50 protein-coding genes (1 of these 50 cut by a window edge) are annotated in these 56585 nt (G+C 72.6%); 32 read left to right on the forward strand and 18 right to left on the reverse strand.

The genetic code is table 11. From position 1 onward, the window contains the following. Both tsaD and BJ976_RS02730 read left to right on the forward strand, forming a co-directional pair. Positions 1-18: the 3' end of a tRNA (adenosine(37)-N6)-threonylcarbamoyltransferase complex transferase subunit TsaD gene (tsaD, locus tag BJ976_RS02725; protein WP_135028650.1), read on the forward strand. The gene continues 1077 nt to the left of window position 1, outside the view; the window shows 18 of its 1095 coding nt (coding positions 1078-1095); its start codon lies beyond the left edge, outside the window; its stop codon occupies positions 16-18. Between the two features lie 71 nt (positions 19-89). Continuing rightward, positions 90-593 carry a hypothetical protein gene (locus BJ976_RS02730; protein ID WP_135028649.1) on the forward strand — a complete coding sequence of 168 codons (504 nt, stop codon included), beginning with the start codon at positions 90-92 and terminating at the stop codon, positions 591-593. A gap of 10 nt (positions 594-603) precedes the next feature. Here BJ976_RS02730 and BJ976_RS02735 read toward each other — a convergent pair whose 3' ends face one another. The 3 genes from BJ976_RS02735 to BJ976_RS02745 form a co-directional block, all read right to left on the reverse strand. Further along, entirely contained in the window at positions 604-1635 is a 1032-nt protein-coding gene (locus BJ976_RS02735; protein WP_135028647.1) for an NAD-dependent epimerase/dehydratase family protein, read from the reverse strand. Next, on the reverse strand, positions 1632-2819 hold the full coding sequence (locus BJ976_RS02740) for a zinc-dependent alcohol dehydrogenase (protein ID WP_135028645.1): 1188 nt from the start codon (positions 2817-2819) through the stop codon (positions 1632-1634). The genes BJ976_RS02735 and BJ976_RS02740 overlap by 4 nt, the downstream gene beginning before the upstream one ends. Positions 2820-2916: 97 nt before the next feature. Continuing rightward, positions 2917-4122: a glutamate--cysteine ligase gene (locus BJ976_RS02745; RefSeq protein WP_135028643.1), complete on the reverse strand. Its 1206-nt coding sequence runs from the start codon at positions 4120-4122 to the stop codon at positions 2917-2919. Positions 4123-4144: 22 nt separating this feature from the next. On the opposite strand from BJ976_RS02745, the gene BJ976_RS02750 reads away from it, so the two are divergent. From BJ976_RS02750 to BJ976_RS02770, 5 genes are all read left to right on the forward strand, one after another. After that, positions 4145-5527, forward strand: coding sequence for a class I SAM-dependent methyltransferase (locus BJ976_RS02750; protein WP_135028641.1), 1383 nt, complete (start codon positions 4145-4147; stop codon positions 5525-5527). 163 nt (positions 5528-5690) lie between these two features. Continuing rightward, positions 5691-6746: a siderophore ABC transporter substrate-binding protein gene (locus BJ976_RS02755; protein ID WP_135028639.1), complete on the forward strand. Its 1056-nt coding sequence runs from the start codon at positions 5691-5693 to the stop codon at positions 6744-6746. Continuing rightward, on the forward strand, positions 6743-7795 hold the full coding sequence (locus BJ976_RS02760) for an ABC transporter permease (protein WP_135028637.1): 1053 nt from the start codon (positions 6743-6745) through the stop codon (positions 7793-7795). Before BJ976_RS02755 ends, BJ976_RS02760 begins: the two co-directional genes overlap by 4 nt. After that, the gene (locus BJ976_RS02765; RefSeq protein ID WP_135028635.1) at positions 7788-8852 is read left to right on the forward strand and encodes an iron chelate uptake ABC transporter family permease subunit; all 1065 of its coding nucleotides are present in this window, start codon (positions 7788-7790) and stop codon (positions 8850-8852) included. The genes BJ976_RS02760 and BJ976_RS02765 overlap by 8 nt, the downstream gene beginning before the upstream one ends. After that, positions 8849-9604, forward strand: coding sequence for an iron ABC transporter ATP-binding protein (locus BJ976_RS02770; RefSeq protein WP_135028633.1), 756 nt, complete (start codon positions 8849-8851; stop codon positions 9602-9604). Before BJ976_RS02765 ends, BJ976_RS02770 begins: the two co-directional genes overlap by 4 nt. 146 nt (positions 9605-9750) lie before the next feature. On the opposite strand, the gene BJ976_RS02775 is transcribed toward BJ976_RS02770, so the two are convergent. After that, positions 9751-10758, reverse strand: a complete 1008-nt coding sequence (locus BJ976_RS02775) for a type IV toxin-antitoxin system AbiEi family antitoxin (protein ID WP_229667424.1) — start codon at positions 10756-10758, stop codon at positions 9751-9753. A gap of 529 nt (positions 10759-11287) precedes the next feature. Between BJ976_RS02775 and groES the strand changes: the two genes are divergently transcribed. The 4 genes from groES to BJ976_RS12165 all read left to right on the forward strand — a co-directional run bounded on the left by groES (position 11288) and on the right by BJ976_RS12165 (position 15947). Next, on the forward strand, positions 11288-11584 hold the full coding sequence (gene groES, locus BJ976_RS02780; RefSeq protein ID WP_135028631.1) for a co-chaperone GroES: 297 nt from the start codon (positions 11288-11290) through the stop codon (positions 11582-11584). Positions 11585-11679: 95 nt separating this feature from the next. After that, positions 11680-13281, forward strand: coding sequence for a chaperonin GroEL (gene groL, locus BJ976_RS02785; RefSeq protein WP_135028629.1), 1602 nt, complete (start codon positions 11680-11682; stop codon positions 13279-13281). An 859-nt stretch (positions 13282-14140) separates the two neighbouring features. Next, complete coding sequence (locus BJ976_RS12160; RefSeq protein ID WP_308421572.1) at positions 14141-14965, forward strand: BCCT family transporter; 825 nt, start codon at positions 14141-14143, stop codon at positions 14963-14965. A 31-nt stretch (positions 14966-14996) separates the two neighbouring features. Then, positions 14997-15947 (forward strand): BCCT family transporter, encoded by a 951-nt coding sequence (locus BJ976_RS12165; RefSeq protein ID WP_308421573.1) that lies wholly within the window; start codon positions 14997-14999, stop codon positions 15945-15947. An 80-nt stretch (positions 15948-16027) separates the two neighbouring features. Here BJ976_RS12165 and BJ976_RS02795 read toward each other — a convergent pair whose 3' ends face one another. Further along, on the reverse strand, positions 16028-17503 hold the full coding sequence (locus BJ976_RS02795) for a dicarboxylate/amino acid:cation symporter (protein WP_135028627.1): 1476 nt from the start codon (positions 17501-17503) through the stop codon (positions 16028-16030). A 132-nt stretch (positions 17504-17635) separates the two neighbouring features. Between BJ976_RS02795 and guaB the strand changes: the two genes are divergently transcribed. The 7 genes from guaB to BJ976_RS02830 all read left to right on the forward strand — a co-directional run bounded on the left by guaB (position 17636) and on the right by BJ976_RS02830 (position 27597). Next, on the forward strand, positions 17636-19177 hold the full coding sequence (gene guaB / locus BJ976_RS02800; protein ID WP_135028625.1) for an IMP dehydrogenase: 1542 nt from the start codon (positions 17636-17638) through the stop codon (positions 19175-19177). A 107-nt stretch (positions 19178-19284) separates the two neighbouring features. Beyond that, entirely contained in the window at positions 19285-20421 is a 1137-nt protein-coding gene (locus BJ976_RS02805) for a GuaB3 family IMP dehydrogenase-related protein (RefSeq protein WP_135028623.1), read from the forward strand. A 3-nt stretch (positions 20422-20424) separates the two neighbouring features. After that, positions 20425-21351 carry an SURF1 family protein gene (locus BJ976_RS02810; protein WP_135028621.1) on the forward strand — a complete coding sequence of 309 codons (927 nt, stop codon included), beginning with the start codon at positions 20425-20427 and terminating at the stop codon, positions 21349-21351. Further along, positions 21348-21905: a DUF3817 domain-containing protein gene (locus tag BJ976_RS02815; protein ID WP_135028619.1), complete on the forward strand. Its 558-nt coding sequence runs from the start codon at positions 21348-21350 to the stop codon at positions 21903-21905. The genes BJ976_RS02810 and BJ976_RS02815 overlap by 4 nt, the downstream gene beginning before the upstream one ends. Before the next feature lie 41 nt (positions 21906-21946). After that, positions 21947-23566 (forward strand): glutamine-hydrolyzing GMP synthase, encoded by a 1620-nt coding sequence (guaA, locus tag BJ976_RS02820; RefSeq protein WP_135028617.1) that lies wholly within the window; start codon positions 21947-21949, stop codon positions 23564-23566. A gap of 61 nt (positions 23567-23627) precedes the next feature. Then, positions 23628-27386 carry a hypothetical protein gene (locus BJ976_RS12170; protein WP_135028615.1) on the forward strand — a complete coding sequence of 1253 codons (3759 nt, stop codon included), beginning with the start codon at positions 23628-23630 and terminating at the stop codon, positions 27384-27386. Continuing rightward, positions 27376-27597: a hypothetical protein gene (locus BJ976_RS02830; RefSeq protein ID WP_135028613.1), complete on the forward strand. Its 222-nt coding sequence runs from the start codon at positions 27376-27378 to the stop codon at positions 27595-27597. The genes BJ976_RS12170 and BJ976_RS02830 overlap by 11 nt, the downstream gene beginning before the upstream one ends. 25 nt (positions 27598-27622) lie before the next feature. On the opposite strand, the gene BJ976_RS02835 is transcribed toward BJ976_RS02830, so the two are convergent. Continuing rightward, positions 27623-27904 (reverse strand): FmdB family zinc ribbon protein, encoded by a 282-nt coding sequence (locus BJ976_RS02835; protein ID WP_135028611.1) that lies wholly within the window; start codon positions 27902-27904, stop codon positions 27623-27625. A gap of 63 nt (positions 27905-27967) precedes the next feature. Continuing rightward, entirely contained in the window at positions 27968-28666 is a 699-nt protein-coding gene (locus tag BJ976_RS02840) for a 5-formyltetrahydrofolate cyclo-ligase (protein WP_135028609.1), read from the reverse strand. Positions 28667-28699: 33 nt separating this feature from the next. Here BJ976_RS02840 and BJ976_RS02845 point away from each other — a divergent pair, with 33 nt between their 5' ends. Together BJ976_RS02845 and BJ976_RS02850 are read left to right on the forward strand one after the other, a co-directional pair. Then, positions 28700-29329: a GNAT family N-acetyltransferase gene (locus BJ976_RS02845; protein WP_135028607.1), complete on the forward strand. Its 630-nt coding sequence runs from the start codon at positions 28700-28702 to the stop codon at positions 29327-29329. A 117-nt stretch (positions 29330-29446) separates the two neighbouring features. Continuing rightward, positions 29447-30142, forward strand: coding sequence for a hypothetical protein (locus BJ976_RS02850; protein WP_135028606.1), 696 nt, complete (start codon positions 29447-29449; stop codon positions 30140-30142). A gap of 10 nt (positions 30143-30152) precedes the next feature. On the opposite strand, the gene BJ976_RS02855 is transcribed toward BJ976_RS02850, so the two are convergent. Then, positions 30153-31976 (reverse strand): hypothetical protein, encoded by a 1824-nt coding sequence (locus BJ976_RS02855; RefSeq protein WP_135028604.1) that lies wholly within the window; start codon positions 31974-31976, stop codon positions 30153-30155. Between the two features lie 302 nt (positions 31977-32278). On the opposite strand from BJ976_RS02855, the gene BJ976_RS02860 reads away from it, so the two are divergent. From BJ976_RS02860 to BJ976_RS02880, 5 genes are all read left to right on the forward strand, one after another. Then, entirely contained in the window at positions 32279-32782 is a 504-nt protein-coding gene (locus tag BJ976_RS02860) for an NUDIX hydrolase (RefSeq protein WP_135028602.1), read from the forward strand. Beyond that, the gene (locus tag BJ976_RS02865; protein WP_135028600.1) at positions 32779-34032 is read left to right on the forward strand and encodes a glycine betaine ABC transporter substrate-binding protein; all 1254 of its coding nucleotides are present in this window, start codon (positions 32779-32781) and stop codon (positions 34030-34032) included. Before BJ976_RS02860 ends, BJ976_RS02865 begins: the two co-directional genes overlap by 4 nt. A gap of 55 nt (positions 34033-34087) precedes the next feature. Then, positions 34088-35329, forward strand: a complete 1242-nt coding sequence (locus tag BJ976_RS02870) for a pyridoxal phosphate-dependent aminotransferase (protein WP_135028598.1) — start codon at positions 34088-34090, stop codon at positions 35327-35329. A 24-nt stretch (positions 35330-35353) separates the two neighbouring features. Further along, positions 35354-36274: a PPK2 family polyphosphate kinase gene (locus BJ976_RS02875; RefSeq protein ID WP_135028596.1), complete on the forward strand. Its 921-nt coding sequence runs from the start codon at positions 35354-35356 to the stop codon at positions 36272-36274. A 105-nt stretch (positions 36275-36379) separates the two neighbouring features. Then, positions 36380-36955, forward strand: a complete 576-nt coding sequence (locus tag BJ976_RS02880) for a type 1 glutamine amidotransferase domain-containing protein (protein ID WP_135028593.1) — start codon at positions 36380-36382, stop codon at positions 36953-36955. Positions 36956-37117: 162 nt separating this feature from the next. Here the strand turns inward: BJ976_RS02880 and BJ976_RS02885 are convergent, their stop codons facing one another. Further along, positions 37118-37396 (reverse strand): exodeoxyribonuclease VII small subunit, encoded by a 279-nt coding sequence (locus BJ976_RS02885; RefSeq protein ID WP_135028591.1) that lies wholly within the window; start codon positions 37394-37396, stop codon positions 37118-37120. Beyond that, a complete protein-coding gene (gene xseA, locus BJ976_RS02890; protein WP_135028910.1) occupies positions 37393-38676 on the reverse strand; it encodes an exodeoxyribonuclease VII large subunit in 1284 nt (427 codons plus the stop codon). The genes BJ976_RS02885 and xseA overlap by 4 nt, the downstream gene beginning before the upstream one ends. 201 nt (positions 38677-38877) lie before the next feature. Here xseA and BJ976_RS02895 point away from each other — a divergent pair, with 201 nt between their 5' ends. The 3 genes from BJ976_RS02895 to BJ976_RS02905 all read left to right on the forward strand — a co-directional run bounded on the left by BJ976_RS02895 (position 38878) and on the right by BJ976_RS02905 (position 41681). Beyond that, positions 38878-39951, forward strand: a complete 1074-nt coding sequence (locus tag BJ976_RS02895) for a hypothetical protein (RefSeq protein WP_135028589.1) — start codon at positions 38878-38880, stop codon at positions 39949-39951. A gap of 77 nt (positions 39952-40028) precedes the next feature. Further along, positions 40029-41141, forward strand: coding sequence for a 4-hydroxy-3-methylbut-2-enyl diphosphate reductase (locus BJ976_RS02900; protein WP_135028587.1), 1113 nt, complete (start codon positions 40029-40031; stop codon positions 41139-41141). Positions 41142-41204: 63 nt separating this feature from the next. Then, positions 41205-41681 carry a gluconokinase gene (locus BJ976_RS02905; RefSeq protein ID WP_229667425.1) on the forward strand — a complete coding sequence of 159 codons (477 nt, stop codon included), beginning with the start codon at positions 41205-41207 and terminating at the stop codon, positions 41679-41681. 81 nt (positions 41682-41762) lie between these two features. On the opposite strand, the gene BJ976_RS02910 is transcribed toward BJ976_RS02905, so the two are convergent. The 4 genes from BJ976_RS02910 to BJ976_RS02925 form a co-directional block, all read right to left on the reverse strand. After that, positions 41763-43448 carry an SLC13 family permease gene (locus tag BJ976_RS02910; protein WP_135028585.1) on the reverse strand — a complete coding sequence of 562 codons (1686 nt, stop codon included), beginning with the start codon at positions 43446-43448 and terminating at the stop codon, positions 41763-41765. A gap of 125 nt (positions 43449-43573) precedes the next feature. Continuing rightward, a complete protein-coding gene (locus BJ976_RS02915; protein ID WP_135028583.1) occupies positions 43574-44938 on the reverse strand; it encodes a DNA recombination protein RmuC in 1365 nt (454 codons plus the stop codon). Between the two features lie 74 nt (positions 44939-45012). Further along, on the reverse strand, positions 45013-45459 hold the full coding sequence (locus BJ976_RS02920) for a hypothetical protein (RefSeq protein ID WP_184231810.1): 447 nt from the start codon (positions 45457-45459) through the stop codon (positions 45013-45015). A 121-nt stretch (positions 45460-45580) separates the two neighbouring features. Beyond that, positions 45581-46444 (reverse strand): GNAT family N-acetyltransferase, encoded by an 864-nt coding sequence (locus tag BJ976_RS02925; protein WP_135028581.1) that lies wholly within the window; start codon positions 46442-46444, stop codon positions 45581-45583. A 104-nt stretch (positions 46445-46548) separates the two neighbouring features. Between BJ976_RS02925 and BJ976_RS02930 the strand changes: the two genes are divergently transcribed. The 3 genes from BJ976_RS02930 (at position 46549) to ychF (ending at position 48851) form a co-directional block, all read left to right on the forward strand. Next, a complete protein-coding gene (locus tag BJ976_RS02930) occupies positions 46549-47082 on the forward strand; it encodes an O-acetyl-ADP-ribose deacetylase (protein WP_135028579.1) in 534 nt (177 codons plus the stop codon). A gap of 95 nt (positions 47083-47177) precedes the next feature. After that, positions 47178-47669, forward strand: coding sequence for an Hsp20/alpha crystallin family protein (locus tag BJ976_RS02935; RefSeq protein WP_135028577.1), 492 nt, complete (start codon positions 47178-47180; stop codon positions 47667-47669). Positions 47670-47765: 96 nt separating this feature from the next. Then, positions 47766-48851 carry a redox-regulated ATPase YchF gene (gene ychF / locus BJ976_RS02940; protein ID WP_135028576.1) on the forward strand — a complete coding sequence of 362 codons (1086 nt, stop codon included), beginning with the start codon at positions 47766-47768 and terminating at the stop codon, positions 48849-48851. A gap of 300 nt (positions 48852-49151) precedes the next feature. On the opposite strand, the gene BJ976_RS11955 is transcribed toward ychF, so the two are convergent. After that, entirely contained in the window at positions 49152-50039 is an 888-nt protein-coding gene (locus BJ976_RS11955) for a transposase (protein ID WP_229667426.1), read from the reverse strand. A gap of 121 nt (positions 50040-50160) precedes the next feature. On the opposite strand from BJ976_RS11955, the gene BJ976_RS02950 reads away from it, so the two are divergent. After that, positions 50161-50376: a helix-turn-helix domain-containing protein gene (locus BJ976_RS02950; RefSeq protein ID WP_135028574.1), complete on the forward strand. Its 216-nt coding sequence runs from the start codon at positions 50161-50163 to the stop codon at positions 50374-50376. A 116-nt stretch (positions 50377-50492) separates the two neighbouring features. On the opposite strand, the gene BJ976_RS02955 is transcribed toward BJ976_RS02950, so the two are convergent. The 3 genes from BJ976_RS02955 to BJ976_RS02965 are packed head-to-tail and all read right to left on the reverse strand — an operon-like array spanning position 50493 to position 56376. Further along, the gene (locus BJ976_RS02955) at positions 50493-51677 is read right to left on the reverse strand and encodes a GIY-YIG nuclease family protein (RefSeq protein WP_135028572.1); all 1185 of its coding nucleotides are present in this window, start codon (positions 51675-51677) and stop codon (positions 50493-50495) included. Beyond that, positions 51674-53656, reverse strand: a complete 1983-nt coding sequence (locus tag BJ976_RS02960; protein ID WP_135028570.1) for a DEAD/DEAH box helicase — start codon at positions 53654-53656, stop codon at positions 51674-51676. The genes BJ976_RS02955 and BJ976_RS02960 overlap by 4 nt, the downstream gene beginning before the upstream one ends. Next, positions 53653-56376, reverse strand: a complete 2724-nt coding sequence (locus BJ976_RS02965; protein WP_135028568.1) for a DNA methyltransferase — start codon at positions 56374-56376, stop codon at positions 53653-53655. The genes BJ976_RS02960 and BJ976_RS02965 overlap by 4 nt, the downstream gene beginning before the upstream one ends. Positions 56377-56585 lie beyond the last annotated feature (209 nt).

A 56585-nucleotide genomic window follows, 5' to 3' on the forward strand; every position in this document is an offset into this window, starting at 1 on the left:
CTGGTCAGCCTGCCCTGACCAGCGGCGATGTCCCGCAGCCCGGCCGCCAGACCTAGCGCGGGCGGCGTCGCCTGCGTAGACCGGAGGGCATGACCCAGACCCGCCGCATCGACGACGACACCCTCTCCGACTACCTCGTCCAGCACCTGCTGGGCTCCCGCAGCGGGGTGAACATGTTCCGGGCCGCGGCCAGCACGTGGAAGGGGACCGAGCACGAGCGTGCCCTGAAGGACATCGCCGGGCAGATCCTCGAGGAGCAGGAGCGCCTGGAGCGCCTCATCCACGAGGTCGGCGGCCGCGTGCCCGTGACGGCCCGGGCCGTCGGCGTCGCCGCCCGGGTCGGCGGCCGGCTGAACCCGGTGAACGCGCTGCGCTCGCGCCGCAGCGGCTGGACCCAGGTGGAGCTGGACCTCCTCCAGGGCGCCCTCCAGGCCAAGTCCGGCATGTGGCACGTGCTCGCCGAGCTCGCCCCGCACGACCCCCGGATCGACGAGTCCGAGATGCACGAGCTGTACGACTCCGCCCAGCGCCAGCAGGAGGAGGTCCGGCGGATCGCCTCCGCGGTCCTGCCCGAGCAGTTCCTGCGCGGCTGACGGGGGCCGCTCACTCCGCGGGCGAGGTGGAGCGGTGCCCCGCGTTGCCCAGGCCCTCGGGCCCGTCCAGGTGGTCCAGCACCTCCCGGACGGCGTCCTGCGCGGAGACGGTCTCGGACCAGCCGGTGGCCTCGCGCAGCGCGGACGTGTCCATCACCGGCACGGCGGCGGCCATGTCGAGCCAGCCCGGGTCCGTGGGCTGCACGCGCAGCCGGTACGTGGCGGCCGCGAGGGCCCGCACCGGCGCCATCGGCACCTCCAGGATTCGGCGGGCGCCCAGCAGCTGGCCCATGGTCTGGGCGTCCAGCACGGGCTCGGCGGCCACGTTGAACGCGCCGCCCACCCGCTGCCGGACCACCTGCCAGTAGGCCTCGGCCACGTCCTGCGCGGTGAGCGCCTGGAAGCGCAGGCCCGCCGGGAACGGCAGGACGGGGGTGCGCAGCCGCGCCGCGAGGCGGGCTGGGACGAGGTCGCCCAGGAAGTAGTCCTTGATCTCCGGTCCGGCGCCGGCCTGGAAGATCAGCCCCGGGCGCAGCCGGGTGACCAGCAGCTCCGGGTGGTCCGCCTGCACGCGGTCCAGCACCGACTCGACCTCCGCCTTCTGGGCGGCGTAGTGCGAGGTGGCCACCCCGGTGGTGGGGTGGGACTCGTCCGAGCGCACGTCCTTGCGCGCGGGGCCGTAGGCGCCCACGGAGGAGGCGTACACCAGATGGGGCACGCCCGCCTCGGCTACGGCGCGGAACACGCGCTCGTTGCCCTCCACGTTCACGCGGCGCAGGTGCTCCCGGTCCCGGTTGGGGCGGATCACCCAGACGAGGTCCACGACGGCGTCCGCGCCCGTCACGATCTCCCGGAGGCGCTCCTCCGCCAGGGGGGCGGCGATGTCTAGGCGGTGCCACTCGACGCCGTCGTACGGGGCGCCGTCCCGGTCCGGGCCGCGGCGGCTCACGCCGACGATCTCCGTGGCCTCGGGCGCCTCGTGCAGCCGGTGGAGCAGGGCCGTGCCGACGTTGCCGGTGGCACCCAGGACCACGATCCTCACGGCTTGAGCACCACCTTGATGCACCCGTCCTGCTTCTTCTGGAACGTCTCGTACATCGCCGGGGCGTCCTCGAGCGGGGCGGTGTGGGTGGTGAGGTCCAGCACGCCGAGCGGGTCGGACGGGTCGTCCACGAGCGGCAGCAGGTCGTCGATCCACCGGCGCACGTTGCACTGGCCCTCGCGCAGGGTGATCTGCTTGTCGAACATGGTCAACATGGGCATCGGGTCCTGCATGCCGCCGTAGACGCCGCTCAGGGACACCGTGCCGCCGCGGCGGACGGCGTCGATCGCAGTGTGCAGCGCGTTGAGGCGGTCCACACCGGAGGTCTTCATGGCCGCCCGGCCCACAGGGCCGGGCAGGATCCCCACGGCCTGGTGCGCGGCCTTGGCCACGGGGGAGCCGTGGGCCTCCATGCCCACGGCGTCCACCACGCCGTCCGGGCCGCGGCCGCCGGTGGCCTCGCGCAGCAGCTCGGGGACCTCGCGGCCGCCCCAGCCCTGCATGTCCATGACCTCGACGCCATGACGCGCGGCCATGTGGCGACGCTCGGCGACGGGGTCGACGCCGATCACGCGGTAGCCGAGGTGCACGCCGATGCGCGCGGCCATCTGGCCGATCGGGCCGAGGCCGAGCACGGCGAGGGTGTCGCCCTTGGAGAGGTTCGCGTACTGCACGCCCTGCCACGCGGTGGGGACCACATCGGAGAGGAACAGCCACTGCTCGTCGGGGCCGGTGTGGGGGACCTTGATGGGCCCGTAGTCGGCGTGGGGGACTCGGAGGTACTGGGCCTGGCCGCCCGGCACGGAGCCGTAGAGGCGGGAGTAGCCCAGCAGCGCAGCGCCGGAGCCCTGCTCCCGGACCTGGGTGGTCTCGCACTGGGACTGCAGCCCGCGCTCGCACATCCAGCAGTGGCCGCAGGCGATGTTGAAGGGGATCACCACGCGGTCCCCGGGCCGGATGTGGGTGACGGCCGAGCCGACCTCCTCCACGATGCCCATGGGCTCGTGGCCGATGACGTCCCCGGCGTCCATGAACGGGCCCAGTACCTCGTAGAGGTGCAGGTCCGATCCGCAGATCCCCGTGGAGGTCACCCGGATGATCGCGTCGGTGGGCTCCTGGATCGTCGGGTCCGGGACGTCCTCGACGGAGACGGTTCGCTTTCCCTGCCAGGTGAGTGCTCGCATGGACGTCATGCTAGGCGGTGCAGGCCGCCGGGGTGAAGGCCCGGGGCGCGGCGCATCCGCACTGGTCAGGCCGGGGATGCGTGACCGGACCGCGGGCTCAGGGCCGGGCGTCGCCGCGCAGCGAGCGAAGGGTGCGTCCGGCCGCGTCCCGCACCACGGCGCGCAGGGGGCTCACAGTGTCCGACGCGTCCTGGCCCTCCGCGGGCGGCCCGGCGGCCGCCTCGCGCTCCACCCTGCGCTGACGCTCGGCGGCGGTGCCCTCGGCCATCATCGTGCGCACGTGGGCCAACTCGGCCTCGCACTCCAGCTCGCGGGCCACCGGGGCCAGCCGGTCCAGTTCGTCGGAAAGGTGCTCGGCCACCGGCACCGTGGTGCCCGCGGCGTCCATGACGACCTCGGCCTGCATGCCGTAGCGCGCCGCCCGCCACTTGTTCTCCGCCACGTACCAGGGAGGGAGGATCGCCGGCGGCTCCTGGCCGCGCTCGAGACCGGCGGAGAGGTCGTGCACGAGGCACTGCGTGAGGGCGGTGACGGCGGCGATCTCCTCGATCGTGGCCATGCCGTCGCACGCGCGCATCTCCACCGTGCCCAGGCGGGGCACGGCGCGCACGTCCCAGCGGCACTCCGTCGCATCGTTCACCATCCCCACCTGCACCATCTGCTCGAGGCACCGCTCGAAGTCCCGGTAGTCCTCGAACTGGTGGGGCAGCCCCGCCGTGGGCAGCTGCTGGAACACCTGCGTGCGCTGGGACTGGTAGCCGGTGTCCCCGCCGGCCCAGAAGGGGGACGAGGCGGACAGCGCCAGGAAGTGCGGGAAGCGGTTCACCAGGCCGTTCACCACCGGCATGGCCTTGGAGACGTCGTCCAGGCCCACATGCACGTGCACGCCGAAGATCAGCATCTGCCGCCCCCAGTACTGGGCGATCTCCACCACCTGGTTGTAGCGGTCCTTGTCCGTCACGGGCTGCAGGTTCGGATCCTCGAACGGGTGGGATCCCTGGCAGTACAGGTGCATCCCGCGCCGCTCGGCGGCGTCCAGGATCCCGGAGGCGATGCCCCGCAGCTCCTCGGCGGCCGAGCCCACGGTCCGGTGCACCCCCGTGACCAGCTCCACGGTGTTCTGCAGCATCTCTGCGGTGACGTGCGGATGCTCCTCCTCGGGCCCCAGCCCTGCGGTCTGCAGCGCCTCGGCGATGACGTCGGGGGCCTCGGCGCGCAGGTCGCCGGTGGCCGCGTCGACGAGGGCGAGCTCCCACTCGATGCCGAGCGTGGACTGCGAGGAGGCGGCGAAGGGAAGGGTCATGGCGTCATCCTAGGGTGGAGCCATGGCCCGTTCCCAGCGCCCCGCCCGCTCCTCCCGCCCGCGCCGCCCCCGGACGGACGGCGCCGGCCGGGCCCCCGGGCCGCGCGCGGCCGACTCCGCCACGGACCCGACGTGCCTGGGCCCCGTCCTGGAGCCGGAGGGGCGCGCCCTCCTCGACGCCCTGGGGGACGTCTCCGGGCAGGACCCGCTGGCCCTGTCCTCCCGTCTGCGGGCCGAGGGCCATCCGCCCGAGCGCGTGGCCGCCGTCCTGACCCAGGCGGGACTGCGCGCGAAGGGCCGCGCCCGGCTCGGCGACGACGTCGACCGCCTCCTCCTCACCCGTGACGGCCTCGAGCAGGCCACCCGGCCCGTGGTGGCCGACCTGCACGCCGCGCGCCTGCATGCGGCGGGCGTGGGCCGTGTCGTGGACCTCGGCTGCGGCCTGGGGCTGGACGCCCTCGCCTTCGTGCGGGCCGGCCTCGAGACGGTGGCCGTGGAGCGGGACCCCACGGTCGCGGCGGCGGCCGCGGCCAACCTCGCCGCGCATCCGGGGGCCCGCGTCGTCGAGGGGGACGCGCTCGCGTGGGCCGCCGAGCACCTCGCCGCCGCGGACGACCTCGGCGCCGCCGTGTGGCTGGACCCGGCGCGACGGCGGCTGTCCGGGTCCGGCGCGGACCGGGTGTTCGACCCCGAGGCGTTCTCCCCGCCGCTGTCCTTCGTCACGTCCCTGGCCGCCCTCGGGCACACCGTCGGGGTGAAGCTGGGGCCCGGCATCCCGCACGAGGCCCTGCCGGCGGACGCCGAGGCCCAGTGGACCAGTGTGGATGGGGACGTCACCGAAGCCGTCCTGTGGTTCGGGGCGGCCCGGCGTCTCGACGTGCGCCGGGCCGCGCTCGCGGTGGACACCCGCGCGCCGGACGGCCCGCGCACCGCCGAGCTGACGAGCCCCGGCGGCGAGGAGGCCTCCCCGGCGGTGGACGCCGTGGGGGAGGAGGGGATGGCCGGGCTCGTGGGACAGGTGCTGATCGAGCCGGACGGCGCCGTCATCCGGGCCCACCTGGTGACGGACCTGGCCGTGGCGCTCGGCCCGGACGTGCGCCTGCTGGATCCGCACCTGGCCTACCTCGTGGCCCCGGACGCTCCCGCCCATCCGCTGGGCCGGCGGCACCGCGTGCTCGCCGTGCACGACCTGGACGTCAAGGCCCTGCGCCGCTGGGCGCGGGAGACCGGCGTCGGCCGGCTGGACGTGAAGAAGCGCGGGGTGTCCATCACCCCGGAGGAGCTGCGCCGTCGGGTGCTCGGCGGCGGGCGCCGGTCGGGGGGCCGGCACGCCACCCTCGTCCTGGCCCGGGTGGGGGACCGCCGCCACGCGCTGGAGGTGGAGCCGCTCGACGCCGGCGCATGACGCCGCATGACGGGACCGGCCGGCGCGGCGGCGGTCGGTCCGGGGATTAGGTGAGGCTCGTGTACGCTAATCCTCTGAGGCAAGCCTCACCTGACCTGAACGCGGCCCGGCCCCGACCGGCCACCGACTCCGCGACGCCGAGGGCGTCCGGGAGGAGACCCCCATGCGCACCACCCCCCGTGCCCCGCGCCGTCGCGCCCTCGCCCTGACCTCCGTGGCCGCCCTGGCCCTCGTCGGCTGCTCCGCCGGGGGTGCCGACGCCGGCTCGTCGGCCTCGGGCGCCTCGGCCGCCGGCTCCTCGTCCTCCGCCGCCGCGGGCTCCGCATCGCAGGCCGGGATCGCGGGCGGGACCACCGTGACGGACATGTCCGGCGCGCAGGTGGAGATCCCCTCCGAGGTGGACTCCGTGATCACCACGGACAACCGGACCTTCCGCACCCTGGACGAGTGGGGCGTCGAGCTCTCCGCCGCGCCCAAGCAGCTGATGTTCCGCGGCGAGGGCGGCCCCTCCTATCGCACCGACGACGCCGTGGCGGACATCGGCAGCCACCGCGAGCCGGACATGGAGGTCTTCGTGACCGCCGAGCCGGACGTGGTCTTCAACGGCCAGCGCTTCGCCGATCGCAAGGCGGAGATCGACGAGCTGACCGGCGAGGCCGCCGTCGTGGACACCGACATCCCCGCCGAGACGCGCGTGGACGAGGGTCTCAAGGAGCTCACCACGCTGCTGGGCGAGTCCACCGGTCACCAGGAGGACGCGCAGGCCCTCAACGAGGACCTCGACGCCGCGATCGCCCGTGCGAAGGAGGCGTACGACTCCGAGGAGACCGTGATGGGCCTGATCGCCACCGGCGGCGACCTCTCCTACGTGGCTCCCGGCACCGGCCGCGCCATCGGCCCGATGTTCGACGTCCTGGGCCTCACCCCGGCCCTGGAGCAGGCCGGCTCCTCCAACCACCAGGGCGACGACATCTCGGTGGAGGCGATCGCCCAGTCGAACCCCGACTGGCTGATCGTCATGGACCGCGACGCCGCCATCGGCGAGGGCGACACCACCGCGAAGGAGCTCATCGAGCAGTCCGAGGCCCTGCAGGACGTGCCCGCGGTCAAGGAGGGCAACATCGTCTACCTCCCGCAGGACTTCTACGTGGCCGAGGACATCCAGAACTACACCACCGTGATGGAGGACCTCGCCGACGCCTTCGCAGGGGCCCGGTGACGGACCTGCGTCCCGGTGCCGCCGCCCGGACCCCGCTCACCGAGCCGGGTCCGGGCGAACGCGTGTGCTGGGTGCCCCCGGCCGTCCTCCGCCCGCAGCGCACCCGCTGGCAGCGGACCTGGCCGCTCCTGGTGGGCCTGGCCGTCACCGTGGGCCTCGTGGTGCTGTCCCTGAACGTCGGGGCCTTCGACCTCGGCACCGAGGGCGGGACCGAGATGTTCTGGATCACGCGCGTGCCCCGCACCGTGGCCCTCGTGCTCGCCGGCGCCGCCCTGGCCCTGTGCGGGCTGATCATGCAGCTGATGACGCAGAACCGGTTCGTGGAGCCCAGCACCACCGGCACCACCGAATGGGCCGGGCTGGGCCTGCTCACCACCATGATCCTCATCCCCGGCGCGGGGATCGTCACCCGCATGGTGGGCGCGGTGCTCTTCGCGTTCGTGGGCACCATGGTGTTCTTCCTGTTCCTGCGGCGGGTGCGGCTCAGCTCCTCGCTGATCGTGCCGATCGTGGGCATCATGCTCGGCGCCGTGGTGGGCGCCGCCTCCACCTTCCTGGCGCTGCAGACGGACATGCTCCAGCAGCTGGGCGCGTGGTTCGCCGGCTCGTTCACCTCCGTGGTGCGCGGCCGCTACGAGCTGCTGTTCCTCGTGCTCGCCGTGACGGTGGCCGTGTTCCTGATCGCCGACCGCTTCACCGTGGCGGGCCTGGGCAAGGACATCGCCACGAACGTGGGCCTGAACTACGAGGCCGTGGTGTTCACCGGCGTCGCCATGGTCTCCGTGGCCACGGGAGTGATCACGGTGGTGATCGGCGCTCTGCCCTTCCTGGGCCTCGTGGTGCCCAACCTGGTCTCGATGATCCGCGGCGACAACCTGCGCACCAACCTCCCGTGGGTGGTCATGGCGGGCGTCTGGACCGTGATCGTCTGCGACGTCCTCGGGCGCACGCTGATCGCCCCGTTCGAGATCCCGATCTCCCTGATCCTCGCCCTCGTCGGCGCCGCGGTGTTCCTGACCCTGCTGCTGGGGCAGGCCCGCCGTGGCTGAGCGCACTGTCTCCCCGGCCGTCGTCGTCCGCCTCCCCGACGACGGCGCCCCCGCCGTGCGCCGCACCGGGGCGTTCCGCACGGCGCGGGACCGGCGCCGCTACCGGCTCGTGGTGGCCGCCCTGGCGGCCGTGGGCCTGGCCTCCACCGCCGGCATCCTGCTGTGGGGCAACGAGTCCGAGCCCGGCTCGCGGGCGTTCTGGCTGATCGCTCAGATGCGCGTCGGCTCGCTCGCGGTGATCGCGCTCGTGGCGCTGTGCCACGCGTTCGCCACCGTCAGCTTCCACACGGCCACCGGCAACCGCATCATCACGCCCTCGATCATGGGGTTCGAGGCGCTCTACATCGCCGTGCAGACCACCGTGGTGTTCCTGCTGGGGGCGGCGGGCGTCTCCGCGGTGACGGGCGTGGGCCCGTTCCTGGGCCAGGCCCTGCTCATGGTGGTGGCGGCCACCGCGCTGTACTCGTGGCTGCTGTCCCGTCCGTACGGGAACATCCACCTGATGCTCCTGGTGGGCGTGGTGCTCGGCGGCGGGCTCGGTGCGCTGTCCAGCTTCCTGCAACGGCTGCTCGACCCCAACGCCTTCGACGTGCTCTCCGCCCGGCTGTTCGGCAACATCTCCAACGCCCGCACCGAGTACCTGCTGGTGGCCGGCCCGATCGTGCTGGCCGTCTGCCTGACGCTGTGGCTGCGCGGGCGCCGGATGGACGTGATCGCCCTCGGGCGGGACGTGGCCGTCAACGCGGGGCTGGGCCATCGGCGGGAGCTGATGGTCACCCTGCTGCTGGTGTCCGTGCTGATGTCCATGACCACCGCGCTCGTCGGGCCGATGACGTTCCTCGGGTTCCTCGTAGCCACCCTGGCGTACAGCATGGTGGAGACCTCGGACCACCGCCGGCTGCTGCCGGTGGCCGCGCTGGCCGGCTACGCCGTGCTCACCCTGGCCTACTTGGTGCTGCGGCACGTCTTCTACGCCGGGGGAGCGGTCACCGTGGTGATCGAGCTCGTCGGCGGCATCGTGTTCCTGGTCGTCGTGATGAGGAAGGGCCGGCTGTGATCGAGCTGCGCGGCGTCACCAAGCGCCACTCCGACGAGGTCTGCATCGGCCCCGTGGACCTGACCATCCCGGCCGGCGGCATCACCGCGCTCGTGGGCCCGAACGGGGCGGGCAAGTCCACCGTGCTCACGATGGTCGGGCGGCTCCAGGACGCGGACGAGGGCCGGATCGAGGTGGCCGGGCGGGACGTGACCCGCACGCCCAGCCGGGAGATCGCCAAGACCCTGTCCATCCTGCGCCAGGAGAACCACTTCATCACCCGGCTGACCGTGCGCCAGCTCGTGGCGTTCGGCCGGTACCCGCACAGCCGGGGTCGGCTGACGCTGGCGGACGAGCGGCACGTCTCCGAGGCCATCGACTTCCTCAACCTCGGCCCGTACGAGAACCGCTACCTGGACCAGCTCTCCGGCGGCCAGCGCCAGCGCGCGTACGTGGCCATGGTCCTGGCCCAGGACACCGAGTACGTGCTGCTGGACGAGCCGTTGAACAACCTGGACATGCAGCACTCGGTGCAGATGATGCGCCAGCTGCGCCGGGCCGCGGACGAGCTGGGCCGCACCGTGGTGATCGTGATGCACGACATCAACTTCGCCGCCCACTACGCCGACCACATCGTGGCCATGGGGGACGGCCGCGTGGTGGAGACCGGCTCCCCGGCGGAGATCATGCGCCCGGAGGTCCTGGAGCGCATCTTCAAGACGCCCTTCGACGTCGTCGACGGCCCCCAGGGTCCGCTGGCCGTCTACTACTGAGCCGGTGCTGCCGGGGTCCCCCGCTGCATCTGAGAGCACGTTGTGGTCACGGCACGCTGTGAGGCGGACCGGTCGCGCAGCGTGTCGTGACCACAACGCCGGCGGGCCCGAGAGGCCGGGGGCGACCCGGCACTCCTGCCACGCGGTCACAGCATGCCGCGCACGAGGCGGACGATCCGGCGGTATCCGTCGCGGTGGTCCACGTCGTTCACCCGCAGGGTCCGGCAGCCCCGGGCGAGCAGCCACGCGTCCCGTCGGGCGTCCCTGGCCTGCTGCGCGGGGGTGAGGTGCGTGCGCCCGTCGTACTGCAGGGCGAGGTCCGGGCCGGCGAGGTAGAGGTCGACTTCGGGGCACTCGGACTCGGCCGGGCGAGGCCGGGCCTGGAGCGCCGGCTCCGGAAGCCCGGCGTCCTCCAGGGCGAGGCGCAGGAACGTCTCCCGGGCGGAGTCGGCCCCCACCCGCGTCCTGGCGAGCACCGTGCGGGCGGTCCGGGCGCCGTGGAAGGGACCGGCGAGCCGGAGAGCCGCGTGGAGCCGTTCCGGTGTCGTCGCCGGTGGGCGCCGCCCGGACGGGGACCACGGCTCGTGCACCGCGTGGTCGGCGGCGCCGACGACGTCGGGGATCGTCCAGGGGTGCGGCAGCGACGCGAGGTCCAGCACGGTGCGCTCCAGTGAGGTGACGCGCAGGCCCTGGACCATCGTCATGTCCCCGGCCTTCAGGGGGCGCCGGCGCGCGACCACGCCGGGCAGGCGGACGCGCGAGGACCCTGCCGGAACGGTCAGGTCGATGGGCGCCAGGACCTGCGGAGGCGCCGACGGCGTCGGCAGGCCGTGCAGGTGCGCCGCCGTCGCGTGGGAGAGAACGGCGTCCGCCCGCCGTCGCAGCAGCGCGTGAAGGACCTCGCCGGGCATCCCGTGGGGCGGCTCCGGGAGGTCCACCGCAGCCCAACAGAGCAGCGGGTGCCCCGTGTCCTGGTAGATCGCGGGGCCCACCCGGCGGATGTCGGCTCGTCGCAGGCGCTGCGCCGGCAGTCCGGCACGGATCGCCTCCGACCGGCGGAACACGGGCGGCAGTCCGGCGGCGCGGGGGCTGCGGGGGCCGGCGGGGGAGTCGGTGAGGGCGGACTCGTCGGGGTCGAGGAGCGGCGGTGTCATGCCGCGAGCGTGGCCCGGCCCACGGCCGTCTGGAGGGCGCCCCGGCCCCATCTGTGGATGAGCGACGGCTCCGGGCCGGGCGAGGCCACCGGTGCAGGAGCGGTCGTGCGGCGGACGCCCGAGCGGGGCACCCGAGGCGGCCGTGGTCGCCGGGAGGGAGGGGACGCCGTCGGGCTGCCGCCGGCACCCTGCCGGGGCCTCCACGGTGGTGGTCACGACACGCCGTGAGGCTCGGACGGACTGCGGCGTGTCGTGACCTCAACCGGGCCATGGACGGCCGGAGTCCGGGCAGGGGCCGACGCCGCCCCCGCGTCCGCCCACGGCGCACCTCTGGCAGTCGCTTGGTGCGAGTGCCAGAGCCGCGCTACAGTCGGATCTGGCACTCGGGGGTACCGGGTGCCAAGCCCGAGGACGGGCCCCGCGGCACCGCGACGACGCAGGGTCCCCGCACCGTGGCACCCCCGACAACGCGACCATGCGCGACGCCGGCCCCGCCCGCGTCCGCCGACGAACACAAGGAGTGTGCAGCATGTCCGTCTCCATCAAGCCCCTCGAGGACCGCATCGTCGTCCGCCCGCTCGAGGCCGAGCAGACCACCGCCTCCGGCCTGGTCATCCCGGACACCGCCAAGGAGAAGCCGCAGGAGGGCCAGGTCGTGGCCGTGGGCCCGGGCCGCGTGGCCGAGAACGGCACCCGCGTGCCGGTGGACGTGGCCGAGGGCGACGTCGTCCTCTACTCCAAGTACGGCGGCACCGAGGTCAAGGTCGGCGGCGAGGAGTACCTCGTGCTCTCCGCCCGCGACGTGCTGGCCGTCGTCACCAAGTGACCCGCGGCGTCGGGCCCGGGACCGGTCCACGGCCCGGGCCCGACGCGTCCGCCCCCCCGATCTGACCACCCGCAGCACCGAAAGGAGCGCACATCATGGCCAAGCAGCTGGCATTCGACGATGACGCGCGCCGCGCCCTCCAGGCCGGCATCGACAAGCTCGCCGACACCGTCAAGGTGACCCTCGGCCCCAAGGGCCGCAACGTCGTCCTCGACAAGGCGTGGGGCGCCCCCACCATCACCAACGACGGCGTCACGATCGCCCGGGAGATCGAGCTCGACGACCCGTACGAGAACATGGGCGCGCAGCTCGCCAAGGAGGTCGCCACCAAGACCAACGACATCGCGGGCGACGGCACCACCACCGCCACCGTGCTGGCCCAGGCCCTCGTGAACGAGGGCATGCGTCAGGTCGCGGCCGGCGCCGCCCCCGGCGAGGTCAAGCGCGGCATCGAGACCGCCGTGGCCGCCGTCGAGCGCCGCCTCCAGGAGAACGCCCGTCCGGTGGAGGGCAAGGAGGTGGCCCACGTGGCCGCCATCTCGGCCCAGAACGACGAGGTCGGCGAGCTGCTGGCCCGCGCGTTCGACACCGTCGGCACCGACGGCGTCATCACCATCGAGGAGTCCTCCACCACGTCCACGGAGCTGGACGTCACCGAGGGCATGCAGTTCGACAAGGGCTATCTGTCCCCGTACATGGTCACCGACGCCGAGCGCCAGGAGGCCGTCCTCGAGGACGCCTACGTCCTGATCAACTCCGGCAAGATCTCCAACGTGCAGGAGCTGCTGCCCCTGCTGGAGAAGGTCCTCCAGGCCAACAAGCCGCTGTTCGTGATCGCCGAGGACGTCGAGGGCGAGGCCCTGTCCACCCTCGTGGTCAACAAGATCCGCGGCACCCTGAACGTCGTGGCCGTGAAGGCCCCGGGCTTCGGCGACCGTCGCAAGGCCATGATGCAGGACATCGCGATCCTCACCGGCGCCACCGTGGTCTCCCCGGACCTGGGCATGAAGCTGGAGCAGGCCGACCTGGACGTGCTCGGCTCCGCCCGTCGCATCACCGTGACCAAGGACGCCACCACCATCGTCGACGGCGCCGGCGAGGCGGCCGACGTCGAGGCCCGCGTCTCCCAGATCAAGGCCGAGGTGGCCGCCACCGACTCCGACTGGGACCGCGAGAAGCTCCAGGAACGTCTGGCCAAGCTCGCCGGCGGCATCGGCGTGATCCGCGTGGGTGCCGCCACCGAGGTGGAGCTCAAGGAGCGCAAGCACCGCATCGAGGACGCCGTGTCCTCCACGCGTGCCGCGCTCGAGGAGGGCATCGTCGCCGGTGGCGGCACCGCCCTCATCAACGCGCTGGCCGTCCTGGACGAGGACGCCGACGTCCAGGCCCTGACCGGTGACGCCGCCGTGGGCGTGGACATCGTCCGCAAGGCCCTGAAGCAGCCGCTGCGCTGGATCGCCCAGAACGCCGGCGAGGACGGGTACGTGGTGGTCTCCAAGGTGGCCGAGATGGAGCCGAACCAGGGCTTCAACGCCAAGACCGGCGTGTACGGCGACCTGATCGCCGACGGCGTGATCGACCCCGTGAAGGTCACCCGCTCCGCGCTGGCCAACGCCGCCTCCATCGCGGCGCTCGTGCTCACCACCGAGACCCTCGTGGCGGACAAGCCCGCCGACGAGGACGAGCACCAGCACTGACCCCGTCCCGGCCCGCCTGGGCCGGGGGTTCCCACTGACGACGACGCCCGCACCTCCGCTGGGAGGTGCGGGCGTCGTCGTCGGTGCGGAGGGCGAGGGGGTGGGGCCTGGAGCCATTCACAGCATCATCTATGGGTGGGCTGGGGTGGTGATCGGATCGCGGGCCCACCCCCCCCTGCTCGCGCCGCACCCGCACCGGCCACCGTCCGCCCGTCCGACCCCCCGCCGCGCGGTGACACAGGGCCTGGCGTGGTCCGTCCCCGCCGTCGCAGCCGTGGCGTCGGCCCCGCTCGCCGCCGCCTCACCGGTGCGGTGCCCGGCCGCTCCTCGGCGCGGGTGCGGGCAAGGACGACACAGCGGACATGGTCACGTCCGTGCCCGGGTCGCCGATCGCCTCACCTCCTGGCGTGGAGATCTGCGCCAGGCGGGTCTCGGTGCCCAGCCTGAAGCCCTCCTCCGCATCCATCCGCGCTCCGAGCGCGAAGGTCACCGAGGACTGCCTCGACTACGACGGCGTCAAGACGGCGGTGACCCCGGCGATCGCGTTCAGCGGCCCCGAGCTGGCCGGAGCCGCACCCTGGAACACCGATGGGAGGGCATACACCCTGCAGGGAGGATCCCTGGCCCGGACCCTGGGGGCACCCTCTGCTCGGGCTCCGTGGGCAACGACATCTCCTCGACCTTCCCGCCCAACGCGGGTGGTGGACGGGGCGCCGACGCGGGACACCACGGGACCTTCTGACCCCACGCCGACGACCACCGACGACGTCGCCCGCACCTCCGCTCGGGGGTGGCGGCGTCCTCGTGCGCCGCAGGTCATGGCGGAGGGTGCATGGGGAGCGCTGGCGACGCTCTGAGGATGGACACTCCACCGCACCCCACCTCCGACCGCGCACCGGAGGGCTCCGGTCCGGCCGTCCCCCCGCACGCGGCGCCGTCGCGCACCCGCCTGCGCCGCTTCGTCCGCGAGATCACCTACCCGCACGACATCCACCCGGCCCTCGTGCCCGGCGTCTCCATCGAGGACCAGAGGGTCCGGTACGGCGTGGACAAGGTGATCCTCGTCGTCGTCGGGGCCCTGATCCTCGGTTTCGTGGCGTGGGGCGTCACCCGACCCGACGACGTCCTGTCCGTGTCCAGCGCCGCCCTGTCCTGGGTCATGGCGAACCTCGGCTGGGTGTTCTCCCTGCTCGCGATCGGCCTGGTCGTGTTCCTGCTGGTCGTCGCCTTCTCTCGCTACGGGCACATCACCCTGGGCCTGGACGGCGAGAAGCCGGAGTACTCCACGGCCTCCTGGGCGGCCATGCTGTTCGCCGCCGGCATCGGCATCGGCATCATCTTCTTCGGCCCGTACGAGCCCCTGTCCTTCTACCTCGCCCCGCGCCCCGGCTCCGCCGAGCCGGCCAGCGACGCGGCCGTGACGGGCGCCCTGGCCCAGTCGGCCATGCACTGGGGCGTCCACGCGTGGGCCATCTACGCCGTCGTCGGCCTCTCCGTGGCCTACGTGTCGTATCGACGTGGCCGCGTGCCGCTCATGAGCTCGATCCTCAGGCCGCTGTTCGGGCAGGGCGACCGCACCGACTCGATCATCGCGCGCCTGATCGACTCCATGGCCATCATCGCGCGACCCTGTTCGGCACCGCGGCCTCCCTCAGCATCCGCTGGCTCTCCAACGTCAACATGATGCTGGCCTGGCGCTCGCCGTCTTCTTCTTCGTGGCCGGCCCCACCGCCTTCCTGCTGAACGTCATCCCCGGCGTCCTCATGGACTACCTGGGCCAGGCGCCGGACATGCTGGGCGCCAACATGTCCGAGGGCCCGGAGATGCAGGCGTTCCTGTCCGGCTGGACCGTCTTCTACTGGGCCTGGTGGGTGAGCTGGGCGCCGTTCGTGGGCGTGTTCACCGCCAAGATCTCCCGCGGGCGCACCATCCGCCAGTTCGTCCTCGGCGCGCTCTTCATCCCGGCGTCGGTCATCATCGCGGCGTTCACGATCATCGGCGGCACCACCATCTGGCTGCAGCGCGAGCGGGGCGTGATCGCTCCGGACGGGACGGTGGACACGATGCCCGCTCCGGCCGAGATCTTCTGGACGGTGCTGGACCAGCTCCCGGCCGCCCAGTCCATCGCCCCCGTGGTGATGGTCATGCTCGCGATCTTCTTCATCACCACGGCCGACTCGGCCTCGCTGGTGAACTCGCAGCTGTCCCAGAAGGGCGACCCGAAGCCCCGTCGGATGATCACCGCGTTCTGGGCCGTGTGCATGGCGGGCATCGCCGTCGTCATGCTGCTCACCGGCGGCGACACCGCTCTCGCCGGCCTGCAGAACCTCATCACGGTGACGGCCCTGCCGTTCGCCGTGGTGATCGTGCTGATGGCCGTCGCCCTGTTCCGCGAGCTGCGGCACGACCCGCAGGCCATCCGCGAGCAGTACGAGCACGCGGCGCTGCAGAAGGCCGTGCGCCACGGCATCGAGGACCACGGCGACGACTTCACGCTCGCGGTCGAGCCGGTGCCCACCGGCAGCCAGTACGCCGTGGGCGCGGAGTTCGACTCCGCCGCTGCCGAACTCACCGACTGGTATCGGCGCACGGACGAGGACGGCAACCCGGTGGCGTACGACTACAGCACGGGTGAGTACCTGGACGAGGACGACCGGCCCCGCTGACCCCTCACCGCAGACGACGACGCCCGCACCTCCGCCTGGAGGTGCGGGCGTCGTCGTGTCCCGTGGGGCGTCGGGCCGTCTCAGCCCCGTGGGCCCACCGCGGGGGTGCCGACGAGCTCCTCGCGGGAGTCGGTCACGCGGGCGGCGCGGGCCTCGACGATCTCCTCCTCGTCCTCGCCCATGATGTCGACGCGCTCGGCGTCGTAGCGGGCCTGGTCGAGGATGCCCTCCTGCTTGGCCACGAGGGCGGGCACGAGCGCCTGGCCGGCCACGTTGGTGGCGGTGCGGCCCATGTCCACGATCGGGTCGACGGCGAGCAGCAGCGCCAGGCCCTCGAGCGGCAGGCCGGCGGTGGAGAGGGTGAGGGTGAGCATCACGGTGGCGCCGGTGGTGCCGGCGGTCGCGGCGGAGCCGAGCACGGAGACGAGCACCACGAGGGCGTACTGGCCCAGGCTCATCTCGATCCCGTAGAACTGGGCCACGAACACGGCCGCGATGGCCGGGTAGATGGCGGCGCAGCCGTCCATCTTGGTGGTGGAGCCCAGCGGGACGGCGAACGCCGCGTAGCCGGTGGGGACGCCGAAGTTCCGCTCGGCCACCCGCTGGGTGACCGGCAGGGTGCCGATCGAGGAGCGGGACACGAAGCCCAGCTGGAATGCGGGCCACACGCCGGTGAAGAACTGCCTCACGGACAGGCCGTGCAGACGGGCCAGCACCGGGTACACCACGAGCATGACGAGGGCCAGCCCCACGTAGATCGCCACCACGAACTTCGCGAGCGTGCCCATCGTGGACCAGCCGTAGGAGGCCACGGCGTTGCCCAGCAGGCCGACGGTGCCGATCGGCGCGAGGCGGATGATCCACCAGAGGACCTTCTGGATGACCGCCAGCACGGAGCGGGAGAAGGCGAGGAACGGCTCGGCCTTCGCGCCCACCTTGAGCGCGGCGACGCCCACGGCGATCGCGATCACGAGCACCTGCAGGACGTTGAAGGTGGGGGAGGCGGCCACGGCGCCGGCGTCGTCCACGGTGGTCTTCACGGTCAGGCCGGCGAAGTTGGCGGGGACCATGGAGGTCAGGAAGTCGAGCCACCCGACGTCCCGGGCCTGGTACGAGGCCGGGGCGGACTGCCCGGTGCCCACACCGGGCTGCATCACGACGCCGACGGCCAGGCCGATCAGCACCGCGATCAGGCTGGTGATCGCGAACCACAGCAGCGTCTTCGCGGCCAGGCGGGCCGCGTTCGTCACCTGCGCCAGGTTGGCGATCGACGCGACGACGGCGAAGAAGACCAGCGGGATGACCGCGGCCTTCAGGAGGCTGATGTAGACGGAGCCGATGAGCGCGAGGGTCTCGCCGAGCGCGGTCGGGGTGTCGGGGGTGTGGCCCATCGAGCGGGCGGCGAGGCCGAGGACGAGGCCCAGGACGAGGGCGGCGACGATCTGCCAGCCGAAGTTGCCGGTCCAGCCCGGCAGGCGGCGCCGGCGCGGGGCGGGGACCCCACCGACGGGGGCATCGACCGCGGCGGCCGGGGAGGGGGAGGGATGGGAGCTCATCCCGCGAGGGTAGGCGGACCCGTAACAGGTGTCGGAATCCAATGTCGAACCATGACGTCGGTGTGACGCGCGCCGCACCGGCGCACGGCCCTAAACTGGACGGGCGTCGCCGTCCTCGATGAAAGGCTTCTCTTGAGCACCAGCACCGGTCCATCCCCGGATCCCGTCCACTCCGCCGCCGACCCGTTCGGGTTCTTCGGCCTGACGTACGACGACGTCCTGCTCCTGCCGAGCGCCACGGACGTGATCCCCGCGGACGCGGACACCTCCTCGCAGCTCACCCGCAACATCCGGCTGACCACGCCGATCGTCTCCGCCGCCATGGACACCGTCACGGAGGCTCCGCTGGCGATCGCGATGGCGCGCCAGGGCGGCATGGGCATCATCCACCGCAACCTCTCGGTGGAGGACCAGGCCCGCCACGTGGACACCGTGAAGCGCTCGGAGTCCGGCATGATCTCGGACCCCGTGACGATCGGCCCGAAGGCCACCCTTGCGGACCTCGACGAGCTGTGCGCGCAGTACCGCGTCTCCGGCCTCCCCGTGGTGGACCAGGACATGACGCTGCTGGGCATCATCACCAATCGGGACACCCGCGTCATCCCCCACGAGGAGTGGGAGACCCGCACGGTGGACACCGCCATGACCAGGATGCCCCTGATCACGGCGAAGGACGGCATCTCGCGCGCCGAGGTCATCGACCTGTTCTCGAAGAACCGCGTGGAGAAGCTTCCCCTGGTGGACGACGCCGGCCGCCTCACCGGCCTGATCACGATCAAGGACTTCGACAAGGCGGAGAAGTACCCGGACGCCGCGAAGGACGAGGAGGGCCGCCTCCGCGTGGGCGGCGCCGTCGGCTTCTTCGGCGACGGCTGGGAGCGCGCCATGGCGCTGGTCGACGCCGGGGTGGACGCCCTCGTGGTGGACACCGCCAACGGCCACACCCACGGCGTGCTGGACATGATCGCCCGCCTGAAGAAGGAGAAGGCCGCCGCCCACGTGGACGTGATCGGCGGCCAGGCGGCCACCTACGCCGCCGCCAAGGCGATCGTGGACGCCGGCGCGGACGCGGTGAAGGTGGGCGTGGGCCCGGGCTCCATCTGCACCACCCGCGTGGTGGCCGGCGTCGGCGTCCCGCAGATCACCGCGATCTACGAGGTCGCGAAGGCCACGCGCCCGGCGGGCGTGCCGCTCATCGCCGACGGCGGCCTGCAGCACTCCGGGGACATCGGCAAGGCCCTCGTGGCCGGCGCCGACTCCGTGATGCTCGGCTCCCTGCTGGCCGGCACCGCCGAGTCCCCGGGCGACCTGGTGTTCTACCAGGGCAAGCAGTTCAAGGCCTACCGCGGCATGGGCTCGCTCGGAGCCATGCAGACCCGCAACGGCAAGCGCTCCTTCTCCAAGGACCGCTACTTCCAGGCGGACGTCCCGGACGAGGACAAGCTGATCCCCGAGGGCATCGAGGGCCAGGTGCCGTTCCGCGGCCCGCTGGCCTCCGTGATGCACCAGCTGGTCGGCGGCCTCCGCCAGACGATGTTCTACACGGGCGCCTCCACGGTGGCCGAGCTCAAGGAGAACGGGCGCTTCGTGCGCATCACCGCCGCCGGGCTCAAGGAGTCCCACCCGCACGACATCATGATGACGGTCGAGGCCCCGAACTACCGCTCGCGCTGAGCGCCCTCGCCGGGACCCCGCGACCCCGCCCCCGCGCCCTCCCTCGGGAGGCGCGGGGGCGGCGTCGTCCTCGGTGACGTGTCCGGGCCCTGGGATAGGCTGACCGGGTGACGAACCAGATCGAGATCGGACGAGGCAAGCGCGGCCGCCGGGCCTATTCCTTCGACGACGTCTCCGTGGTGCCCGCCCGGCGCACGCGGGACCCGAGAGACGTGAACCTGTCCTGGCGCATCGACGCGTACACGTTCGACATGCCCGTGATCGGCGCGCCGATGGACTCCGTGATGAGCCCGGCCACCGCCATCGCCCTCGGCCGCCTCGGAGGCCTCGGCGTGCTCAACCTCGAGGGCCTCTGGACGCGGCACGAGGACCCGGAGCCGCTGCTGGAGGAGATCGCCGCGCTCGACGCCCAGCCCGGCAGCCCGGAGATCACCCGCCGCCTGCAGGAGATCTACGCCGCGCCCATCCGCGCCGAGCTGATCACGGAGCGCCTCGCGCAGATCCGTGAGGCGGGCGTCGTGGTGGCCGGCTCGCTCACGCCGCAGCACACGCAGCAGTTCTACAAGACCGTGCTGGCGGCGGGCGTGGACCTGTTCGTCATCCGCGGCACCACCGTGTCCGCCGAGCACGTCGCGGAGACCCAGGAGCCCCTGGACCTCAAGCGGTTCATCTACGAGCTGGACGTCCCCGTGATCGTGGGCGGCGCGGCCGGCTACACCCCGGCGCTGCACCTGATGCGCACCGGCGCCGCGGGCGTGCTGGTGGGCTTCGGCGGCGGCGCCTCGAGCACCACCCGTCGCACCATGGGCATCCGCGTGCCCATGGCCACGGCCGTGGCGGACACCGCCGAGGCGCGGCGCGACTACATGGACGAGTCCGGCGGGCGGTACGTCCACGTGATCGCCGACGGCGGCGTGGGCACCTCCGGCGAGATCGTCAAGGCCCTGGCCATGGGGGCGGACGCCGTGGTGCTCGGCGGGGCGCTGGCGCGCGCCACGGAGGCCCCCGGCCGCGGCTGGCACTGGGGCCTCGAGGCCGCCCACCCCGAGCTGCCGCGCGGGCACCGCACGCGTGTCGGCCAGGTCGGCCCGCTCGAGGAGGTCCTGTGGGGGCCGGGCCACCACACCGACGGCACCTCCAACCTGATGGGCGCCCTCAAGCGGGCCATGGCCACGTCCGGGTACACCGAGCTCAAAGACTTCCAGAAGGTGGAGGTGCTCGTCACCCCCGCCGGGGCCTCCTGAGCCGTGCTCCGCACCGCGCTCAAGCCCGTCTGGCTCCTCAGCCTGCTGTTGGCCCTGGTGGCCGCCACGGTGTTCGTGCTGCTGTCCCGGTGGCAGTTCCAGGCGGCGGAGACCAACGCCCCGCCGCCCCGGTCCCAGACGGAGAACGCCGTGCCCCTGACCTCCCACCTGCGCCCCGGCGAACCGCTCACGGCCGCGGCGGCGGACCAGGTGGTCACCGCCCGCGGCGAGTTCCTCCCCGGGACGGACGTGCTGGTCGGCCCGCGCCTGTCCGAGGGGCGGGAGGGCTGGTGGACCGTCACCGCCTTCCGGGTGGCCGACGCCCCCGGCGCGCAGACGATCCCCGTGGTGCGCGGCTGGTCCGCGGCCGCGGACGTCGTGGACCCGGCCCCGGCCGGTGAGGTCACCGTGGCCGGGCGCCTGCTGCCGCCGGACGGCCCCCTGCCCCGCTCGGACGACGCCGGCGACACCGCCGGCCGCCCGGCGTACGCCACGCTCTCCCCGGGTCAGCTCGTGAACGTGTGGGACGTCCCGTCGTACGCCGCCTTCGTGGCCGCGTTCGCGGTCACCGACGCCGCGGGTGCCGAGGTGGGCGCCCGGGCGGCCGAGGGCGGACTCGAGCCGGTGTGGGTGGCTCCCCAGCCGGAGGAGACCCAGGTCATCTGGCTCAACGTCTTCTACGGTGTCGAGTGGGTGCTCTTCGCCGGCTTCGCCCTGTTCCTCTGGTGGCGCTTCGTCCGGGACGACCACCAGCGGGAGCTGCGCGAGGCCGAGCTGGACGAGGAGTGGGCGGCGCGCTGGCGCGCCGAGGAGCTCGCCCGGCGTCGGGAGGAGGCCCGCCTCCGCAAGGAGGAGGCGCGCCGCGCCTACGCCGCGGCACACCGCACGCAGGACGGGCCCGAGGGCCCGAGGAAGGAGTCCCGGCCATGACCGGATCGCATCCCCGCCCCGAGGCGGGCACCCCCGTGGACCCCGACACGCTGCCGGACCCCGAGGACATCACCGAGGCCGACCTGCCCGCGCCGCCGCCGCGGCCCGGCCGGGAACGACGCCGGTTCGCCGGCACGCAGCAGCAGATCCGCTCCGCCACGCGCCTGTACGTGGTGTGCTCGTGGATCACCGGCGTCATGCTCCTGCTCCTGGTGGCGGAGATGGTCTTCAAGTACGGCCTCGGGACGGAGCTGTACGCCGGGGGCACCACGGTGGACGGGGTGCCCAACACCCTGGGGCTGCACCCCGAGGACTCCGTCACCGGCGGCGTGAACCTGTCCCTGCTCATCCTGATCGCCCACGGCTGGATGTACGTGCTGTATCTGCTCGCGTGCTTCCGCCTGTGGTCCCTCATGCGGTGGTCCCCGATGCGCCTGCTCGCGATGGCCGGCGGCGGCGTGGTGCCGTTCCTGTCGTTCATCGTGGAGAAGCGGATCACCCGCGTCGTGCGCGAGGAGATCGCCCGCCACCCCGAGGCCGCGCGGCGCTACTGACGGCCCGACGGCCCGCGGCGGGGCTCGTCTATCCTTGACGGGTGACCCAGACCGACCCCCACCGTGACCAGCCCATCCCGCTGCACGACGTCCTGCCCACCGTCCTCGTCCTGGACTTCGGCGCCCAGTACGCCCAGCTGATCGCGCGCCGCGTGCGCGAGGCCAACGTGTACTCCGAGGTCGTGCCCGCGTCCACCCCGGCGTCCGAGATCCTCGCGCGCGAGCCCGCTGCCCTGATCCTCTCCGGCGGCCCGTCCTCGGTCTACGAGGACGGCGCCCCGCGCCTGGACCCGGCCCTGCTCGAGGCCGGTGTGCCCGTCCTGGGCCTGTGCTACGGGTTCCAGTCCATCGCGCACGCCCTCGGCGGCGTGGTGGCCGAGACCGGCACGCGCGAGTACGGCTCGACCCGCCTGGAGACCGTGGAGGGGGACTCCGTGCTGTTCTCCGGCCAGGACGCTGAGCAGGTCGTGTGGATGTCCCACGGCGACGCCGTCACCCAGGCCCCGGAGGGCTTCACGGTGACCGCGACCACCGCCGGCGCCCCCGTGGCGGCCTTCGAGGACCGCGAACGGCGCCTCTTCGGCGTGCAGTGGCACCCCGAGGTGGGCCACTCCGAGCGCGGCCAGGAGGTGCTGCGCAACTTCCTCGTGGACGGCGCGGGCCTGGCCCAGGACTGGACCGCGGCGAACGTGATCGAGGAGCAGGTGGCCCGCATCCGCGAGCAGGTCGGCGACGCCCGGGCCATCTGCGGCCTGTCCGGCGGCGTGGACTCCGCGGTGGCCGCCGCGCTCGTGCAGCGCGCCATCGGAGACCGCCTCACGTGCGTCTACGTGGACCACGGACTCATGCGCGAGGGGGAGTCCGCCGAGATCGAGAAGGCCTTCGGTGAGGCCCACGGCGGCGCCCGCCTCGTGATGGTGGACGCGCGTGAGGACTTCCTGGCTGCGCTGGCCGGCGTCACCGACCCGGAGACCAAGCGCAAGACCATCGGCGAGCGGTTCATCCGCACCTTCGAGAAGGCGCAGGCGGACATCGTCCTGGAGTCCGCCGAGGACCCCCACGCGACGGACGTGAAGTTCCTCGTCCAGGGCACCCTGTACCCGGACGTGGTCGAGTCCGGCGGCGGCGACGGCGCCGCGAACATCAAGTCCCACCACAACGTGGGCGGCCTCCCGGACGACATCGAGTTCGAGCTGTGCGAGCCGCTGCGCGAGCTCTTCAAGGACGAGGTCCGCGCCGTGGGCGCCGAGCTGGGCCTGCCGGACGGGATCGTCCACCGCCAGCCCTTCCCGGGTCCGGGCCTGGGCATCCGCATCATCGGCGAGGTCACCCAGGAGCGCCTGGACCTGCTGCGCCGGGCGGACGCGATCGTGCGCGCCGAGCTCACCGCCGCCGGCCTGGACCGGCACATCTGGCAGTGCCCGGTGGTGCTGCTGGCCGACGTGCGCTCCGTGGGCGTGCAGGGCGACGGCCGCACCTACGGCCACCCGATCGTGCTGCGCCCCGTCACCTCCGAGGACGCCATGACCGCCGACTGGGCGCGCATCCCCGCCGAGGTGCTCTCCCGGATCTCCAACCGCATCACCAATGAGGTGGACGGGATCAACCGGGTCGTGCTGGACGTCACGAGCAAGCCCCCGGGCACCATCGAGTGGGAGTGAGCGGGGCGCCCCCCAGGCCCTGCACGACCGCCGAGACCGCATCAGGAAGGACACCCAGGACGTGACCGAGCAGGAGTTCCCGCGGCTGGCCCGCGCCCGCGCCGCCGCCCGACCGGCGGAGCAGGAGCGGCCCGACCCCGCCACGTGGGTGGCCTCCCTCGGCTCGGGGGCGGAGTCGGACACCATGCTCCGCTTCGCACCCTCGGCGGCCAACTCCGTCGACCTGACGGGCGCGAACACCTCGGGGCTGTCCCAGCTGCTGCTGGGCCGGCGCACCCGCCTGTCCACCCTGCTGCCCGCGGGCCCCGAGCTGGACGCCGCGCAGGAGGTGGCCATGGCGCTGCGCGCCACGGTGCGCCGCCTCGGCGAGGAGCGGGGGATCGACGTCGGCGCCCTCGCCCTGGGCGTGGCCACATGGAGCGCCCACGAGGACGGCCGCCGGGAGCGGCGCACCGCCCCCGTGCTGCTGGCGCGCGTGGCGTTCACCGTCCGCAGCGGCGCCCGCGGCCGCGACGAGGTCGAGGTGCAGATCACCGAGCCCGCCCGGCTGAACCCGGCGCTCGTCCGGAACCTGCGCCGGCACCACGGGATCCGGCTGGACCCCGAGGCCTACCGGCAGGCGGCCTACGCCACCGCGCGCATCGAGCCCGGCCCGGCCCTGGCCCTGCTCCGCGAGGAGGCGGCCTCCCTCACGGACCTCGAGGTCTCCGAGCGACTCCTCGTCTCCACGTTCGCGGACCTGGGGGACACCGCCTCGCTGCCCGAGTCCCTCGACCGCCTCCCCGTGGTCCAGGCCCTCTACGACGCCGGCACCGGCATGGTCCCGCGTCCGGAGCCCCTGGACCCGGACCCGGGGCCGGACGAGGACGCCGTGGCCCCGGCGGACGAGCGCCTGGTCCTGGACCTGGACGCCTCTCAGCGCCGTGTGGTCGAGCATGCCGCGGCCGGCCGCTCCCTCGTGGTGGACACCGCACCCGGCACCGGGCAGACGCAGACGGCCGCCGCGCTCGCGGCGCGCCTGGCGTGGGAGGGCCGCCGCGTGCTTGTCGTGGCGGAGCGCTCCGCCGCCCTCACGGACCTGCACGCCCGCCTCGGCGAGGTCGGGCTGCGCGACGCCGTGCTGGACGTGCCGGCCAACGCCGACCCCGAGGACCTGCGCCACCAGCTCGTGGCCGCCGTGCTGCGCGCCGAGCGCGCCCAGGCCCCGGACCGGGCCGCCGCGGACGCCGAGCTCGTGGAGCTGCGCCGCCGGCTCCGCGAGCACGTTGACTCCCTGCACCACGTGCGCCCCCGGTGGGGGTGCTCTCCGTTCCAGGCCATGCAGGCCCTCGCGGCGCTGACCTCCCTGGAGACCCCGCCGGCCACCACCGTCCGCCTCAAGCGCTCCGTGCTGGACTCCACCGTGGACCGGCACGCCGTGGCGGAGCAGCTGGTGCGCGCCGGCGAGCTCGGCGCCTTCGACCGGGACGCCACGCAGAGCCGCTGGTTCGGGGCGCGCGTGCGCAACGTGCAGGAGACCGAGGCCGCCGGGGAGCTCGTGGAGCACCTGGCCGCCACCCTCTACACGACCCGCCGCGCGGTGGACGCCGCCGCATCCCAGGCCGGCCTGCGCCGGCCCCGCACGGTGGACGGCTGGGCCGAGCAGTCGGACCTGTACGCCCGGGTGGAGCGCATCCTGACCGCGCTCAAGCCCGAGGTGTTCTCGCTCGACGTCCCCCAGCTCGTGGCCGCCACCGCCTCGAGCCAGTGGCGCCGGAACAACATGGTGGAGATGTCCTCGGTGGCCCGCTCCCGCCTGCGTCGCACCGCGAAGGACGCCGTGCGTCCGGGCGTGCAGGTCCCGGACCTGCACCAGGAGCTGCTGGACGTGGAGGCCGTCCTGGCGGACTGGGCCGCCCAGGCCGCGGACCCGTCCTCCCTGCCGACGGTCCCGGACCAGGCCGCCCGCGGGCGCCGGGCGGTGGCCGACGTCGCCGACGCGCTCGAGCGCCTCGAGCGCGTGCTCGCCCCCGAGGCCACCGCGGAGGCCTCCCTGACGGCGACGGACGCGGACGACCTGACGGCCGCCGTCGACGGCCTCGTGGCGGACCGCCCCACGCTGGCCACCCTGCCCGAGCGCACCCTCGTGCTGGACGAGCTGCGGGACCACGGCCTCACCGAGCTGCTCGAGGACCTGCACCGGCGGGAGGTCCCCGCCGAGCGCCTGGCCGCCGAGCTCGAGCTCGCGTGGTGGCAGTCCGCCCTCGAGGCCATGATCTCCGGGGACGACTTCCTGGCGATGATGAGCGGGGACGACCTCGGCGCCGTCGAGCGGGGCTACCGCGCGGCGGACCGGGCCCTGCTGGAGTCCGGCGCGGACCGCCTCACCGCCGAGCTGGGCCGCCAGTGGAAGGAGGCCCTCGGCACCTACCGTGCGGACGCGGCCGTCCTGCGCTCGCTGCTGCGCCAGGGCCGGCCGGGCGTGGAGTCGCTGACCACGATCGCCCCGGAGCTGCTGCGCCCGCTGGTGCCGATCGTCACGACCTCTCCGATGGCGCTGACCGAGTTCCCGCCGGAGTGGGAGGCGGACGTGGTGGTGCTGCTGGAGGCGGACGCCACCGCCCTGGCCACGGTGGTCGGCGCCCTCACCCGGGCCCCGCAGGCGGTGGCCCTCGGCGACCCGGCCATCGGCCGCCCCCAGTCCTTCCAGGTGTCCGTGGACCCCACGGCCACGGCCGGCCCGCTGCGCCCCTTGCGCTCGGCGCACCACGCCCTCTCCGAGGTCCTGCCCTCCTCGGCCCTCGGCCAGGTGCACCGGCCGATGCCCCGCGGGGTGGTGCGGCTGATCTCCCGCCTCGCGTACGAGGGCGCCGTGGACTGCCTGCCCACCGCGGGGGAGCTCACCGGCCGCGGCCGCACCGTCACGGCGGAGTACCTGCCCGAGGGCACCGGCATCCCCATGACCGGCGGCGACGTCGTGGAGTCCACGCAGGCGGAGATCGCCCGCTGCGTGCAGCGCGTCTTCGAGCACGCCCGGGACCGCCCGGAGGAGTCCCTGGCGGTGATCACGGTGTCCGAGCAGCACGCCCGCCGGGTGGCCGCCGCCGTGCAGGCCATGGCGGCGCAGGCGCCGTGGGCCGCGGAGTTCCTGGCCCGGGGCCGCGGGGAGGGGGACGAGCGCGAGCCGTTCGTGATCGCGCCCGTGACCCGCGCCTCCACGATCACCCGCGACGCCGTCATCCTCAGCCCCGGCTACGGGCGCACTCCGCACGGGCGCGTGGTCCACCACTTCGGCGCCCTCTCCGACCCGGACGGCGAGCGCATGCTCACCGTGGCGCTCACCCGCGCCCGCACCCGGATGCACCTGGTCTCGGCGCTGCGCGCGGAGGACCTCGAGGAGGACCGGCTCGACGGCGGGGCGCGCGCGTTCCACGCCCTGCTCGGCCTGCTGCTCTCCGGGGCGGACGAGGGGCGGCCGGGCCGCCTGAGCGACCCGCTGCTGACGGACCTGCGCGGCCGCCTCGAGGAGCACGGGGCGCACACGTCCCCGCACCACGGCGGGGTCATGGACCTAGCCGTGGCGGATGCCCTCGGCCCGCGCGGCCGGGCCCGGCCGCTGGCCCTGGTCAGCGACGGCGGCGACGCCTACCGCGAGCTGTCGGTGCGGGAGCGCTCCCGTCGCCTGCCCGAGCGCCTCGAGTCCCTCGGCTGGGACACGGACACCCTGTGGGCGATCGACGTCTTCGCGGACCCGGAGTCGGTGGCGGACCGGCTGGCGGGCCGGCTGGGCCTGCCGCTCGAGGACCCGGAGGACGACGACGGCGACGACGATGACCGCTGAGCCCCGGCGGCGGGGGCCGCGTCGCGCGAACGCCGCCGGCACGGGGCCCGCGTCCGCCGACGGCCCCGAGCCGGTGCTGGAGCCGCGGGCCGGGGCGGGCACCGCGATCGGGGGCGTGCGCACCGCCGCGTCCGCTGACGCCTCGCCCGCCCCGGCCGAGGTCGAGCACGACCGCTGGCTGCGCGAGCAGCGCCCGCCCCACTGGGGCTGAGCGCGGCGGGCCCGGGGCTCGCGGGTCAGTCGGCGGAGCCGCTGCCGGAGGTCGAGGGGGTCGCGGAGCCCGAGTCCGAGCCGGACGCGGCGCCGCCCGAAGAGGCCGTCGCGCCGACGCCGGCCGTGCCGCCGCGCGAGTCGGTGCGGTAGAAGCCCGAGCCCTTGAAGCTCACCCCCACGGAGCCGTACTGCTTCCGCAGGACGCCGCCGCATGCGGGGCACTCGGTGAGCGCGTCGTCGGAGAAGGACTGGACGGCGTCGAAGGCGTGGCCGCAGTCCTTGCAGCGGTAGGCGTACGTGGGCATGGGGCACCTCTCGGACGGGCGGGGCGCGGGGCGCCCGCGCGGTGGGGACGGGGTGCCCCGATGCTACTGCGCGTCCGGCAGGTGCACGGCCTCGGCGGGGCGCTCGGCGGCGGTGAGCCACGTCAGCCCGTCGGCGGTCAGGACGCCGTCCACGGGCCGGTCGGTCGGCTCGAAGGGGACCTCCCCGGCGGGCAGCAGCTCGCGGGCGAAGACGTGCGCCACCACCGGGACGGACCCGGGGAGGTCGGCGAGGAAGCGGTCGTAGTAGCCGCCGCCCTGACCCATGCGCATCCCGGACCGGTCCACGGCCAGGGCCGGGGCCAGCACCAGCAGCGCGTCGGTCAGCGCGTCCGGGCCGTGGCGGGGACCCGTCGGCTCGTCCACGGGGGCGTTCCCGGCCCGGGTCACGGGGACCCCCGGCGTCCAGTCCGTCCAGGACATGCGCCGCTCCGGCTCGATCACCGGGACCAGCACGCGCGCGCCGGCCTCGATCAGGCGGGTCCGCAGCGGGCCGGTGTCCGGCTCGGAGGCCATCGGGAGCACGGTGGCGACGACGGGCGTGCGGCCGGCCCCGCGGGCGGCCGCGAGGCGGGGGGCGAGCCACGGCCACAGGTGCTCGGCCGCCGCCTCGGCCTGGCGGGCGCGCTCGGCGGGGTCCAGGGCGCGACGCGCGGCGCGGTGCCGGGAGCGGAGCTCCGCCTTGGCGGCGGTGAGGGCGTCGTCGTCGACGGCGGGGCAGGGGTCCGGGCGGGAGCGGTCCATGCCGCCATCATGCCGCCTCGTAGGATCGGGGCCATGAACGTCTCCGGCTCCGTCTGGCCCGTGGCCCTGCGCCACGGCACGCTCACGCTGCGCCCGCTGCGGCGGTCGGACCGGCGAGCGTGGGAGGAGCAGCGGCGCGTGAACGCCGCCTGGCTGACCCCGTGGGACGCCACGAGCCCGGTGCCCGGGGCCGGCCCCGCGAGCTTCGGCCAGATGGTCCGGTGGCACGGGCGGCAGGCGCGCGCGGGGACCTCGTACACCTGGGGCATGACCCTGGACGAGGACGGGCCGGGACGCGACCGCCTCGTGGGCCTCGTGAGCCTGGGCGGGGTGCAGCTGGGCTCGGTCCTGTCCGGGGCGGTGGGCTACTGGGTGGACCGCCGCGAGGCCGGGCGCGGGCTGACGCCGACCGCCGTGGCGATGGTGACGGACTGGGCCTTCCGCGGGCTGGGCCTGCATCGCGTGGAGGTGAACATCCGCCCCGAGAACGAGGCGAGCCTGCGGGTGGTGCAGAAGCTCGGCCTGCGGGAGGAGGGGCTGCGGCGGGCGTACCTGCACGTCGACGGCGACTGGCGGGACCACCGCAGCTTCGCCGTCACCGCGGAGGAGGTCCCCGAGGGGCTCCTGACCCGGTGGCTCGACACGCGTCCCGGCACTCGGTGAGGCCGGTCACGGAGGCCCGTGCGGGCCGGTAGGCTGGAGGCCTCCGCCGGCGTCGTCCGGGGTCACGCCGCCCCGCTCCCGCACGCCCGCCGTCCCAGAGCTTCCCAGGAGGACACCATGACCGCCTCGCCCGCCCCCCGCGAGCCCGCCGCCCGTGAGCCCGAGGCCCGCTTCCAGGTGCACTGGGACCGCACCTCTCTGTTCCTCGTGGGCGCGGTGGCGCTCACCGTCGCGGTCATCACCGCGCTGTGCGCCCTGGCGGGCCTGCCCACGGCCGGGGTGGCCGGCTGGTCCCTCCTGATCACCGTCGTCGCGGTCGTGGGTCTGCGCGTCCTGGCCGTGCGGGACCTGCGCCGGCTCGAGGAGGAGTGGGCCCGGACCCTCCCGGACGCCGTCGAGGCGGAGGAGGAGACCGCGGAGCTGCCGGTCGTCGCGGACCCCGAGCGGGACCGCCGGACCTTCAAGACGCTCCGCTCGTTCGAGGACGAGGACGAGGACGACGCCCCGCATCTCGAGGACGCGCCCGCCCCGGCGCCTGCGGCCCCGGCGCGACCGGCCGCCCCGGTCCGGCCCGTCGTCCCCGCCGCCGGCGTGGTCATCCCGGCCGTGCCCCGCCCCACCTATCTGGACGCCCCCGAGGTGGAGCGGCCCGTCCCGGCCCCGTACGTCGCCGAGGAGGCGCCCCGCTCCACCGCGCGCCTCAAGGACCCGGTGCCGGTGGTCGAGCGCGAGGAGCACCTCAGCGCCACCGCCGAGCAGGACATCGCCGCCCTGGACCTGGACAACGTCCTGGCCCGACGTCGCGCCTCCTGACGCGTCCGGGTCAGTCCTCGGCCACGCCCAGGCTGCGGCGGACCTCGTCGGCGTCGCGGCGGACCCGGGCGGCCTCCTCGTGCTCGCCGAGCGCCGCCAGGCACTGGTGCAGGCCCGTGAGGGCGCCCAGGCGCACGAGGTCCGAGCCGGTGGACTCGTGGACCAGGCGGAACAGGGTGGCGGCCTGCTCGGGACGGCCGTCCTCGGCCACCACGTACGCCGCGAACAGCTCGGCCTGCGCGGCGCCCTGGGCGTCGCCGGCGTCGTGGAACATGTCCGCCGAGGTCAGCGCGGCGGACACGGCCTCGTCCCCCTGGTGCAGCGCCCACAGGGACCGGGCCCGGGTGTCCAGGTAGTCCGCGCGCTGCCACGGGGTGCCGGTGCGCTCCGCCAGGGCGATCGCCTCGTCCAGCAGGGCCAGTCCGTCCCCGCGCCCGGTCTCGCAGCGCAGGTAGCCCAGGGCGTGCAGGGCGGAGGCGAGCACGGCCGGGTCCTCGTCCGCCGCGAGCCGGGCCTGCTCCACGGCCCTCTCGAAGAGGCCCAGGGCGCCGGCCCGGGCCACGTCCCCGCGGTCCCGGTGCGTCAGGGCACCGGCCGCCAGCAGCGTGTGCGCGGCGTCGGCGTGCTGGCCGCACCCGGTGAACAGGTCCGCGGCCTCCCGCCAGTGCGGCAGGGCGTCCGCGGGGCGGTCCTGCTCGTGCAGCGCGTGCCCCAGGTCCACGAGGGCCCGGGCCCGCTCGGCCTCGTTCCCCTCGGCGGCCTGGCGGCGCACGAGGCCCTCCAGCACGGGCTCGGCCTCCTCGGCCCGGCCGGCGGCCACGAGCTGGTGGCCCCACCAGTAGCTCAGGCTCGCCGCCTCGGGGGCCTCCGCCTTCTCCGCGTGCACCGACGCCAGCCGCCAGGCGGCCACGGACAGGTCCTGCCGGTCCGGGTCGTGTCCGGCCACCCGCCCCACGAGGGCCGCGGCGGAGGCCGCGCCGCGCCGCAGCCCGGCCCGGGCCATCTGCTCGGCGGCCCGCAGGGCGAAGTCCAGGGCGGCGTCGTCCCGATCCTCGCCGTGCGCCGCGAGCGCCCGCACGAGCGTGGCGGAGGCGCGCACTACGGCTGCGCCGGGCAGCCGCAGCGCCCGGACGGCCGCCTCCTCCGCGGCCCGGGTCTCCTCGCGCCACAGGTGCAGTCGGGAGCGCAACAGGTGGACGTCCGCCTCGGCGCCGGCGCCCAGGGCGGCCCCTGCGGCGCGCTGGCGTTCGAGGGCCGCCAGGGCCTCGTCCGCCGCGGCCAGGGCGCCGTCCAGGTCGGCGGCCTGCACGCGGTGCGCGCACAGGCCCAGGAGCGCGTCGGGCAGGACGGTGTCCGCGGGGTCGGCGGCGGCGCGGGCTCGCTCGTCCTCCACGACGCCGGCCAGCACGGTGGCCTCGAAGTCGTCCGGCTCGCGCAGCAGGGCCGCTCCGAGCTGGACCTCCAGCTCCGCCTGTCGGGGCCGCCCGAGGGAGCGGAGGAGGTCGGCGCGTTCGGCGGTCCACCGCTCGAGTCCGGCGGCGTCCCGCGCGTGGGCGGCGGCCGTGGCCAGCAGCCGCAGCAGGCCGAGCCGGACGGCCGGGTCCCCGCCGCCGGCGGCGTCCAGTCCCGCCCGGGCGTGGGCGGCGGCGTCCTCGGGCTCCTCACGCAGCAGCGCCTCCAGGGCGCGTTCGCGGCGGCCGGGCGCGTCGAGGGCGTCGTGGGGGTCGGCCGGGGCGACGAGCGGCCCCTCGGCCTGCCGCAGCAGTCGCTCCACGACGACGAGGGGGTCCCTCCCGGCGAGCGTCTCGCCCGGGCGCGGGGCGGGGTCCTGCACGGCGGTCTCCTTCGGGTCTCGTCCACGGGGCCCGACGTCGGACCCGCTGCGGGCCCGTGCCTGGCGGCGGGCCGTCCCCGGGACGGCCGCGGCGGTCCTCGGGTGATGCCCCAGCGTAGCCAGCGGCGCGTCGGCGACGGGCGCGGGGCCGGCCGTGTTCGCCGCGGGGGGACGGGACCGGGCGCGGGACGGGGTCGCGCCCGGCACGGGACCGTGCGCGGGCCGGGCTCGTAGACTGGACCGGTCCCGCACCGCCGCCCCCGGCCGCCTCCTCCGCCCCGGCCCCGACCCCAGGAGTCCCCGTGAGCCCTGCCCCGCCGAGCGAGCCGGCCGCCGCCGTCGCCCCGCCCGCCCCGGACGGCGTCTTCCAGACCCGGGCGGGCTCCTATGCGCTGATCGTGGCGGACGGCGCCGTGCTGCTCTCCGCGTGGCAGGGGCCGCAGGGGATCGTGTGGACGCTGCCCGGCGGCGGCATCGAGCTGGGGGAGAGCCCCGAGCAGGCGTGCCTGCGGGAGGTCGAGGAGGAGACCGGCCACACCTGCGAGCTCACCGGCCTGCTCGGGGTGACCACCGGCACCGTCCCCGCCGAGCGCCGCCTGCGCGGCGAGGGCGTGCCGCTGCTCACCGTGCAGGTGCTGCACACCGCGCGGCTCACCGGCGGGACGCTGCGGCCGGAGACCGACGGCTCGTCCGTCGACGCCCGCTGGTTCCGCCTGGACGCGCTCGAGGACGTCCCGCTCTCCTCCTGGGTGCGTCGCGCCCTGGAGCTGGCGGGGCTGCCCGCCCCCGCGGAGCCGTCCCGATGACGCCCCGGCCGCCCGTCCCGGCCCGCCGGCGCCGTGGTCGACGCGCCGTCGGCCTCGGCGCGGCCCTCGCCCTGACCCTCGGGACCGCCGGCTGCGGCACCGAGGACCCCTCCGAGCCCGCCCCGCCGACGGGGGAGCCCGTGCGGGTGGTCCACGGACCGGGGCAGGCGGAGACGGCCGCAGCCGCCGTCGTCGCCCGCCACCTCGACCGGGCCGGGCACCCCGTGACGGTCGCGGACGAGCCCGAGGCCGCCGCGTGGTCCGCCGCCGGGGGGGACACGGTGGCGATCGTGGACACGCTGGCGCTGGCCCTGGCCGCCGACCCCGAGGCCGTGCTGCCGCAGGAGGACCCGGAGGACGAGGCCGCGCGCGCCTCCGCCGTGCCCACCCCGAGCCCCGTCACGCTGGAGCCGCTCGACCCGGACGCGCCGCCGCGGGTGCCCGCCGACGCGTCCGCGACCGTCGCGGCGCCCACCCCGCTGGCCGACGTCGGCCCGGCGGCGGACACCGAGGCGGTGCGGGCGATCGTGGACGCCGCCCTCGCGCGCGCCGCGGCCGGCGGGGACGTGGCCGCCCCGCCGTCCTCCTCCGGCGGGCCGACCGCCTCCGGGAGCTCGTCCTCGGGGCCGGCGTCGTCGGCGTCCGCGCCGCCGGATGCGCCCCGCGTGCTCTCCTCCTCCGCGGGCGAGCTGCGCCTGGCCCCGGTCCTCTCCGCGGGCACCGCGGCGCGCCTGGAGCTGGAGTCCGTCGACGACCTCAACGGCCGCTGCGGGGACCTGGCTGCGGCCCTGCCGGCCGCGCTCGCCGAGGGCCCGGGCGGGGAGCGGGCGACCGCCCTGCTCACCGCGCGCCTGGACGCCTCGGCCGGCTGCCGTCCCGCCGAGTGGACCGTGCTGGCGGACCCCGCCGGGCCCGCGCTCGTGCGGGACGAGATCGGACTGGCGGTCGACCACACCGTGGACCCGGACGTCCCGCCCTACGGGCTGGCGGTCCTCGAGGATCCCACCGGCGTCCTGCCGGCCGGGCGCGTCGTCGTCGTCGGATCCCCGGGCGCCCTGGACGACGGGGTCGAGGCGGCCCTGCAGGAGGTGATGACGGCCCTGGACGAGGACGGCCTGCGGGACCTGGCGCGCGTCAGCACCGGCCCGGACGCCCTCGCCCCGGACGAGGCCGCCCAGTATTGGCTGGTCAGCGCGGGGCTCGAGGAGGCGCCGGAGGACTGGGTGGTCCCCGTGGACGGCTGGTTCTGAGTCGCGCGGACGCGCGGGGCGTCACGGACGCCCGCGCGGTGCCATGATGGGGCGCATGGTTTCCACCGGCGCCCCCCGCGAGATCCGTCAGTCCTCCAAGCTGCTCAACGTCCGCTACGACGTGCGCGGCCCCATCCTGGAGGAGGCACAGCGCATGGAGGCCGCCGGCCACCGGATCATGAAGCTGAACATCGGCAACCCCGCCCCGTTCGGCTTCGAGGCCCCGGACTCGATCCTGCAGGCCATGTACCAGCAGCTCCCCCACGCCCAGGGCTACTCGGACTCCAAGGGCATCTACTCCGCCCGGACCGCCGTGTCCCAGTACTACGAGTCCCGCGGCATCCGGGACATCTCCGTGGACGACGTCTTCGTGGGCAACGGCGTGTCGGAGATGATCTCCATGGTGCTGCAGGCCCTCGTGGACGACGGCGACGAGGTCCTCATCCCGTCCCCGGACTACCCCCTGTGGACCGGCGCCACCACGCTCTCCGGCGGCTCCGCCGTGCACTACCGGTGCGTCGAGGAGGAGGGCTGGGAGCCCGACCTCGAACACATGGAGTCGCTCATCACCGAGCGCACCAAGGCCGTGGTGCTCATCAACCCGAACAACCCCACCGGCGCGGTCTACTCGCGGCAGGTGCTGAACGGCGTGATCGACCTGGCCCGCCGGCACAACCTGGTGCTCCTCGCGGACGAGATCTACGAGAAGATCACCTACGACGGCGCCCGCCACATCAACGCCGCCGGCCTGTCCGACGACGTGCTCACCCTGACCTTCTCCGGCCTGTCCAAGGCGTACCGCGTGGCCGGGTTCCGCTCCGGCTGGGTGGCCGTCTCCGGGCCGAAGCACCGCGCCCGCGACTTCCTGGAGGGCCTGACGCTGCTGGCCAACATGCGCATGTGCGCCAACGTGCCGGCGCAGCACGCCATCCAGGTGGCCCTCGGCGGCTACCAGTCCATCGAGGACCTGATCCTGCCGGGCGGCCGCCTGCTCGAGCAGCGCAACCTGGCCCAGGACCGGCTCAACGCGATCGAGGGCGTGTCCGTGCAGCCGGCCCAGGGCGCCCTGTACCTGTTCCCGCGCCTGGACCCCGAGGTCTACCCGATCGACGACGACGAGAAGTTCGTGATCGAGCTGCTCCGGGCCAAGAAGATCCTGGTCAGCCACGGCGGCGCCTTCAACTACCCGCACACCGACCACTTCCGCCTCGTGACCCTGCCGAGCGTGAAGGACCTGGACATGGCCCTGGACCGCCTCGAGGACTTCCTCGAGGACTGGCGGGACCGCCGCGGCTGAGCCGCACCCCTGAGAGGAGACCGCATGTCGAGGACGTCGAAGGACAAGGACGAGCCCACCACGGAGGGCGCGGAGAGCGTGTTCGACGCCCCCGCGCGCCAGCTGCTGCGCGCCCGCCGGCCCGACGGCGCGCCCGTGGGCCCCGCCGACGTCGACCCCCGCTCCACCCCCGGGTTCACCGGGGACAAGGTGGAGGGGAAGGCGGCGCTCGCGGCCCGCGCGGACCGCCTCGCCGCGCTGCAGGAGCTGCTCTACGCCCGCTCCACGCGCGAGGCGCCGGACGGCTCGCCCGCCCCGTCCGTGCTGCTGGTGGTGCAGGCCATGGACACCGCCGGCAAGGGCGGGATCATGCGCCACGTGATCGGGCAGATGGACCCGCAGGGCGTGGACCTGAAGGCGTTCAAGGCGCCCACGGCGGAGGAGCGCGAGCACGACTTCCTGTGGCGGATCCGCCCCCATGTGCCGGGCCCGGGGCGGATCGCCGTGTTCGACCGCTCCCACTACGAGGACGTGCTCATCCAGCGGGTGCGCGGGTTCGCCCCGGCCGAGGAGATCGAGCGCCGGTACGGCGTCATCCGGGACTTCGAGGCGGAGCTGGCCGCGGCCGGCACCCGCGTGGTGAAGGTGATGCTGCACATCTCCGCGGACGAGCAGAAGGCGCGCCTGGCCGAGCGGCTGGAGCGTCCGGACAAGCACTGGAAGTTCAACCCGGCGGACATCGACGAGCGGGCCCTGTGGGAGGAGTACCAGGAGGCCTACCGGATCGCCCTGCTGCGGACGGACGCCACCGACGCCCCGTGGTTCGTGGTCCCGGCCGACCGCAAGTGGTACGCCCGCCTGGCCGTCCAGCAGCTGCTGCTCGAGACCCTCGAGGGGCTCGAGCTGGAGTGGCCGGAGGCGGACTTCGACGTCGAGGAGCAGAAGGCCCGCCTGGCGGCCTCCTGACCCCGGACCGGCACCCCTTGTGTCGACGTGGGGCCTCCGGTCTAGGGTCGAGTCCTGCAGACCGGAGGCGCACGGCCTCCGGCGGACCTGAGAAGGAGACTCCTCATGGCTGACTCCCAGAAGCCCCTGGCCGGCCGCACCATCGCGTTCCTGGCGACCAACGGCGTCGAGCAGATCGAGCTGACCTCCCCGTGGGAGGCCGTGGAGGCCGCCGGTGGCTCCCCGGTGCTGGTGTCCCCGCAGGCGGACAGCATCACCGCGATGAACGACGACTGGAACCACGGCGACTCGTTCGACGTGGACGTGCAGCTGCTCGCCGCCGAGGCGAAGGACTACCACGCGCTCGTGCTGCCCGGCGGCACCCTCAACGGGGACGCCCTGCGCGTCGACGTGGACGCGGTGGCGTTCGTGAAGTCCTTCTTCGAGCAGCACAAGCCGGTCGCGGCGATCTGCCACGCGCCCTGGACGCTGATCAACGCCGGTGTGGTGGAGGGCCGCGAGCTCACCTCCTACAAGTCCCTCGAGGCGGACCTGAAGAACGCCGGCGCCCTGTGGCAGGACGCCGAGGTCGTGGTGGACGAGGGCCTCGTGACCTCCCGCAACCCCGGTGACCTGCAGGCGTTCAACGCCAAGCTGATCGAGGAGTTCGGCGAGGGCCGCCACGAGGGCCAGACCGCCTGACTCAGGGCCGCGGCACCTCCGGGCTCGCGCCCGGGATTGCCGCCCGCCATCATGACGCCGCCCCGCACCCCGGTCTCTCCGGGGGCGGGGCGGCGCCGTTTCCCGAACGAAAGGGTCCGGGGGCCTGCCGTTTCCCGAACGGAAAGGCTCGGGGGGGGGGGGTCAGTCCTCGGCGTCCTCCGGTGCGCCGGCCCGGGCCCGGACCTCGTCCAGGCGCGTGCGGGCGCCGTCGAGCCAGGCCTGGCAGCGGTCCGCCAGCGCCTCGCCGCGCTCCCACAGGGCGAGGGACTCCTCGAGTCCGGCGCCACCGGCCTCGAGCCGGCCGACGGTCTCCACGAGCTCGGCGCGGGCCTGCTCGTAGCTCATGCGGGCGACGTCCGAGGTGTCGGCGGAGGTGAATCCGCCCACGGCCGTGCCCTGCTGGTCCTGCTGCTCGCTCATGCGTCCTCCGGGTCGGTGGGGGTGTGGGTGTCGGTGACGTCGGCCTCGAGGCGGCCGGCCGCCACGAGGATGTCCAGGTGCGAGCCGGGGGAGACCTCGTCGGCGCGGCGGACCACGCGTCCGGCGTGCTGGACCACCGCGTAGCCGCGGTCCAGGGTCTGCTGGGGGGAGAGGGCCCGGACTCGGGCGCGCAGGGCGGCCACGGCGTCCGACTCGCGGGCCAGACGGTGGCCCAGGCTCACCCGGGCGCGCTCCCGCCACCGGCCGAGGTCCTCGGCGCGGGCGTCCACCATGACGTGGGGGTGGGCGAGCACGGGGCGGGAGCGCAGGGCGGCCAGCGCCTCGGCCTCCCCGCGCACGCGGCGCTCCACCGCGGCCGCCATGCGCTCGCGCGCGTGGGCCAGTCCGAGGGCCTCCTGGGCGGCGTCCGGGACGATGCGCTTGGCGGCGTCCGTGGGGGTGGAGGCACGCAGGTCCGCGACGTCGTCCAGCACGGGCCGGTCCGCCTCGTGGCCGATCGCCGAGACGACGGGCGTACCCGCCGCCGCCACGGCCCGCACCAGGGCCTCGTCCGAGAAGGGGAGCACGACCTCCTCGAGGGCGCCGCCGCCGCGGGCGATCACGATCACCTCCACGGTCGGGTCCGCGTCCAGCTCGGCGAGGGCGGCGGCCACCTGCCGCGGCGCGTCGGTGCCCTGCACGGCCACCTCCCGCACCTCGAACACGGCGGCGGGCCAGCGCAGGTGGGTGTTGCGCAGGACGTCCTTCATGGCGTCCGAGTCCCGGCCGGTGATCAGGCCGATCACGCCGGGCAGCACGGGCAGCGGGCGCTTGCGGGCGGGCGATGTGAGACCCTCCTCGGCCAGGCTGCGGCGCAGCAGCTCCACCCGGGCGAGCAGGTCCCCCAGACCCACCGGCTTCATCTCCAGGACGTTCATGGAGAGCCGACCGGCCTTGAGCCAGAAGTTCGGCTTCACGCGGGCCACCACGCGGGAGCCCTGCTGGACCGTGGGGTCGATGCCGGCCGCGACGTTCCGCCATGCGGCCAGCGGCAGGGAGACCTCCTGGTCGAGGTCTCGCATGGTCATGTAGACGTTGCCGCGGTTGTTCTTGAACTCGATCAGCTGGCCCTCGATCCAGGTGGCCGGCGCCCGCTCGATGTGCAGCTTCAGGTTCTCCGAGAGGCGGTGCAGCGGCCACGGCCGCTCGGGGGAGGTCTCGGACGCCGTCACGGGGCCGGGCTCCGCGGGCTCGCCCGCCGCGCCGCCGGCGTGCTGCACCGCATCGTCCTGCGGGGTGGTGTCCTCCACGTGGCCTCCTGCCGTGCTCACCGGGACCCGACCCGGTCCCCTGTCCGGGCCGCGCGGGCCGCGCGCCCGGGCGTTCCCCAGAGTCTGTCACTACGCTCGGACACCGTAACGCGCCCCGGGCCTGCGACGGCCCGGGCCGCCGCCCGCTGTGGATCGTCAGGAAGGTCGCCCATGCGCACCGTGCTCTCCGTCCTCGTCTCGCTGCTCGCGGGGCTGCTGGCCCTCGTGGCCGTCACGGGCGCCCTCGTGGACGAGGTCGCCCACCGCCCGGAGACCGTGCGGGGCCTGGCGGAGCAGGTCGCCTCCGACGACGCCGTCCGCGCCGCCATCCCGCGGGCCGTCACCGACGTCGTCGAGGACGCCGTCCCCGAGGAGGTGCCGGAGCCGCTGACGCAGTGGGCGGAGGACCTGACCCGGCCCATCGCGGAGTCCGTGGCGGAGGACCCGAAGGTCGTGCAGGGCTGGTCGGACACCGCGGACGAGGCCCGCCGGGCGTGGCTGATCGACCTGGACCGCGCGCGCGAGTCCGAGGCCCCGATGCCCGCCGGACGCTTCGACGTCCCGTTCGGACCCGTCGCCCAGACCGGTCTGGTGTCCGCGCTCGGCGAGGTCGAGACCTCCCTGCGCGAGGACCGCGTCGCGGTGCCGGGCCAGGGGCTCGTGGAGGCGCTCCTCGGGGTGGACGTCGGGGACTGGGCGGCGGAGACGCTGATCGCCCCGCTGTACGACCGCGCCGCCGAGCTCCGCGACAGCTCCGAGCTGACCATGACGGTGCAGGTCGAGGCGCTGAGCGGCGTGGAACGGTCCACCGTGGCCGCGTGGGTGGGCGCGTCCGCGCACTGGGAGTGGGCGGCCGTGGCGGCGCTCGTGCTCCTGCTCGCCGCCGTCGTCCTGGCCCCGGCCGGCCGCCGCGGGCTGGCCCTGGCCATGGCCGGCCTCACGGTGCTGCTGGGGACGCTGGGTCTGCGCAGTGCCCTGGCGCCGGAGTCCTTCGCCGTCTCCGCTCCGGAAGGGGTGCCCGACGGCGTCGCCGCACTGGTCCGGGAGGTCCAGCGCGCCGTCGTGCCCGCCCTGGAGGGTGCCCTGGCCCCGTGGTTCGAGGGGCTGCTGCAGGGCGGCGGCGTGCTCCTGCTGCTCGGGGTGCTCGTCCTCGCCGCCGAGCTGCTGGCGCGTCATCTGCGCCGGCGCCGTACCCATCACCGCACCGAGGGATCCCACCGCTCCGAGGGGTCCGCCCTCGCCTGACGGACGGCCCGGGCCGTGGACACGGGCCTCGGCTCCGCCCGCGGCGGACGGCGAGCGCGGCCGATAGCATGGTCGGCATGTCCGTCCAGTCCAGCACCGCCCCCGCGTCCGCCCCGAGCCCCGTCGGGCTCGGCATGCCGCAGGTGCCCCGCACCCGCCGCTCCCGCGAGGAGGTCGAGGCCGCCGCGCCCGTCGCCGGGGCCAAGCGCGTCCTCCTCGCGGCCCCCCGCGGCTACTGCGCCGGCGTGGACCGCGCCGTCGTCGCGGTGGAGAAGGCGCTCGAGCACCACGCCGCCCCGGTGTACGTCCGCAAGGAGATCGTCCACAACCGCCACGTGGTGGACACCCTCACCGAGCGCGGTGTGGTGTTCGTGGACGAGCTGGACGAGGTGCCCGAGGGTGCGCTGACCGTGTTCTCCGCGCACGGGGTGTCCCCGGCGGTGGTCGCCGAGGCCGCGGACCGCAACCTGCAGACCATCGACGCCACCTGCCCCCTGGTCACCAAGGTGCACCGCGAGGCCGTGCGCTTCGCCAAGCAGGAGAAGCAGATCCTGCTGATCGGCCACACCGGCCACGAGGAGGTCGAGGGCACGTACGGCGAGGCGCCGGAGCACACCACGGTGATCAACGACGTCGCCGAGGCCCGCGCCGTGCAGGTCGAGGACCCGGGCAACCTCATCTGGCTGTCCCAGACCACCCTGTCCGTGGACGAGACCCTCGAGATCGTCTCCGTGCTGCGCGAGCGCTTCCCGAACCTGCAGGACCCGCCCTCGGACGACATCTGCTACGCCACGTCCAACCGCCAGGCGGCCATCAAGACCATCTCCCCGGAGTGCGACCTGGTGATCGTCGTGGGCTCGGCGAACTCCTCGAACTCCGTGCGCCTGAAGGAGGTCGCCGAGGAGTACGGCGCCACCCGTGCCGAGCGCGTGGACTACGCCAACCAGGTGGACGAGTCCTGGTTCGAGGGCGTCGCCACCGTCGGCCTGTCCTCCGGTGCGTCGGTGCCGGAGGTGCTGGTCCAGGACGTGCTCGCCCTGCTCGCCGATTACGGCTATGCGCAGGTGGACGAGGTGGTCACCGCGGAGGAGGACATCATGTTCTCCCTGCCCAAGGAGCTGCGCGCGCAGCTCAAGAGGGTCGGGGACGAGGGCCGCGCGCTCGGCGGGCGCCGCCGCCCGCAGGGCTGAGCCGCCCGCACCGTGATGCGCCCGTGCTCCGCGCCCGCGAGGGCGGGGACCGCCGTGGTGGTCATGGGCACCTCCGGGTCCGGCAAGACGGCCTTGGCCCTGCGGCTCGCGGAGGCGCTCGGTGTCCCGTTCGCCGAGGCGGACGACCTCCACAGCCCGGAGGCGGTGGCCAGGATGGCCGCCGGGATCCCGCTCACGGATGAGGACCGCTGGCCCTGGCTGGCCCGCCTCCGGGACTGGATCGCCGAGCATGCGCCCGCCGAGGGGGCCGTCCTCACGTGTTCCGCCCTCAAGCGCTCCTACCGGGACCTGCTCTCCGGGGCCCCCGTGCGGGTGCGGTTCCTGCACCTCACGGCCCCGGAGGACCTCGTGCGGAGCCGGATGGCGGCGCGCACGCACTTCATGCCCCCGGCCCTGCTGGACAGCCAGCTCGCCACCCTCGAGCCGCTGCAGCCGGACGAGGACGGCACGGTGCTCGTCAACGACGCGTCCCTCGACGTCCTGGTCGACCGGGCCCTGCGCGCGCTCGCGGCGGGCTGAGGCCCCGGCCCCCGTCACCACGACGCCGGCCCGGTCACCTCAGCGAGGCGACCGGGCCGGCGTCGTCCCGGAGAGGGCGGCTCAGAGGCCGAAGACCCAGCCCAGGAGGGTGAGGGAGGCCAGCGAGATGAGGATCGCCGCGATGATGTTCAGCAGCACACCGCCCTTCACCATCTGACCCACCGTCACGTAGCCGGAGCCGTACGCGATGGCGTTGGGCGGGGTGGCCACGGGCAGCATGAACGCGCAGGTCGCGGCGAGGGCCACGGGCGCGGCGAGTATGAGCGGCTCGACGCCGGTGCCCAGGGCCACGCCGGAGGCGACCGGCAGGAAGGTGGCCGCGGTGGCCGTGTTGGAGGTCATCTCGGTCAGCAGCAAGATGCCGACGGCGGCGACCACCACGAGCACCCACACCGGGATGGAGCCCAGACCCTGCACCTGTTCGCCGAGCCACGTGGACAGGCCGGACTGGGAGAACTGACCGGACAGGGCCAGACCGCCGCCGAACAGCAGCAGAACGCCCCACGGCAGCTCGACCGCGGCCTCCCAGTCCAGCAGGCGCACGCCGGTGCCGGCGCCGCCGGCGGCGGGCAGCAGGAAGAGGAGGAGGCCGACGACCATGGCGATGGCGGCGTCGGAGAGGATCGGGTCCTCGAGGCCCAGCAGGTACTCGGAGATCAGCGGGACGGTGATCCAGGCCAGTGCCGCCAGGACGAAGATCACGGCGACCTTCTTCTCCGGCAGGGACATGGGGCCGAGGCGGTCCAGCTCGGTGCGGATGAGCTCGCGGCCACCGGGCACCTCGTCGATCTCGGGGCGGAACATCACGCGGGTGAGGACCACCCAGCAGACCAGCATGAGGACGACGGCGATCGGCACGCCCACGAGCATCCACTGGCCGAAGCCGATGGTGACCCCGTGCTCGGCGGCCATGTGGCCGGCCAGGAGCGTGTTCGGCGGGGTGCCGATGATGGTGGCGAGCGACCCGATGGAGGCGGCGTAGGCGATGCCCAGCATGAGCGCGGTGCCGAAGTTCGACCGGGTGAGGGCCCGGACCTGCGCCTGGGTGGGCTGGGCGCCCGGCTGCGGCTCGGCCACGGCGGTGTCACGCGTGCCCGTGGTGGCCCCGTCCGAGCCGTAGCGCTGGACGAGCACGAGGATGGACACGCCGATCGGCAGCATCATGACGGCGGTGGCGGTGTTCGACACCCACATGGACAGGAACCCCGTGGCGATCATGAAGCCGAGCACGAGGTTGACCGTCTTGGCGCCCATCAGGCGCAGCACGCCGAGCGCGATGCGGCGGTGCAGGTTCCACCGCTGCATGGCCAGGGCCAGCATGAAGCCGCCCATGAACAGGAAGATGATGTTGTTGCCGTAGCTGGCGCCGATCGAGTTGAACGTGACCGGCGTCTCGCCGGCCTCGGCGGCCGGCACGCCGAGGGGGAAGACCACGAGCGGGATCAGGGCGGTGGCCGGGATGGGCAGCGCCTCCGTCATCCACCACACGGCCATCAGCACGGCGGTGGCGGCGGTGAGGCGGGGCCACACGCCGAGGTCTCCGGGCATCAGCAGGAACAGCGCCACCGCCAGGAGCGGGCCGACGACGAGCCCGATGATGCGCTTGGTGTGCTCGCCGCGGGTCAGCGGCTCGTCCCGCATGCCGGGCGACGTCTCCACGTCGTACTCGGCAGCGGCGGTGCGGGGGTCGTACTGGTGCAGGTGCTCGCCGGCCACCTGGGGTGGGGGAACGGGGTGGGACGCCATCGTCTTCTCCTCGGCGGGGCCGCGCCCGGAGGACGCGGGACTGTCAGGACTCTCCCAGGCTAACGGTGCTGTGCGTCACATGGGGGCGGGTGCAGCCCATGTGACCCCTGCCGGAGGACAAGGGCTCACGCGAAGCGGCGGTCCGTGTCCCAGGCGGCGTCCTCGGTCCACTCCTCGTTCCAGTCCAGGGCCGTCTGGCCGGGCAGCTGGGCGGGGATCCCGGGCGTCGGATCCGCCGCCGCCTCCCGCTCCGGCGCGGGTGCCGGCGGGGACGGCTCGACAGGCGGGGCGTCCGGTTCCGCCACGAGCTCCGCCGCGGTCAGGGCCCGCGGGGCGGCCTCCACGGTGCGGATGTCCGCCAGGGCCGGCAGGCCGGGGTCGGCGTCCTTGAGCTTGCGCGCGGCGGGCAGCACACGGGACTCCACGTTGCCCACCAGCTTGTTGTAGCCGTCCACGGCCGCGCGCAGCGAGCCGCCCATGCGGTCCAGGTGGCTCCCGAGGGTGCCGAGCCGCTCGTACAGCTCGCGGGCGCTGGTGACGATGAACTGGGCGTTCTCGGCCAGCCGCTCCTGGCGCCACGCGTAGGCCACGGACTTCAGGGCTGTGAGCAGGGAGACGGGGGCCACGAGGGCCACGTTCTTGGCGAAAGCGTGGTCCAGCAGCTCGCCGTCCGCGTCCAGGGCGGCGGCCAGGAGGGACTCGGCGGGCAGGAAGCACAGCACCAGCTCGGGGGAGCGGTCCAGCGCGGACCAGTAGGCCTTGGACGACAGCGCATCCACGTGGCGGCGCACGGCGGCGGCGTGCTGCCGGGCCAGGGCGGCGCGGCGCTGGGCGGCCTCCTCACCGGGCTCGTCCGCGAGGGCCTCCGCGGCCAGGGCGTCCCCGATGGGGGCCTTCGCGTCCACCGCGAGGGTCTTGCCGCCGGGCAGGGCCACCACCAGGTCCGGGCGCAGACGCTCGCCCTCCCCGCCCGCGAGGGTGGCCTGCTCGGTGAAGTCCACATGGTGCACCATGCCCGCGGCCTCTACCACGCGGCGCAGCTGCGCCTCGCCCCAGTGGCCGCGCGCGCTCGTGGACTTGAGCGTGGCCATGAGGGAGGCGGTCTGGTTGAGCAGGTCGCGGTCGTTCTCCGCGGCGGTGCGCAGCTGCTCGCCCAGGCGGCCGAACTGCACGGCCCGGTCCCGCTCCAGCACACCCACCTGCTCCTGCAGGGTGCTGAGCTGCCGGCCCAGCGGAGCCAGGGTCTCCAGCACGCGGGACTCCGTGCCCGCCCGCCGGGCGTCCTCGGCGCGCTGCTGGGTCAGGGCACGGGCCTCGGCGCGGGCACCGGCCAGCTCCTCGCGGACCTGCCCGTGCTCGGCGCGCAGGGCGTCCAGCTCGGCCCGCGCGGCCGCGTCCCCGCCGCCACGCCGCCACATGAGCCAGGCGCCCAGCAGGGCGCCGACCACGAGGCCGAGGGCCAGGGCGATCACGAGGGTCAGTGCATCCATGCCGACCACTGTGGCAGGGAGGCGGACGCGTTAAGGGTGCGCCGCGCCGTCGTCGTGCTGCGGGGAGGCCGCGGTCAGTCCCGGACCTGACCGAAGAGGGGGTTGTGGCCGTTGGCCACGAGGATTGGCTCGCCCTCGATGCGGCCGGTCATGTCCGTGCCGGGGATGCCCGGGACGTAGCGGAACACGAGGCGCGTGGAGGTCACGGCGGCGGCGTCGAAGGCCTCCACCACCACGGCCGGGCGCGGGCCCTGAGGCGTCTGGATCTCGCCGTCGAACACGGCGACGGCGCGCTCGGGCATCGGCTGGATCTCGCCGACCGCGCCGGCGGCCCGCTCGGGGACCAGATCGGGCAGGGTCCACATGCCCTGCCGGCCCTCGTCCGTGACGGCGAGGACGGTCGGCTCGAACACGGGCTGGCGCGTGAGGGTGTCGAAGACGTGCTCCACGGCCAGTGTGACGAGTGGCAGGATCTCGTGGGTCGGCGGGGTGATGTCGGCGGGGGTCTGATCGGTGCTCACCCGCCCGACGCTACCGCGCGCCAGGCGGGGCAGAGCGAGCCGCAGAGGACTCGAGTGTTGGGGTGCGCAGGTGTCCGACGCCGGAAGGGTGTCCAGCCCAACACTCGAGTGGCGGGGGGCGTCAGGACCGCCGGTCCCATGCGCGGGTCTGGCCGACTCGCTCGAAGCCCAGCCGCTCGTGCAGCGCGACGGCGGCGGTCTGGGTCGAATCGCAGGTCAGGCGCACGCGGTCCCCGGGCAGGGCGTCGGCGAACGCGCGCACCAGCCGGGACCCGGCGCCGGTGCGCCGGCCCTCCGGGGCCACGGCCACGAAGTCCAGATAGGCGTCCGACTCGTCCGGCCGGCCGGCGACGTACCCCGCCAGCCCGCCGCCGGCGTCGTCGAAGAGGACGAGCACGGTGTACCCGGAGGTCGGGTCCAGCAGCTGCTGCGCGGTGGCATAAGTGTCGGGGAAGGCGGCCTCGTGCAGGGCGGTGAGGGCGGGCAGGTCATCGGGCGCGGCCGGGCGGACGGCCGGGTCGGGGCGGGCGAGCGCGGCGCGGTCGGCGGCGAACTGGATGGTCACGGAGTCGGGCGTCCACCCCTCGGCCTCGGCGAGCGCGGCCAGGCGCGTGTTCTCCAGGGCGGCGAACACCTGGTGGCGGCCCACCGGCGCCTGCTCGACGACGGCGGCCAGCAGGGCGGGCGCGTCCCGATCCCACGTCTCGGGCGTGGTCCACGGGCCGTACACCCACGCCCGGCCGACCATCTCCTCCTCCCACTCCACGAGTGCGGCGCCCGTGACGGCGCCGCCCGCATCCCGGAGGACGCGCACGGTGCGGGTCCACGGCTGGTCGAGCTCGTCGAGGTCGGTCTCGAGGCCCTCCTCTCGCATGCCCACGTACGCGCAGGCCGTGGCGGGGTCCGCCTGCTGGGCGGCGATGAACGTGAGGACGGCGTCCCGGTCCTCGGGGACAATCGGCTGGGGCGTGGGCGCGGTGCTCATGCGGCCGAGTATGGCAGAGGCTGTGCCCCCGCCACTGCGGGGAACGGGCCGGTGCGCTGTCCGCCCCTGTCACAGCCGGCTTCCCCGGGCCTAGCCTGGCGGGCATGAAGCTCACCATCGCTCCCGGGGACATCACGCAGACGCGCGCGGACGCGATCGTCAACGCCGCCAACTCCACGCTGCTCGGCGGCGGGGGAGTGGACGGCGCCATCCACCGCCGCGGCGGCAAGACCATCCTCGCCGAATGCAAGGAGCTCCGTGCCGGCAAGTACAAGGACGGGCTGCCGCAGGGCCAGGCCGTCGCGACCACCGCCGGGGACCTGCCCGCTCGCTGGGTCATCCACACGGTCGGCCCGGTGTGGGCCAAGACCAAGGACAAGTCGGACATCCTCGCCTCCTGCTACCGCGAGTCCCTGCGAGTCGCCCGGGAGCTCGGCGCAGCCACGGTCGCCTTCCCGGCCATCTCCGCGGGCGTCTACGGCTGGCCGATGGACGACGCGGCGCGCATCGCCGTCGAGACCTGCCACGCGATGGCGGAGGAGGTGGGCGACGTCGTCGAGGAAGCGATCTTCGTGCCCTTCGGCGAGCGGGCCGAAAATGCGTTCCGCGCCGCGCTCGCCGAAGTTGAGCGGCACTGACTCACGTTCCTGGAATACACTAGGGACCGGCCGCGTTGCACCAGTCAGATGGCCGTCCGGCACGTGGGCGGCCGCCGATCCGAAGGAGAACCACCATGGCCCGTACCCCCGTCGACCCGTTCCGTGAGATGGAGCGCCTGATGAACGGCATCACCCGCGCCGCCGGCACCACCTCCATGCCCCTGAACCTCTACCGCGAGGGCGACGTCTTCACCGCCGAGATCGAGCTGCCGGGCGTGGACCCGTCCTCGATCGACGTGGACGTGGAGGAGCGCACCCTCACCGTCCGCGCCGAGCGCCGCGAGCAGACCGCCAAGGAGGGCCGCCAGTGGCTCACCCGCGAGCGCGCCGCCGGCACCTTCGCTCGCCAGCTGACCCTCGGCCAGGGCCTGGCGCTGGACAAGATCGCGGCCGACTACCGCGACGGCGTCCTGGTGCTGTCCATCCCGGTGGCCGAGCAGGCCAAGCCCCGCAAGATCCAGGTGAACGTGGGCGGCTCCGCCACCGACACCGTGGCGGGCCAGGAGGTCCCCGGCCAGCAGGTGCAGGGCCAGGAGGTCGCTCCCGCGGAGCCCTCCGGCGAGTGACCGCCTGAGCGCCTGACGCTCGACGACGGCGCCGCACCTCCGCCCGGAGGTGCGGCGCCGTTCGCGTGCCCGGCCGCCCCGGTAGAGTGGCCGACTGTGGCTTTGACTATCGGATTCGTGGGGCTGCCCAATGTGGGCAAGTCGACCCTCTTCAACGCGCTGACGCGCCAGACCGTGCTCGCGGCGAACTACCCGTTTGCGACGATCGAGCCGAACGTGGGCGTGGTGAACCTGCCGGACGAGCGGCTGCCCCAGCTGGCCGAGATCTTCGGCTCCGAGCGCATCCTGCCGGCCACGGTGTCCTTCGTGGACATCGCCGGCATCGTGAAGGGCGCCTCCGAGGGGGAGGGCCTGGGCAACCAGTTCCTGGCGAACATCCGTGAGGCTCACGCGATCGCCCAGGTGGTGCGCGCGTTCGACGACGGCGACGTCGTCCACGTGGACGGCACGGTGGACCCGGCCTCGGACATGGAGACCATCAACACCGAGCTGATCATCGCGGACATGCAGACCGTGGAGAAGGCGATCCCGCGCGTCGAGAAGGAGGTCAAGGGCAAGAAGAAGGAGCTCGCCGACCTCGAGGCGCTCAAGGCCGCGCTCGCGGTGCTGGAGCGGGGCGAGACGATCTTCGCGGCGAAGGACAAGGACAAGCTGGACATGGACCGGCTGCGGGAGCTGAGCCTGCTCACCGCCAAGCCGTTCATCTACGTGTTCAACTCGGACGAGGGTGTGCTGGGGGACGAAGCCAGGCAGCAGGAGCTGCGCGATCTGGTGGCCCCCGCCGACGCCGTGTTCCTGGACGCCAAGCTCGAGTCCGACCTCGTGGAGCTCTCCGAGGAGGAGGCCGCCGAGATGCTGGAGATGGCCGGCCAGGACGAGTCCGGGCTGGACCAGCTAGCCCGCGTGGGCTTCTCCACCCTCGGCCTGCAGACGTACCTGACGGCCGGGCCGAAGGAGACGCGCGCCTGGACGATCCCCGTCGGTGCGACGGCGCCCGAGGCTGCCGGCGTGATTCACACCGACTTCCAGCGCGGCTTCATCAAGGCGGAGATCGTGAGTTTCGACGATCTGATTGCCGCCGGGTCCATGGCCGACGCCAAGGCCGCCGGCAAGGTGCGCATGGAGGGCAAGGACTACGTGATGAAGGACGGGGACGTGGTTGAATTCAGGTTCAATGTCTAAAAAAGCATATCTGACCAGGGGTTTTACCTTCGCAGCTTCCGATTTGGCTTGGCGGACGAGTTCCGATCTACCATCAGTTGCTAAGCGTTTGGTCCGCTGACCTGGGACTTTGATCGGCCCCTGCGGAGCTTCCGCAGGGGCCGATCCTGCTCTCTGCGGTGCGGGAGCGCCTCTGGGACGCAGCCTCGGCTGGCCAATGCTGCGGAGGGTTCGAGTCGTTCGACGCGCGATCTCTCGGCAGGTGCGCTGACTCAATAAGCAGCCTGACTCAAAAGTCAGTCGTATCAACGACGCCCCGGTTCACTGGGGCAGGTCACGTTCCTCCAGAGTGCGAGTGATTTCGTCCCACTGGGAGCTCGGGATCAGTTGGTTGTGCCGGCGCAAGGCGGTCTGCCATGACCCGAACTCAGCTGGGAGCTCGCGCCACGAGATGCCGGTGCGGGTCTTGTAGAGAGCCGCGTCGACGATCGTGCGTATGTCAGTGCGTGGCCGCCCGCGGCGAGTGCCCTCTTCTGTGTGGACGATGTGCTTGATCCAGCTCCATTGCTCATCTGTGAGTCGTTGATAGTCGGGCTGGAGGCCCTCGATGTCGCTGCCGCCGTCACCAGCCTTCGCCTGGTCATCGATTCGCACGGCTTTGACCACGCCGCGGATGACAGCGCATTCGGTGCATTGGACGGTTGGCTCAACGTAGCGAGGGGAATGCCCGACCAAGGTCTCGACGTGCTGGCAGGTCAGTCCCACGCGCCAAGTGGCGCTGCGGTCGATGTGCAATAAGGGTGGGTATAGGAGCTGTCGGAGTTCATCGCGCTGAGTCGGCGAAAGTGGCGGGAACGGGCAGCACAGATGGCAGTGCTCCACCCTGTTGTTCTCGAGACGCCAAACCCCCATGTTGCATGCCGTGTGCTCGGCTCGGAACTCGGCGTTGTCGGCATCGATCAGCGCAAGGCTCTCTTCATCAGTTCCCAGGGCTGGCTCACCGAGAAGGGCACGCCCACACGCGCGACATGGTTCGCCCGCTGCATAGGCTTCGTACGTCAGCTGCAGGTCGTCGCCTGCCCGCTCCATCCGCTTTGCCTCCGCTGCTTGGGCCCACGATTCCGAGAGCAACGCGCGGCTACGCGGTGTGTGCAGGACGCGGGGGAGAGTTGTCGAGCTCCCGTCGGGGATCTGCTGCGAATCGGGCATCGTCACGCTCTCCTTCGAGGTCTGATGCGGCGAAGTGCGAGTCCTGCGCGACCCTGCCTCGACCACAACCGGAAGCGATAACTTCCTGGAAGTCATGACTACCAGACTTGAGGCTGGATATGTGACAGAACCGCTGAAGAAGGTGCTCGGAGCGCAGGTGCGCGATCTGCGCCGTGCGCGCCGTCTGTCGCAGGAGGGTCTCGCCGAGGAGCTCGGCGTCTCGACTCGGTACCTTGCCGGCATCGAGCGGGGGGAGCGGAACCTCACTCTGGACTCCGTCGACGCCCTCGCCGAGCAACTCGGCGTCGAAGCGCGTTCACTGATCGTCCGTCGTTGATGTCTTGGACGGGGAGTAGCTCCCCGCTCGATGGCCTCTCGCTCAACAACGCACCGAGACCAGTGCTAACGGCCAAGCGGGTGTTCCGAAGGCGTAGCTGAAAACAGATTGACCAATTAGGTTCGTTTCACTAGGCGATTCAGCTGCCGGTCGTAGACGTACTCGGTGATCTCGCCAGACATGATCATCGCCACCGCCTGATTGATCACGTCTCGCGGCACGATGAACCACTCCGAGGGGTCGTAGTCCTGGCCGTGTCCGTCGATCTGCGACAGGTCGAGGCGCACGTCGGCGAATACCCTGTGCAGCAGGTTCTCCATCGCCGATGCCTTGATGTTATACACCCGGTAGTCTGCGACGATCTTGACCGGGGCCATCAGATACGTCGGAGAGGTTGATGCGCCTTTCACGCGCTGCTCGACGCTGGTGGTCGAGAAGCCGATCTTGTGCAGGTTCTTGATGTTTGCGATCAGCGGGTCGGTGCTGAGCGACTGCAGGACGTAGATGTGCCCGCTCTCGACGTCCGCGTCAAGGACGTCTCTCGCGTCGAGCCCTGTACGGGCCAGCACCTGTCCTTGAGACTCGTACATACGTGTCTGCAGGCTCTTGTCGTACATCGCCGACTCCGTGCCGTTCTCGAACACGAGGCGAAGGCGTTGCTTTCGCTTCTGCTTTCCCCCGATGACCAGGTCCACTTCCTCGCCGATCTCTGCAACGAAGCACATGACGCCGTTAAGCACGAAGAAAACGCCCTCGCGGATCAGGTTCATGCCGGTGAACGGCTTGAGTGTGAAGGTGCCGTCCTGGAGCTCGGCGTGCTTCGCCTTGAACAGTGGCTCGAACTGCTCGAAGTCCTTGGCCTTCACACGTTGAGCGATGGAGTCGGCCGACTCGGGGCGCTTGATCACAGGCAGATCGGAGACGTCCAGGATGCCCATGTCGTCGCTCAGCAGTTCGTCGAGGTCATCGCCCTCCAGCAGGTCATCGATGGACGCTGGCGCTGCTGGTGCTTCCAACAGTCCGAACTCGTCGAGGTGCTTGACCGCCTCGACCTTTGCCTCATTGGCTTGGAAACCGTCGAGGCGCGCGCCGAGCTTGCGTTCGGCGATCTCGCGCGTCTGCGAGCTCGGCAGCCGACCCTCGGTCCTCCGGAACTCGACGATCTCCAGGAACGCTCGCTCGAGGCGGTCCGATGAGGTGAGCTGCTTCGGCTTCTCCGGCGCGCTCAAAAGCTCGTCGTCGAGAATCTCGTCGAGCGTGACGACAAGATTCTCATTGGAAGTGAAGTCGATGGGTGTCATGAGAGTTCCCCCGTCTCACTCGAGGACTTCTCCGCCTTGCGCTGCGCTGCGAGCTTCTGCAGGAAGAGCAACGCAGCAGCCATGCGCTTCTCCGCGGGATCATCCGAGCGCAAATCTGGCCGCTTGCCGTTGACCTGTACCCAGGTCTTGATCTTCGGATACAACGCCAATGCTTCTTCCTCGGAGAACTCGATCTTCGTCGACGTGATCGTGTCCTGGATCAGCCGCAGCACCGACGGCGTGACCGACTTCGACAGCACCTCGAACGCCCGCTGGAATGGGTTCACCGAGTCGATGAGGTTAATGCTCAGCTCGTCGATATTCACGAACTTCTCGGCCATCTTGATGAACCGCTTGTCGCCAACCTCGCGGACCTCGCCGGTCTTGATCACTGAGTCGACGACCACCTGCTGGCGCACCTCCTCGACCTGCTCCTCGGACAGGTCGGGGTACTTCTCCCGGATGATCTTCGGGATCAGCACCTTGTTGGTCGTCTCCGCGTCGACGGAGCCCGCGGCGGCCCGAGCGAAGGTATCGTCCTGCAGGATCGTCGCCTTCAAGTCGTTCAGGTCTGTCGCCACGATCTGCTTCACGCGGTCGCTGGAAGGCTCCTTGAAGCCCTTGATCTTGAGCTCGCCCTTCTTCGCCGGCTCGTCGTCGAACTTCTTGGTCTTGAAGTTGAAGTTTGGTGCGAGCACCTGCTCCATGAGCAGCGAGGCCGTGATCGCCTTGAGCATGTTGTTCACCGACACCTTCACCTCGCCCTGCGAGGCATCCGGCTCGGCGATCAGGTTCGTGAACTGCGCGTGCGACTTGCCCGGGCTGTCGCGCGTCACGCGCCCGATGATCTGGATCACCTCGGTGAGCGACGCCCGGTAGCCGACGGTGAGCGCATGCTCGGCGAAGGGCCAGTCGAAGCCCTCCTTCGCCATGCCCAGCGCAATGATGATGTCGACGCCGTCGCGCTCCTTCGACGCCGTGTGGGACAGGTAGTGCAGCGTGTCCCCGCGCTTCTTCTGATCGGTGTCGTCCACGAGGTCGGCGACCCGCACGATCTCGCCGTTGTCCTCACGGCGCACGCTGATGATGCCCGTGTCGGGGTCGGTCGACTCGACGTGGCCGATTGCGTCGATGATCCGGCCAACCTCCTCGATCTTGTCCTTCGTGGACTCGCCGGAGTTCACGCTCGGGATGTGCACGATCGTCTTCTTGTCGAGGTCGAGCACCTGGTCGATAGCGTCCGTGTACCGGCCCTGGTAGAAGTGGTGCCCGATCCCCAGAGAGCGCAGGTGCTCGTACCCGTTGAGCTGGTCGTAATAGTTGAACGTCACCGGCGTGAACTTCGCCTCGTCCTCCGGCGACAGCACCGGCACCGAATCCCCACGGAAGTACGACCCCGTCATCGCGACGATGTGCACGTCCGAGCCGTTCATCACGTCGCGCAGCAGCGCGCCCAGGCGCGACGACTCGGTGTCGGCTGAGACGTGGTGGAACTCGTCGATGGCCAGCACGGTGCCGTTGAACGACTCCGGGGCCAGCTTCTCGAAGGCGAAGCGCAGCGTCGCGTGCGTGCACACGAGCACCGCGTCGGGCCCCTCCAGGAACTTCACGAACGCGTCGACCTTGCCGGCCGACGAGCCCGCGTCGCACAGGTTGTTCTCGTCCTTGATCTCCCAGTCCGCCCAGAAGCCGTGCTTCGTCAGCGCCGTCGACGCGAACGAGGCACCGATCGAGCGCTCCGGCACGGCGACGATGACCTTCTTGCGCCCCTGGTTGTAGAGCTTATCCAGCGCCACGAACATCAGCGCACGCGACTTGCCCGACGCCGGCGGGGCCTTCACCAGCAGATGCTGGGCATCGCGCTGCTCAAAGACGCGCTGCTGCATCTCACGCATGCCCAGGGCATCGGTGTTCACCGAGGCCTTCGTCTGCGCGTACGTGACATCGACTATGTTGACGGGCTTGTTGGTTGCGTTCACTTCGCAGTCCTCCGGGTCTTCTTCGCCGGGGCCTTCGCGGTCTCCTCGGCAGTCATGCGCTCGTACAGCGCGAACAGGTCCGACAGTCGCTGCTCATCGGTCTCGTACGGCTTCTTCGAGTAGATCGAGTCGACCAGAGCGTCGATCTCCGCATGCGCATCGCGCAGGTCCTGCGGCATCCTGTCCGGGTCATAGAGCTCGGCCAGCGTCTGCTCGCAGTGGTACTCGCGCACGTCAAGAACGCGCAGCGCCGCGACGGTGAGCATCTCCTTCGTCTTGTCCGAGAGCGGAGGCACCGGGAAGTTGTTGTAGACGATCGTGTTCGAGTAGCGGAGCCGAGTCTCCAATTGGCCGCCTACTGCGCGGGTCCAAGCCATGTGCATGCGTGAAGTCAGCAAGGCGAATAGCCAGGGTTCGGCGTCGTAGATGGCAAACGCAGCGTTTGAAATGACGGTGTCAGGCCCGAGGTAGCCGATCGGTATGTAATCGCGCCGCTCCGATGAAACGCTCGGCACGATGATCGAGTCCGTAGGCTTATACGCAAGCTGCTTGAAGCGGTACGGACGGTCCGCAAAATCAACCGTGCTCTGCGCTTTGCTCTCGAGCCTCCATGCTGCGAGCTTCTCGAGCCGGGCCGCGATCGGGCCGATTTGGCGAGCTTCGCTTGCCTCGCGGTCAGTGATCCATAGGCAATAGCGCTCGATGTCATTGATGTAGTCAGCCGCGCCCACGTATCTCTTGACAAACCGCGCTGCGTCTGGATACGCATCAAGGAGTTCCCGCCGTTCAACGGGCTCAAGGACCAGGTAGCCCCCGTCAGTGGGCTTGGATCCGAACGCCATTGGGGGAAGCCCTACTGAGATCGGCTTCATCTGACGTCCGGCGATGATATTCGGTGCATCGGCCAAGTAGCCGTTGATGTTGTTCGCCGCTATCTCCAGACCGTCGGTGAAAATGTACTTCGCATGGTCCGAGGTGTTGCGAAGACCGATCACCGCCACGGTCACCCCTGCGTTGTGCTTGGCGTTGTTCTCCCACTTGAAGGACGTGTAAGCGAAGCCAATCTCGATCCCCATGTTGAAGATGGTCGGGAACATGAGGCTCACATGCTCGCCTTGCGCAACCGAGTTCGTCGTGACGAAGGCCAGCTCCGCGCGGGTGCCTTTGATGTAGTCCGACCCCCTAACGAACCACAGCGCAATGTAGTCAAGGTTCTTCGAGAACGGGCGTCGCCCGAATACCGACGAGAACTCACTCTTTTGCTCAGCCGTCTGCATGCTCGAGCCGACGTACGGCGGGTTCCCAATGAGATAGATCTCAGACGAGCCATCATTCGGGCAGACCGCGTTCCAGTCCACCCGCGTCGCATTACCCGACTTGATCTGGCCGGTCTCTTTCAGCGGGATCAGCGGCAGGTCGATACCGAACTTCTCACGAAACTCGACGTTCATCTGATGCTTCGCGATCCACAGCGAGAGAATCGCCACTTCTACCGCGAAGTCGTCGATCTCGATACCAAAGAAGTTCTCAACATTGATCCTGGAACCAAGCAGCTGACCCTGGTGTGCGCCGCCTCGAAGCTCGGCGAGCCGCTCGAGGATCGCGTGCTCGAGCTTGCGTAGTTCCTTGTAGGCGATGACGAGGAAGTTTCCCGACCCACACGCGGGATCGAACACCTTGATCGCCGCGATCCGGTCCAGCAGGCGGAGTAGTCGACGCTCGCTGTCCTGCGACTCGTTGATCTCCTCCTTTAGGTCGTCCAGGAACAGGGGCTCGATCGTCTTGAGGATGTTTGGCACTGAGGTGTAGTGCTGCCCCAGGTCGCTGCGCTTGCCGGGCGTGACGATCGCCTGGAACATAGAGCCGAAGATGTCGGGATTGATGTCGCGCCAGATGAGCGTTCCTGAGGCGATGAGCTCGTCCCGCGCCTGCTTCGTGAATCGTGGCACGACCTGGTCGTCCTTGACCGTGAACAGTCGGCCGTTCACATAGGGGAACTCGGCGAGGTGCGTCGGCTTATCTGCGGGGTCGGCGGTGTCCAACGCCCTGAAGAGGTCGCCCAGGAACTCAGCCAGGTCCGAACCGTCGGACTGAGTGTGAGAACCGATCGCGTTCGTGAACTGATTGTCGTCGAAGATCCCCGTGTCCTCGGCGAAGAAGCAGAACAACAGTCGCGTAAAGAAGATGTTCAGTGAGTGACGCCCCTGCGCATCATCGAAGATCCCCGGGTTCGCGTGCAGCAGCTCGTCGAAGAGCTTGCCCATCCGCTCAGCGGCCTTGACATCGGCATGCGACTCGGCGACGTACTGCGCCTTCTCCATGCCGGCCCACGGCAGGAAGAAGGTGAAGTGCTGGTCGATCTCGCGGATCGGGAAGCCGATCGTCTCGCTTGTCTTGATGTCGTGCGCGACCAACTCAAAGTAGTCGGTGACGATGACGAAGCGCGTACTGAACCGAACCACCGCAGGGCTCGACTTAAGGCCGTCGATGACCTCAAGCGGGTCTCCGGTCGTCTCCTTGAAGTAGACAACGTTCTTCTGCGCGACCTCGGTCGAGGAATCGACGGCGATGTTCAGCGATCCATTGCGAAGCCTGGTGACGTTTCCCTGGGGCTTCCCATAGGCGAGCAACAGGTCGAAGATGAACTCGCGGTCGTAGGACTCCCGACCTGCGAGCGGAGCGACGCGCTCCTCTACGGCCTTGAGGTTGAGTCTCGCCATGAACACTCCTGTACCTATGCAAGTCGCCCAGGGGCGGGACAACGAACCGGGCGCATTTTGGGCGACTCCATCTGCGGTCACCGCGCACCCTGATCCTACCGACCTGCCTCTCACGCGACGCCTGGTACAGCAGTCCCGGTTGCGCCGCGTGGGATCATTGGCCCATGGCTACTCATGACACGGAGCGCACGCCGAGGGTCATTCGCTGC

Origin of the sequence: Micrococcus flavus (assembly GCF_014204815.1) — a bacterium.
Taxonomy (GTDB): Bacteria; Actinomycetota; Actinomycetes; order Actinomycetales; family Micrococcaceae; genus Micrococcus; species Micrococcus flavus.

What these genes read in the sequence shown, in the direction of transcription:
- groES (WP_135028631.1), top strand. Translation starts at nt 11,288, where the DNA reads ATGTCCGTCTCCATCAAGCCCCTCGAGGACCGCATCGTCGTCCGCCCG.
- BJ976_RS02740 (WP_135028645.1), bottom strand. Translation starts at nt 2,819, where the DNA reads ATGCGAGCACTCACCTGGCAGGGAAAGCGAACCGTCTCCGTCGAGGAC.
- BJ976_RS02870 (WP_135028598.1), top strand. Translation starts at nt 34,088, where the DNA reads ATGGTTTCCACCGGCGCCCCCCGCGAGATCCGTCAGTCCTCCAAGCTG.
- BJ976_RS02935 (WP_135028577.1), top strand. Translation starts at nt 47,178, where the DNA reads ATGGCCCGTACCCCCGTCGACCCGTTCCGTGAGATGGAGCGCCTGATG.
- BJ976_RS02905 (WP_229667425.1), top strand. Translation starts at nt 41,205, where the DNA reads ATGGGCACCTCCGGGTCCGGCAAGACGGCCTTGGCCCTGCGGCTCGCG.
- BJ976_RS02930 (WP_135028579.1), top strand. Translation starts at nt 46,549, where the DNA reads ATGAAGCTCACCATCGCTCCCGGGGACATCACGCAGACGCGCGCGGAC.
- groL (WP_135028629.1), top strand. Translation starts at nt 11,680, where the DNA reads ATGGCCAAGCAGCTGGCATTCGACGATGACGCGCGCCGCGCCCTCCAG.
- BJ976_RS02840 (WP_135028609.1), bottom strand. Translation starts at nt 28,666, where the DNA reads ATGGACCGCTCCCGCCCGGACCCCTGCCCCGCCGTCGACGACGACGCC.
- BJ976_RS02965 (WP_135028568.1), bottom strand. Translation starts at nt 56,376, where the DNA reads ATGGCGAGACTCAACCTCAAGGCCGTAGAGGAGCGCGTCGCTCCGCTC.
- BJ976_RS02845 (WP_135028607.1), top strand. Translation starts at nt 28,700, where the DNA reads ATGAACGTCTCCGGCTCCGTCTGGCCCGTGGCCCTGCGCCACGGCACG.
- BJ976_RS02755 (WP_135028639.1), top strand. Translation starts at nt 5,691, where the DNA reads ATGCGCACCACCCCCCGTGCCCCGCGCCGTCGCGCCCTCGCCCTGACC.
- BJ976_RS02910 (WP_135028585.1), bottom strand. Translation starts at nt 43,448, where the DNA reads ATGGCGTCCCACCCCGTTCCCCCACCCCAGGTGGCCGGCGAGCACCTG.
- BJ976_RS02745 (WP_135028643.1), bottom strand. Translation starts at nt 4,122, where the DNA reads ATGACCCTTCCCTTCGCCGCCTCCTCGCAGTCCACGCTCGGCATCGAG.
- BJ976_RS02895 (WP_135028589.1), top strand. Translation starts at nt 38,878, where the DNA reads ATGCGCACCGTGCTCTCCGTCCTCGTCTCGCTGCTCGCGGGGCTGCTG.
- BJ976_RS02880 (WP_135028593.1), top strand. Translation starts at nt 36,380, where the DNA reads ATGGCTGACTCCCAGAAGCCCCTGGCCGGCCGCACCATCGCGTTCCTG.
- BJ976_RS02955 (WP_135028572.1), bottom strand. Translation starts at nt 51,677, where the DNA reads ATGACACCCATCGACTTCACTTCCAATGAGAATCTTGTCGTCACGCTC.
- BJ976_RS11955 (WP_229667426.1), bottom strand. Translation starts at nt 50,039, where the DNA reads ATGCCCGATTCGCAGCAGATCCCCGACGGGAGCTCGACAACTCTCCCC.
- BJ976_RS02925 (WP_135028581.1), bottom strand. Translation starts at nt 46,444, where the DNA reads ATGAGCACCGCGCCCACGCCCCAGCCGATTGTCCCCGAGGACCGGGAC.
- BJ976_RS02900 (WP_135028587.1), top strand. Translation starts at nt 40,029, where the DNA reads ATGTCCGTCCAGTCCAGCACCGCCCCCGCGTCCGCCCCGAGCCCCGTC.
- BJ976_RS02730 (WP_135028649.1), top strand. Translation starts at nt 90, where the DNA reads ATGACCCAGACCCGCCGCATCGACGACGACACCCTCTCCGACTACCTC.
- BJ976_RS02865 (WP_135028600.1), top strand. Translation starts at nt 32,779, where the DNA reads ATGACGCCCCGGCCGCCCGTCCCGGCCCGCCGGCGCCGTGGTCGACGC.
- BJ976_RS02835 (WP_135028611.1), bottom strand. Translation starts at nt 27,904, where the DNA reads ATGCCCACGTACGCCTACCGCTGCAAGGACTGCGGCCACGCCTTCGAC.
- BJ976_RS02915 (WP_135028583.1), bottom strand. Translation starts at nt 44,938, where the DNA reads ATGGATGCACTGACCCTCGTGATCGCCCTGGCCCTCGGCCTCGTGGTC.
- BJ976_RS02885 (WP_135028591.1), bottom strand. Translation starts at nt 37,396, where the DNA reads ATGAGCGAGCAGCAGGACCAGCAGGGCACGGCCGTGGGCGGATTCACC.
- BJ976_RS02750 (WP_135028641.1), top strand. Translation starts at nt 4,145, where the DNA reads ATGGCCCGTTCCCAGCGCCCCGCCCGCTCCTCCCGCCCGCGCCGCCCC.
- BJ976_RS02850 (WP_135028606.1), top strand. Translation starts at nt 29,447, where the DNA reads ATGACCGCCTCGCCCGCCCCCCGCGAGCCCGCCGCCCGTGAGCCCGAG.
- BJ976_RS02795 (WP_135028627.1), bottom strand. Translation starts at nt 17,503, where the DNA reads ATGAGCTCCCATCCCTCCCCCTCCCCGGCCGCCGCGGTCGATGCCCCC.
- BJ976_RS02875 (WP_135028596.1), top strand. Translation starts at nt 35,354, where the DNA reads ATGTCGAGGACGTCGAAGGACAAGGACGAGCCCACCACGGAGGGCGCG.
- BJ976_RS02830 (WP_135028613.1), top strand. Translation starts at nt 27,376, where the DNA reads ATGACCGCTGAGCCCCGGCGGCGGGGGCCGCGTCGCGCGAACGCCGCC.
- BJ976_RS12160 (WP_308421572.1), top strand. Translation starts at nt 14,141, where the DNA reads ATGGACACTCCACCGCACCCCACCTCCGACCGCGCACCGGAGGGCTCC.
- BJ976_RS02775 (WP_229667424.1), bottom strand. Translation starts at nt 10,758, where the DNA reads ATGACACCGCCGCTCCTCGACCCCGACGAGTCCGCCCTCACCGACTCC.
- BJ976_RS02815 (WP_135028619.1), top strand. Translation starts at nt 21,348, where the DNA reads ATGACCGGATCGCATCCCCGCCCCGAGGCGGGCACCCCCGTGGACCCC.